General features: G+C 57.5%; 46 protein-coding genes (2 of these 46 cut by a window edge). 29 read left to right on the top strand and 17 right to left on the bottom strand.

Features of this window, described 5'->3' with window-relative positions; translation table 11 throughout:
- On the bottom strand, positions 1-336 hold the 5' end (the start) of the coding sequence (gene folP / locus J4E00_RS06830; RefSeq protein ID WP_208174365.1) for a dihydropteroate synthase. The gene continues 543 nt to the left of window position 1, outside the view; 336 of the gene's 879 nt are visible here — the first part of the coding sequence; it begins with the start codon at positions 334-336; its stop codon lies beyond the left edge, outside the window.
- A gap of 112 nt (positions 337-448) precedes the next feature.
- Between folP and J4E00_RS06825 the strand changes: the two genes are divergently transcribed.
- From J4E00_RS06825 to J4E00_RS06800, 6 genes are all read left to right on the top strand, one after another.
- A complete protein-coding gene (locus J4E00_RS06825) occupies positions 449-985 on the top strand; it encodes a DUF1599 domain-containing protein (RefSeq protein ID WP_236049537.1) in 537 nt (178 codons plus the stop codon).
- Positions 986-1099: 114 nt separating this feature from the next.
- Positions 1100-2368, top strand: coding sequence for a TPR end-of-group domain-containing protein (locus J4E00_RS06820; protein WP_208174363.1), 1269 nt, complete (start codon positions 1100-1102; stop codon positions 2366-2368).
- Positions 2369-2557: 189 nt separating this feature from the next.
- Positions 2558-3727 (top strand): BT_3928 family protein, encoded by a 1170-nt coding sequence (locus J4E00_RS06815; RefSeq protein ID WP_236049535.1) that lies wholly within the window; start codon positions 2558-2560, stop codon positions 3725-3727.
- Between the two features lie 30 nt (positions 3728-3757).
- The gene (locus J4E00_RS06810; RefSeq protein WP_208174362.1) at positions 3758-4816 is read left to right on the top strand and encodes an ABC transporter permease; all 1059 of its coding nucleotides are present in this window, start codon (positions 3758-3760) and stop codon (positions 4814-4816) included.
- 148 nt (positions 4817-4964) lie between these two features.
- Positions 4965-5567 (top strand): shikimate kinase, encoded by a 603-nt coding sequence (locus tag J4E00_RS06805; RefSeq protein WP_208174361.1) that lies wholly within the window; start codon positions 4965-4967, stop codon positions 5565-5567.
- Between the two features lie 36 nt (positions 5568-5603).
- Positions 5604-6281, top strand: coding sequence for a sterol desaturase family protein (locus J4E00_RS06800; protein ID WP_208174360.1), 678 nt, complete (start codon positions 5604-5606; stop codon positions 6279-6281).
- Positions 6282-6359: 78 nt separating this feature from the next.
- Here J4E00_RS06800 and J4E00_RS06795 read toward each other — a convergent pair whose 3' ends face one another.
- The 4 genes from J4E00_RS06795 to J4E00_RS06780 all read right to left on the bottom strand — a co-directional run bounded on the left by J4E00_RS06795 (position 6360) and on the right by J4E00_RS06780 (position 8786).
- Positions 6360-6539, bottom strand: coding sequence for a hypothetical protein (locus tag J4E00_RS06795; RefSeq protein WP_208174359.1), 180 nt, complete (start codon positions 6537-6539; stop codon positions 6360-6362).
- 265 nt (positions 6540-6804) lie between these two features.
- Positions 6805-7659, bottom strand: a complete 855-nt coding sequence (locus tag J4E00_RS06790) for a TPM domain-containing protein (protein WP_208174358.1) — start codon at positions 7657-7659, stop codon at positions 6805-6807.
- On the bottom strand, positions 7656-8114 hold the full coding sequence (locus J4E00_RS06785) for a TPM domain-containing protein (RefSeq protein ID WP_208174357.1): 459 nt from the start codon (positions 8112-8114) through the stop codon (positions 7656-7658). Before J4E00_RS06785 ends, J4E00_RS06790 begins: the two co-directional genes overlap by 4 nt.
- Before the next feature lie 93 nt (positions 8115-8207).
- Positions 8208-8786, bottom strand: a complete 579-nt coding sequence (locus tag J4E00_RS06780; RefSeq protein WP_208174356.1) for a LemA family protein — start codon at positions 8784-8786, stop codon at positions 8208-8210.
- Between the two features lie 187 nt (positions 8787-8973).
- Between J4E00_RS06780 and J4E00_RS06775 the strand changes: the two genes are divergently transcribed.
- A complete protein-coding gene (locus tag J4E00_RS06775; protein WP_208174355.1) occupies positions 8974-9975 on the top strand; it encodes a sugar phosphate nucleotidyltransferase in 1002 nt (333 codons plus the stop codon).
- Positions 9976-10116: 141 nt separating this feature from the next.
- On the opposite strand, the gene J4E00_RS06770 is transcribed toward J4E00_RS06775, so the two are convergent.
- The gene (locus tag J4E00_RS06770; protein ID WP_208174354.1) at positions 10117-13110 is read right to left on the bottom strand and encodes a fibronectin type III domain-containing protein; all 2994 of its coding nucleotides are present in this window, start codon (positions 13108-13110) and stop codon (positions 10117-10119) included.
- Positions 13111-13612: 502 nt separating this feature from the next.
- Complete coding sequence (locus tag J4E00_RS06765; protein WP_208174353.1) at positions 13613-16705, bottom strand: nidogen-like domain-containing protein; 3093 nt, start codon at positions 16703-16705, stop codon at positions 13613-13615.
- A 732-nt stretch (positions 16706-17437) separates the two neighbouring features.
- Here J4E00_RS06765 and J4E00_RS06760 point away from each other — a divergent pair.
- The 4 genes from J4E00_RS06760 to J4E00_RS06745 all read left to right on the top strand — a co-directional run bounded on the left by J4E00_RS06760 (position 17438) and on the right by J4E00_RS06745 (position 25861).
- Positions 17438-20656 carry a PQQ-dependent sugar dehydrogenase gene (locus J4E00_RS06760; RefSeq protein WP_208174352.1) on the top strand — a complete coding sequence of 1073 codons (3219 nt, stop codon included), beginning with the start codon at positions 17438-17440 and terminating at the stop codon, positions 20654-20656.
- Positions 20657-21310: 654 nt separating this feature from the next.
- On the top strand, positions 21311-22414 hold the full coding sequence (locus J4E00_RS06755) for a hypothetical protein (protein WP_208174351.1): 1104 nt from the start codon (positions 21311-21313) through the stop codon (positions 22412-22414).
- Between the two features lie 42 nt (positions 22415-22456).
- Positions 22457-24685, top strand: coding sequence for a prolyl oligopeptidase family serine peptidase (locus J4E00_RS06750; protein WP_208174350.1), 2229 nt, complete (start codon positions 22457-22459; stop codon positions 24683-24685).
- A 144-nt stretch (positions 24686-24829) separates the two neighbouring features.
- Positions 24830-25861, top strand: a complete 1032-nt coding sequence (locus J4E00_RS06745) for an LLM class flavin-dependent oxidoreductase (RefSeq protein ID WP_208174349.1) — start codon at positions 24830-24832, stop codon at positions 25859-25861.
- A 197-nt stretch (positions 25862-26058) separates the two neighbouring features.
- Here J4E00_RS06745 and ahcY read toward each other — a convergent pair whose 3' ends face one another.
- Positions 26059-27378: an adenosylhomocysteinase gene (gene ahcY, locus J4E00_RS06740; RefSeq protein WP_208174348.1), complete on the bottom strand. Its 1320-nt coding sequence runs from the start codon at positions 27376-27378 to the stop codon at positions 26059-26061.
- A 144-nt stretch (positions 27379-27522) separates the two neighbouring features.
- Entirely contained in the window at positions 27523-28272 is a 750-nt protein-coding gene (locus tag J4E00_RS06735; RefSeq protein ID WP_208174347.1) for a DUF4397 domain-containing protein, read from the bottom strand.
- A gap of 170 nt (positions 28273-28442) precedes the next feature.
- On the opposite strand from J4E00_RS06735, the gene J4E00_RS06730 reads away from it, so the two are divergent.
- The 4 genes from J4E00_RS06730 to metK all read left to right on the top strand — a co-directional run bounded on the left by J4E00_RS06730 (position 28443) and on the right by metK (position 32533).
- Positions 28443-29054, top strand: a complete 612-nt coding sequence (locus J4E00_RS06730; protein ID WP_208174346.1) for a hypothetical protein — start codon at positions 28443-28445, stop codon at positions 29052-29054.
- Positions 29055-29083: 29 nt separating this feature from the next.
- A complete protein-coding gene (locus J4E00_RS06725; protein ID WP_208174345.1) occupies positions 29084-30292 on the top strand; it encodes a class I SAM-dependent methyltransferase in 1209 nt (402 codons plus the stop codon).
- A gap of 104 nt (positions 30293-30396) precedes the next feature.
- Positions 30397-31131: an SDR family NAD(P)-dependent oxidoreductase gene (locus tag J4E00_RS06720; protein ID WP_208174344.1), complete on the top strand. Its 735-nt coding sequence runs from the start codon at positions 30397-30399 to the stop codon at positions 31129-31131.
- 136 nt (positions 31132-31267) lie between these two features.
- Entirely contained in the window at positions 31268-32533 is a 1266-nt protein-coding gene (metK, locus tag J4E00_RS06715) for a methionine adenosyltransferase (protein WP_208174343.1), read from the top strand.
- A 97-nt stretch (positions 32534-32630) separates the two neighbouring features.
- Here the strand turns inward: metK and hpf are convergent, their stop codons facing one another.
- The 4 genes from hpf to J4E00_RS06695 form a co-directional block, all read right to left on the bottom strand.
- Positions 32631-32930 (bottom strand): ribosome hibernation-promoting factor, HPF/YfiA family, encoded by a 300-nt coding sequence (gene hpf, locus J4E00_RS06710; RefSeq protein ID WP_208174342.1) that lies wholly within the window; start codon positions 32928-32930, stop codon positions 32631-32633.
- Between the two features lie 37 nt (positions 32931-32967).
- Positions 32968-33846, bottom strand: coding sequence for a tyrosine-type recombinase/integrase (locus J4E00_RS06705; protein ID WP_208174341.1), 879 nt, complete (start codon positions 33844-33846; stop codon positions 32968-32970).
- Positions 33847-34014: 168 nt separating this feature from the next.
- Positions 34015-34209: a 30S ribosomal protein S21 gene (gene rpsU / locus J4E00_RS06700; RefSeq protein WP_168672574.1), complete on the bottom strand. Its 195-nt coding sequence runs from the start codon at positions 34207-34209 to the stop codon at positions 34015-34017.
- Between the two features lie 207 nt (positions 34210-34416).
- Positions 34417-35562 (bottom strand): acyl-CoA dehydrogenase family protein, encoded by a 1146-nt coding sequence (locus tag J4E00_RS06695; RefSeq protein ID WP_208174340.1) that lies wholly within the window; start codon positions 35560-35562, stop codon positions 34417-34419.
- A gap of 240 nt (positions 35563-35802) precedes the next feature.
- Here J4E00_RS06695 and J4E00_RS06690 point away from each other — a divergent pair, with 240 nt between their 5' ends.
- From J4E00_RS06690 to J4E00_RS06665, 6 genes are all read left to right on the top strand, one after another.
- Positions 35803-36756 (top strand): polysaccharide biosynthesis/export family protein, encoded by a 954-nt coding sequence (locus J4E00_RS06690; protein ID WP_208174339.1) that lies wholly within the window; start codon positions 35803-35805, stop codon positions 36754-36756.
- Positions 36757-36812: 56 nt separating this feature from the next.
- The gene (locus J4E00_RS06685; RefSeq protein WP_208174338.1) at positions 36813-39323 is read left to right on the top strand and encodes a polysaccharide biosynthesis tyrosine autokinase; all 2511 of its coding nucleotides are present in this window, start codon (positions 36813-36815) and stop codon (positions 39321-39323) included.
- Between the two features lie 11 nt (positions 39324-39334).
- Positions 39335-40120, top strand: coding sequence for a tyrosine-protein phosphatase (locus J4E00_RS06680; protein WP_236049533.1), 786 nt, complete (start codon positions 39335-39337; stop codon positions 40118-40120).
- Between the two features lie 98 nt (positions 40121-40218).
- Positions 40219-41241, top strand: coding sequence for an NAD-dependent epimerase/dehydratase family protein (locus tag J4E00_RS06675; protein WP_208174337.1), 1023 nt, complete (start codon positions 40219-40221; stop codon positions 41239-41241).
- Between the two features lie 162 nt (positions 41242-41403).
- Entirely contained in the window at positions 41404-42801 is a 1398-nt protein-coding gene (locus tag J4E00_RS06670; RefSeq protein ID WP_208174336.1) for a tetratricopeptide repeat protein, read from the top strand.
- Between the two features lie 124 nt (positions 42802-42925).
- Positions 42926-43756 carry a phosphosulfolactate synthase gene (locus J4E00_RS06665; protein WP_208174335.1) on the top strand — a complete coding sequence of 277 codons (831 nt, stop codon included), beginning with the start codon at positions 42926-42928 and terminating at the stop codon, positions 43754-43756.
- A 76-nt stretch (positions 43757-43832) separates the two neighbouring features.
- Here J4E00_RS06665 and J4E00_RS06660 read toward each other — a convergent pair whose 3' ends face one another.
- Together J4E00_RS06660 and J4E00_RS06655 are read right to left on the bottom strand one after the other, a co-directional pair.
- Positions 43833-46535: a T9SS type A sorting domain-containing protein gene (locus J4E00_RS06660; protein ID WP_208174334.1), complete on the bottom strand. Its 2703-nt coding sequence runs from the start codon at positions 46533-46535 to the stop codon at positions 43833-43835.
- A 296-nt stretch (positions 46536-46831) separates the two neighbouring features.
- Entirely contained in the window at positions 46832-47755 is a 924-nt protein-coding gene (locus tag J4E00_RS06655) for a bestrophin family protein (protein ID WP_208174333.1), read from the bottom strand.
- A gap of 416 nt (positions 47756-48171) precedes the next feature.
- On the opposite strand from J4E00_RS06655, the gene J4E00_RS06650 reads away from it, so the two are divergent.
- The 6 genes from J4E00_RS06650 (at position 48172) to J4E00_RS06625 (ending at position 55055) form a co-directional block, all read left to right on the top strand.
- Positions 48172-48834 (top strand): DedA family protein, encoded by a 663-nt coding sequence (locus tag J4E00_RS06650; protein WP_208174332.1) that lies wholly within the window; start codon positions 48172-48174, stop codon positions 48832-48834.
- A gap of 108 nt (positions 48835-48942) precedes the next feature.
- Positions 48943-49680 carry a shikimate dehydrogenase family protein gene (locus tag J4E00_RS06645; RefSeq protein ID WP_208174331.1) on the top strand — a complete coding sequence of 246 codons (738 nt, stop codon included), beginning with the start codon at positions 48943-48945 and terminating at the stop codon, positions 49678-49680.
- Positions 49681-50007: 327 nt separating this feature from the next.
- Entirely contained in the window at positions 50008-50661 is a 654-nt protein-coding gene (locus tag J4E00_RS06640) for an RNA polymerase sigma factor (RefSeq protein ID WP_208174330.1), read from the top strand.
- Positions 50651-52396 (top strand): hypothetical protein, encoded by a 1746-nt coding sequence (locus tag J4E00_RS06635; RefSeq protein WP_208174329.1) that lies wholly within the window; start codon positions 50651-50653, stop codon positions 52394-52396. The genes J4E00_RS06640 and J4E00_RS06635 overlap by 11 nt, the downstream gene beginning before the upstream one ends.
- 132 nt (positions 52397-52528) lie before the next feature.
- A complete protein-coding gene (uvrB, locus tag J4E00_RS06630; protein ID WP_208174328.1) occupies positions 52529-54571 on the top strand; it encodes an excinuclease ABC subunit UvrB in 2043 nt (680 codons plus the stop codon).
- Between the two features lie 97 nt (positions 54572-54668).
- Positions 54669-55055 carry a hypothetical protein gene (locus J4E00_RS06625; protein ID WP_208174327.1) on the top strand — a complete coding sequence of 129 codons (387 nt, stop codon included), beginning with the start codon at positions 54669-54671 and terminating at the stop codon, positions 55053-55055.
- Positions 55056-55146: 91 nt separating this feature from the next.
- On the opposite strand, the gene J4E00_RS06620 is transcribed toward J4E00_RS06625, so the two are convergent.
- A complete protein-coding gene (locus tag J4E00_RS06620; RefSeq protein ID WP_208174326.1) occupies positions 55147-56106 on the bottom strand; it encodes a ribonucleoside-diphosphate reductase small subunit in 960 nt (319 codons plus the stop codon).
- A gap of 507 nt (positions 56107-56613) precedes the next feature.
- On the opposite strand from J4E00_RS06620, the gene rplU reads away from it, so the two are divergent.
- Together rplU and rpmA are read left to right on the top strand one after the other, a co-directional pair.
- Entirely contained in the window at positions 56614-56919 is a 306-nt protein-coding gene (gene rplU / locus J4E00_RS06615) for a 50S ribosomal protein L21 (RefSeq protein WP_208174325.1), read from the top strand.
- A gap of 122 nt (positions 56920-57041) precedes the next feature.
- On the top strand, positions 57042-57317 hold the full coding sequence (rpmA, locus tag J4E00_RS06610) for a 50S ribosomal protein L27 (protein WP_201987688.1): 276 nt from the start codon (positions 57042-57044) through the stop codon (positions 57315-57317).
- Positions 57318-57379: 62 nt separating this feature from the next.
- Here the strand turns inward: rpmA and J4E00_RS06605 are convergent, their stop codons facing one another.
- Positions 57380-57671, bottom strand: partial view of a hypothetical protein gene (locus J4E00_RS06605; RefSeq protein WP_208174324.1) — the 3' portion only. 140 nt of this gene lie beyond the right edge of the window; the window shows 292 of its 432 coding nt (coding positions 141-432); its start codon lies beyond the right edge, outside the window; its stop codon occupies positions 57380-57382.

Raw genomic sequence — 57671 nt, 5'->3', positions numbered from 1 at the left:
AGTGTCAACGGAGAGAAAGGCGGCCGGAAATGCGCGGCGCAGGGCTTCGACGGCGGGCAGCAGGCGGCGCGTTTCTTCTTCGGCCGAAATATCCTCGGCGCCCGGCCGGGTGCTATAGGCTCCGAGGTCGAGCAGGGCTGCGCCGGCCTTAAGCATGCCTTCAGCCCGCGTGAGCAAGTCCTGTTCCGAAGCCACGCGGCTGCCGGCAAAAAACGAGTCGGGCGTGAGGTTGAGGATGCCCATCACCTGGGGACGGCGCAGGTCGAGCAGGCGGCCGTGGGGGCTTCGGAGGGACTGAGTAGCCGAGTGACTAAGGGACTGGGTGGGAGCAAGCATGGCATTAATTGAGAAAGCTAAACGGCCTCAATATCCATCGGGCAGGGCGAACTTGCAGCCGCATAGGCGTTACGACGACCCTCACTCAGTCACTCCCTCATTCAATCACTCCTTGACCACCCCCGAACACTACGACCTGCTGCTGGCCCGCTGCCGCACCCTGTTTTTGGCCAAAACCCACGACTACGGCACGGCGTGGCGCATTCTGCGGCTGCCCTCGGTCACGGACCAGATTTTTATCAAGGCCAACCGCATCCGGACCATTCAGGAAACCGGCGTGCAGCTGGTGGCCGATGACGTGAACGAGGAGTTCGTGGCCATCGTCAACTACTGCCTCATTGCCCTGATGCAGCTGCACCTGCCTGCCAACACCCCCCTCGACATGACGCCCGACGCCGTAGCCGAAGCCTACGACCACGAGGCCGCCGAAAACCGCCGCCTGCTGCTGGCCAAAAACCACGACTATGGCGAAGCCTGGCGCCAGATGCGCGTGTCCAGCATCACCGACCTGATACTGATGAAGCTGCACCGCGTGAAGCAGCTGGAAGACATCGGCGGGGCCGCCCTGGTGAGTGAAAGCGTGGAAGGCAGCTACCGCGACATGCTGAACTACGCCGTATTTGCCCTGATTTTGCGCGGGGAGGTGTAACGGCAAGCGGTAGGGTGCGGTATCCGGGTGATTCCAAGCAGCCGCTGGATACACAGGCAACTGCCGGGCCCTGTCACTCATCTGATTTCCACTCTCCACTCGCCCTTTTTGCTGATGAAATCCTTCCTATTACTGCTTCTGCTGAGCATTGCCCTGGCAGCCCCGGCCCAAACCACCCGCGCCGACTCGTTGATAAACCGCGCCCAGCAAATCAGCAAGCAGAAGAACTACCCTGCTGCCATTGCTGCCTACCAGCAGGTGGTGCAAGAGCCCACGGCAAAGCCTCGCTACAAGGCCGTGAGCCTGTACAACATTGCCTGCTACTACAGCCTGCAACGCGATGTCCCCAACGGCTTGGCCAACCTGCGCAAAGCCATCGACGCGGGCTACATCGACAGCAAGCAGATTAGTACCGATTCGGACCTCGACGTGCTGCACGCCGACCAGCAGTGGCCCAAGCTGCTGGCCCGCGCCCGCCAAATGGAGGAGAAAAAGCTCATCCGCCGGCCCGAGGACGTGAAGCTGGTGACCACCGACATCGACCATTTCTGGACGGCCTACGCCGCCGCGCAACGCGACACCGCCCAGGCCAAAGCCATTTTCCGCCGTGAGTACTTTAATAAAGCCTCGGCGGGCCTGCAGGATTATTACGACCTCAAAATCAAGAGCGACGTGCTGTTTACCAAGCGGATTTTGCGGCGGCCGCAGTACTACAATTCCATCCGGCCCACCACCCTCACCATTGCCACCGAGAAGCCAAAGATTGTGGCCGCCTTCCGGCACTTTCAGGAACTGTACCCGGCCGTGCGCTTCCAGAACATCTACTTCGTAATTGGCAGTTGGGTATCGGGCGGCACCGTTTCGGACGCGGGCTTGCTCATCGGGGCCGACCAAACAGCCAACGGTCCCGGCGTAAACACCTCCGAGCTGAGCCTGGTGCAGCGCAACCGCTGCGCTCCCGTTTCGGAAATGCCCTCGCTGATGGTGCACGAGCTGGTGCACCGCAACCAGGGCCCGCAGGACGGCACCTTGCTCAGCTATGCTCTCTCCGAGGGCATGGCCGACTTCGTGGCCGAACTGGTGACCGGCCACATCACCAACGCCCGCCTACACCCCTACGGCAACGCCCACGAAAAGGAACTGTGGGCTGATTTTCAAAAGGAAATGCTCGGCACCAACCCCGACAACTGGATGGCCAACGGCAACCAGGAAACCCCCGAAAAGCCCTGCGACCTGGGCTACTACGTGGGCTACCGCATCGTGCAGGCCTATTACGCCAAGGCTTCGGATAAGAAGAAAGCGCTGGCCGACATCCTTAACATCCGCGACGCGAAAGCTTTTGTAGCGCAGAGCGGCTATGCTGACGCGCTGGCCCGGCGCTAAAGCAGGCAATGGCTGGGGAAAAGGCCGTCATGTCTCGGCTGCCCTCGGCATGGCCAGCCGATAATGGCAATAACAATTAAAGTCGCGCCAGTTAGGCGCCGGCCTAGCGCGATTTTTGCCCTACCGGCCCGACCTTTATCCAAACATTGCGCGTTGCCTGCGCGTTTGCCACCGGCTTACTTTGTTCTTATGTCCACTATCAGTTCCGCCCCTACTGTTGCTCCGGCTCCTCACATGTTGCGCACCATTACGCGGGTGTGCTGGTTTTTGCTCGGGGCGCTGTTCATTTTTTCTGGCCTGGTTAAGCTGAACGACCCTGTGGGCACGGCTTACAAGCTGGAGGAATACTTTGAGGTCTTCGCTGTTTCGGCGCCGCCGCTGGAAGGTTTCTTCCTGTGGTTCAAGAACATTTCGCGCACGCTTTCCATCTTCCTCAGCTCGCTCGAAGTCATTCTCGGGGTAGCGCTTCTGCTACGCTGGCACCTAAAAATCACGCTGTGGGTGCTGCTGGGCCTGCTCACGTTCTTCGCGTTTCTGACGTTTTATTCCGCCGCCTTCAACAAGGTGACGGACTGCGGCTGCTTCGGCGACTTTATTAAGCTCACGCCCTGGACCTCGTTTGCCAAGGACATGTTTTTGCTTGCACTGTGGCTTATGGTGTTTACGCACCAACGCTTTCTGCGTCACGCGTTTGTGCAGGGCACGTTCGGAATTATGGTCATGACATTTGCCTCGGCTATTGCCATCGGCATTGGGGTGCGGGCGCTGGGCCACCTGCCCTACTTCGACTTCCTGCCCTACAAAGTGGGCAACGACATTGGCAAGCTGATGAAGCCCGCCGAGCCCGCCCGCTACCGCTACACCATGACGCGCAACGGCGAAACCAAGGAGTTCGACGCCTACCCCACCGACACCACCTGGAAATACAAAGCGATGGAATCGCTGAATCCAAAAACGTCGACCCCAGTCGTCACCGATTTTGAGATTTCGGACGTCAACGGTGATTCTTACACTCAGGAATTGCTGAAAGGCAGCAAGTTGGTGCTCATCATTCAGAATACCAACAAAGCCGACCGTGACCGTTTCAAGGTCATCAACGCCCTCATGGAAGGCGCAGCCAAGTCGCGGCGCGGCATCACGGCCCTCACCATCACCAGCACCAGCGCGGCCAAGTTCGACTCCTTCCGCCACGATGTGAACCTGCCCGGCCCCTACTATTTCGCCGATGCCACGGTGCTTAAATCCATCATCCGCTCCAACCCTGGCCTGCTGGTGCTTCACAACGGCGTGGTGAAAGCCAAGTATCACTACCACGACATCCCAGCGCTGTGGGAAGTGGAGAAGGCCCTGAAAGAGTAGTTTTCTTTAATGATTAATCATTAAAAGCCGTTGTTTGCATTCATCCTCCGTCGCCTGGGGCAGGGCCTGCTGATACTCGCCGGAGTGGCTTGCACGGTATTTCTACTGTTCAACGTACTGCCCGGCGACCCGGCCGCCCTGCTCGCCGGCCAGCGCTCCGACTTGGCCACCAAAGCCGCCATCACCGCCGACCTTGGCCTCGACCAACCGCTGCCCGCCCGCCTGGCCGGCTACCTCAACGACGTGTCGCCGCTGGGCCTGCACCCGCGCGACTCGGCCGGCGTAGCCCGCTACGGTGGCGTGGCGCTGCTCCCGTTGGGCAATCGGTCGCTGGTTCTGAAGACGCCCTATCTGCGCCGTTCCTTTCAGAGCAACAAAGATGTGCTGCGCATTCTGCTCGATTATTTTCCTGGCACTATGTGGCTGGCGCTGGCGGCGATGCTCATTGCCAGTGTGGGCGGAGTGGCCTTTGGGGTAATGGCGGCGTTGCGGCCGCAGTCTTGGCTGGACAGGGTGCTGGTCAGTACTTCGGTACTGGGTATTTCGGTGCCGTCGTTCGTGGCGGCCATTCTCATTGCCGTCACGTTCGGCTTTTACTGGAGCCATTGGACAGGCCTCAGCCTCACCGGGCAGCTCTACGAAACGGACCCGTTCACGGGTGAGCGGCATCTGGTGCTGCGCAATTTGCTGCTGCCAGCAGTAGCGTTGGGCATCCGGCCGCTGGCCATCATCACGCAGCTTACCCGCTCCAGCATGCTCGATGTGCTGAGCCAGGACTACATCCGCACGGCCCGCGCCAAGGGCCTGAGCCGCTCGGCAACCGTGCTGCACCACGCCCTCCGCAACGCCCTGAACCCAGTGGTCACGGCGGTATCCGGCTGGCTGGCCTCGCTCATGGCCGGCGCATTTTTCATCGAATACATCTTCAACTGGAAAGGCTTGGGAACGGTGACGCTCCGCGCCGTGGAAAACCTCGATTTTCCGGTGGTGATGGGCTCCACGCTATTCGTAGCGGCACTGTTTGTACTGATAAATATTGTGGTCGATGTACTCTACGCCCTACTCGACCCGCGGGTGAAACTAGGGTAGCAGTCGGTGCTTGGCTCATTTTGTCATCCTGAGCTTGCGAAGGACCTATTCACGCCCGCTTCAGCGGAGATACTGCGAATTGTTCATCGGTGAGCAAGCCTTTGCGGTGCTCAGGATGACAACTCGCTCAGAATGACACCTGTTCAGGATGACAGAAAACCCAAAAAAACAAGCATTTCCCATCGATGACCTGTTCACGCGCGGTGGCTCCGGCCATTTGAGCTTGGTGGGCCTGCCCGGTGCGGGCAAAACCACGCTGGGTAGGCAGCTGGCTGCCCACTTCAACCGCCCGTTTCTGGACCTGGATATTGCCATTGAAGCCCGGACGGGGCGTAGCGTACGGGAGCTTTTTGCCGCCGAAGGCGAAGCTGAATTTCGAAGTCTCGAAGCCTCCGTGCTGCGTGAGGCCCTGAGCTACCCTGGCCCACCACTGGTGCTGGCTACGGGCGGCGGCACCCCGTGCTTCCACGATAACATGGCCCTGCTCAACCATGTCGGGCCCACGCTCTGGCTTGATGTGCCGTTAGAGCTGCTAGCTACCCGCTTCTCACCCGACGAAGTAGCCAAGCGCCCCCTGATGGCCGCCGCGGGCGGGGCCGAAGCCTGGCTGCGCGAAACCCTTGCAGCCCGAATGAAGTTTTATGCCCGGGCGCGGCTGCGCTGCTCGTTGGCGTGCACGCTGCCGGCAGTGGTGGCCCAGCTGGCCGGCATCGGATTTGCGTTGCCGGGCACATTGCCCACTGTATTGTAATTTTGTTCCTTCATTAGTTCGTTGTCCGTTAGCCCTATGCAGTCCGTATCCACCGAAGAACCAGCCGTTTCTGCTACTCCTACTGTTGCTCCGGCGGCCGTGCGGCCCAAGCACAAAGGGTCGGCCCAGCTTTTCCAGAACCCGGTATTGGAGCGTTTGACGCACACGCACATTGCCCTGCCGGTCAGCATTTTCATCGCCACGGCCAGCATTAGCCTGTACTACGGCCTCACCCGCGGCTTCATGACGGGTGTGTCGGCGCTGGGGCTGTTTCTGGGTGGGCTGCTGCTGTTTACGCTGGTAGAGTACCTGGTGCACCGCTACGTGTACCACATTCCGGCCACCACGCCGGCCCGCGCCAAGTTTCAGTACACCATGCACGGCGTGCACCACGAGTACCCGAAGGATAAAACCCGGCTGGCGATGCCGCCCATCTTGACGGTGTTCGTGGCCTCCTTGCTGTTTTTCATTTTCCGGTTCAGCTTTGGCTCCTATGCATTTGGGCTGCTGTCGGGCTTCACGTTTGGCTACGCCATGTACCTGTTCGTACACTACGCCATTCATGCTTATTCGCCGCCCAAAAACTTCCTGAAAGTGTGGTGGACGCACCACGCCCAGCACCATTATCGGCAGGAAGCCGTAGCTTTTGGCGTGAGCAGCACCCTTTGGGACCACATCATCGGCACTATGCCGGACAGCAAGAAGCATGAGTAGGCTGCTTTGCTGACTTTCAACAAAAAAGGCGGCTCCGATTATCGGTGCCGCCTTTTTTGTTGGGTAGCTGACCTTGAATTAAGGGCGCGGGCCACGCATTTTGTTTACAATGAAAAACAGCAGGGCAACCACAACAAACACGGCAACGATGCCCGTGACGGCCCCGGCTTTGAAGATGCCGGCAATGGCATCACAGCCCGTAAGCGTGGTGGCTAAAGCGAAAAGAAAAACGAAAAGGCTGAGGCGGGAGGCGTTCATGGCAATGGAAGAGAAGGGGGTGAGGAGTTGCCGCGGCCTGAAATACCATCGGATAAGCACTGATACTTGGGCAATGCAAAAAAGGTTGAGCCACATGCTGCCATACCACCGACCCAAAACCAACTGGCTGTGACGATTCCGGCGGGTATGCAGAACGGACGCCGCGCTTAGTGATTAATGATAAATGCGTAGTGACTAATGCCCGGTATTTACCGCTCGGCATCAATCACTACGCATTTATCATTAACCACTAAACACTAAAAATCTACCAACTGCCACTAGCGCCGCCGCCGCCACTGCTACCACCACCAAAGCCGCCGAAGCCGCCCCCACCGCCTCCACCACCAAAGCCGCCGCCGCCCCCACCGAAGCCACCACCAAAGATGATGGGTGGGATGAAGCCGCCACCGAACCCCCGATTGCCACGGCCACCGCCACCCCGATTACGCAGCATGGCGAAGATGATAATCAATACGATAATGATTACCCAGAAGGGAATGCCGGAGCCGCTGCGGTCGCGCCCTTGCGGCCGACCTACATCGGAAGGGTCGCCCTTGTATTCACCCTTGGCAAGGGAGATGAGCTGGTCGGTGGCGCGGTCGAGGCCAGCGTAATATTGGTTTTGACGGAAGGCCGGCACCAGCGTATTGCTGATGATGCGCTTGGCAATAGCATCGGGCACGGCCCCTTCCAGGCCGTAGCCTGTCTGAATGCGGGCGGTATGCTCCTGCTGAGCCACCAGTACCAGAATGCCGTTGTTCTTGCCTTTCTGGCCAATGCCCCACTTCTCGTAGAGCTGCTGGGCATAGTCAGCAATGTCGTCGCCATCCAGCGTGGGTACGGTGACCACGGCAATTTGCGACGAGGTGCTGTCGTTGTACGCCACGAGTTTCCGCTCCAGCTGGTCGGCCTCGCCGGCCTGCATCATACCCGCCAGGTCGTTGACAAGGCGTGGAGGATTGGGGCGTGACGGGATGTTCTGGGCGGCGCTGCCCAGGGCCGAGAGCAACCCCAGCAATAGCAGCAGCAACGGCCACCACAACCGCCCCGGGCGGCTACCCGAAGCAGCCAATTCGCGGAGCGGCGCTAGTATCCTGGCATCGGCCACGGAATTTTTCATGCTTTGGAAGACGGCGCAGGGCCGCCGAAAGAAATGGAATCGTCCAGCTCGTTCTGGTCACTGGCCGCGTTGTAAGGGAAATAGCGCTTCAGCTGCTCGCCTACCATCTTAATGCCCCGCTCCAGGCCCAGTACATAGTTTTCGTGCCGAAACTGTTCGAGCACGACCTCCTTGGTGGTTTCCCAGAAGTCATCGGGCACAACGGAGTTAATGGCCGAATCGCCCACGACGGCAAACTGCCGGCTTTTCCAGGCCAGGTAAAACAGCACACCGTTGCGGGCGGCCGTCTTGTGCATGTTCAGCTCGGCAAACACCTGGGCGGCGCGGTCCAGCGGTTCGGGTGTGGAGCAGGTGTCCTCGAGGTGCACCCGGATTTCGCCGGAAGTCGTGATTTCGGCCTGCTTTATGGCAGCCACCAAGGCCGCATCCTGAGCGGGAGTGAGGGGGGAATTCATTTTTTAATAAAGCATGAGGAATGAAGCAGAAGGAATGTACAGGTGAGGCCTTCGCGTCAATTCTTCATTCCTCCTGCTTCATTCCTCATTTAATTAAAATTGAACGGTTGGCGCCTTGCTCGCGGCAGCATCAGCTTCGAAGTAAGGCTTTTCGGCGAAGCCATACATCTTGGCGAACAGGTTGTTCGGGAATGACTTCACCGTGCTGTTGTAGTCGTTGGTAATGGCATTGAACTTGTTCCGCTCCACGTTAATGCGGTTTTCGGTGCCTTCAATCTGCGCCTGCAGCTCCTGGAAGTTGGCGTTGGTTTTCAGCTCAGGATAATTTTCTGATACGGCCAGCAGGCGCCCCAGTCCCGACGAGAGCTGGCTTTGGGCAGCCTGGAACTTCTCGATGTTTTCGGGAGTGAGCTGGTCGGCATTGAGCTGAACACTGGTGGCCTTGGCGCGGGCTTCCATCACGCTGGTCAGGGTGGCTTGCTCCTGCTTAGCGGCACCTTTCACGGTGTTTACCAGGTTGGGAATCAGGTCGGCCCGTCGCTGATAAGCGCTTTGCACGTTGGCCCACTGGCCTTTCACGGCCTGCTCTTTCTGCGTCATGCTATTGAAGCCGCAGGAAGATTGAGTGAGCAACAGGGCCAGGCCCACGAAATAAAGGAGAAAGCGTTTCATAATGGGTTGTGAAGGGTGTTGGTGAAAGGTATTCGGGTATTATGGGTGCGGCGGCAAAACCTGTAGCCGCTGCCCCGGTTTGGTACCGGGCTTGGCGCAAAGTACGCAGCTTAGCCCTACTGGTTGTAGCTTGCTGCTTAGCTGCGCGTAGCGGCTGCCTTATCGTCCTCGCATCCCATCCATTACAATGAAAGCCGTTATTCCTGTTGCTGGCATTGGCTCGCGCCTGCGTCCTCACACCCATACCCAGCCCAAAAGCCTGGTGCCGGTGGCCGGTAATACCATTCTGGGCCACATTATTGACCGCCTCACGGCCGCTGGCCTCACCGAGTTTGTGTTCATTGTGGGCTACCTGGGCGATAAAATCGTGCGCTACGTGCGCCGTACCTACCCCGAGCTCAACGTCACCTTCGTGGTGCAGGAGCCGCGCGAGGGCCTGGGCCACGCGCTGTGGCTGGCCCGCGAGGAGTTCCGCCACGACCCCGACGGGGTGCTCATCCTCCTCGGCGATACCATCGTGGACGTGGACCTGCGCTCCCTCATGGCCACGCCCGGCTCGGTGCTGGCCGTGAAGGAGGTGAAGACGCCCAGCATGTTTGGGCTGGTAGAAACCGGGGCCGGGGGCCGCGTGAGCAAGGTGGTGGAGAAGCCCAAAATTCCGAAATCGAATTTCGCCATGGTCGGCCTTTACAAGCTGGCTTACCCCGAAAAGCTGGCGGAGGCCCTAGAATGGCTGCGCGATAACGAAGTGCGCACCCACGGCGAATACCAGCTCACCGATGCGCTGATGCACCTCATCGAGGAAGGCGAGGTGATGACGACCTGCCCGGTGGACAACTGGTTCGACTGCGGCCGCAAGGAAACTCTGCTCGAAGCCAATGCCCGCCTGCTCAACCAGCCCGAGTTTCTGGACGAGCACGACTACTCTGAATTTCCCGGCACGGTCATCATCCCCCCGGTCAGCATCGGGCGCGGCTGCCAGATTTCGCACTCCATCATTGGTCCTAACGTGGCCATTGGCGACAAAACCATTGTCAGCAAATGCATTCTGAGCGACTCCATCATCGGCTCATATTCCGAGTTGAGTTCGGCCGTAATGCACGACTGCATCGTGGGTTCAGATGCCTCCTTCCGGGGCATGAACCATTCGCTCAACATCGGCGATAATACCGAAATCGACTACAGCTAGCCAACCTATCAACCCGGAAAGCAACGCTGACCTGAGAACCCAAATCAAAAAGCCCCGACTGCTCACGCAGGCGGGGCTTTTTACTACTGTCAACCAAGCAGAGCGAACAGCCGGCTCCAATGCGGAGCCGGCTTAGGAAAGCTAGTTGATAACTACGCGCTTGGCGAGTGCAGCATCGCCGGCCCGGAGGCGCAGCGTGTATACGCCGGTCGCCAGGTCAGTGGTGGTCATCGTGAAGCGCGTGCCGGCGGCGGGCAAGGCTACCGATTGCTTACGCACCACCTGGCCCAGGGCATTGAGTAGCTCAGCCTGTACACTCGTGGCATTAGCCACGGTGGGTACCAGCACCGTAAAGCTCTCGTGAGCCGGGTTAGGATATACACTCACTCCAGCAGCCATGAGGGCTGTGGCGGTAGACAAGGGACCATAGGCAACGGCCACGTTGTCGAGGCCAATGTCAGAGCTGCCGTTGTCGCCGGTGGCGCGGAAGCGGATGATGCTCGTGGCCGTGGCCCCGGCCAAAGGCACGGTGTAGGTCGTCCAGTTGGCGGCCAGCACCTGCGTGAACAGGGGCGTGCTGAAGGTCGTCCCGCCGTCGGTGCTGAGCAGCACCTCGATTTTGTCCGAGCCGGAGGTGTTGATGTAGTCGAAGCTGAGCGTGGGCGTGCCCGTGCCGCCGCTCACGTTGGCGTAGAGGTCGAACAAGGCGAACTCGGTCACGGGCGACACGTTGCCCGAGTGGTAGCGGGCCGAAAACGAGGACGTGGCACCACCGGCGTTGCTGCCCGCCGGCGTGTAGCCGTAGTTGCTCGAGCCGCCGGTCCAGTTGCCAGCCACCCCGTCGTCGTAGCGGCGGAAGGAGGCGTCAGCGTCGGTGGCCCCAGGCGTCAGCTTCCAGTTCAGGCTCGGCACATCGCGCAATGCACAGTTCGTCACCCAGGTATTTTCAAACGTTTGGGTGTAGGGCACCGTGGCGTAGGTCGGCGTCACGCACGAGAAGGCGGTGGTGAAGGTCACAGGTAAAGTAGCCGTCGAGCTACCGCTACCGCCAGAGCAGTTGGTGGTCAGCGTCACGGTGTAGGTGGTGCCGGGCGTCAGACCGGTCAGGGTGACGGGTGAGGCCGTGGCGGCGGCCTGCGTAGTTGCCGGCACGGTGGTCACGGTATAGCTGGTCACGCCGCTGGCTGAGGGAGTAAATGTCAGTTGAACTGTGGTTGGGGTAATGGTAGCGGCGGGCACCGCCACGGCCGTGGGAGGCGAGCAGGCAACGTAGCCGATGGCTACGTTGTCGAGGCCAATGTCGGAGCTGCCGTTGTCGCCGGTGGCCCGGAAGCGGATGATGCTCGTGGCCGTGGCCCCGGCCAGCGGCACGGTGTAGGTCGTCCAGGTAGCCGATACAACCCGCGTAAAGAGCGGCGTGGCGCTGAACGTCGTGCCGCCGTCGGTGCTGAGCAGCACCTCGATTTTATCCGAGCCGTCCACGTTGATGTAATCGAAGCTGAGCGTGGGCGTGCCCGTGCCGCCGCTCACGTTGGCGTAGAGGTCGAACAGAGCGAATTCGGTCACGGGCGACACGTTGCCCGAGTGGTAACGGGCCGAAAACGAAGACGTCGCCCCCCCGGCATTGCTGCCCGCCGGCGTGTAGCCGTAGCTGCTCGAGCCACCGGTCCAGTTACCAGCCACCCCGTCGTCGTAGCGGCGGAAGGAAGCATCGGCGTCGGTAGCCCCGGGCGTCAGCTTCCAGTTCAGGCTCGGCACATCGCGCAATGCACAGTTCGTCACCCAGGTATTTTCAAATGTTTGAGTGTAAGGCACCGTGGCGTAGGTCGGTGTCACGCACAAGAATGCCGTGGTAAAGGTGGTAGTGGTAGCGGCCACTACGCCTCCGGCGGCGCAGTTGCTCACCACGCTCACGGTGTAGGGAGTGCCGGGCGTGAGGCCCGTGAGCACCAGCGGCGCGGCAGCGGTGGCATTGGAAACGGTATAGGTGCTGGTGGCGGGCGTCGTCGTTACGGTATAGTCTGTCACTCCTGGGCCGTAATTGGTAAAGGACAAGCTGGCCGAAGTAGCGGTGATGGCGCTAATGGCCAGTGCCGTGGGAGGCGCACAAGCTACTCCCGTCACAAACCGGGTTTCGGTGGGCACCGAGGTACCGGCCGCGTAGTTGGCCACAATGCTCACTGCGTAAGGAGAAGTAGCGGTAAGACCGGTGATGGTGAAGGGCGAAGCCGTGACCGTGAAGGGGCTGCCGGTTACGGCAGGCGTTACGGTAGCGGTATAGGAAGTAGGTGCAACAGCTGGTGCCACGAAGGCAATGGTCGCCGAAGTGCCCGTTATAGCCGTAGCCGTGGGCCGGATGGCCGGCAGCTGCGTCGTGGTGGAAGGTGTGTAGCTGAACGTGAGGCCCGAAGCCGGAACCAGCGTGCTGCTAACGGCTACCGTCGAGGTGCTGGTAAGTGTGGCTCCGGTATTGGTCCGGTCCCAGCCCACGGCGCTTGCGCGGTTGTTGAAATCAGTGGCGACTGCGCCGCGCAGGCCCACCTGCGGGTTGGTACCCGTACTCAGCCCGGTGAAGCTGCCGTACACAATGCGAATAACGTTGCTGGTTTCGGCCAAGCGAATCTGGTAGTTCTCCACGCCGACTACACCGCCGTAGGCGCCCCAGTTGGCATACTGCACCACAAACTCCCGGTTTGGAGCCGTGCCCTCAGTGGCCGTGCTGATGGCCGCCCCGGTATTGCTACGTCCGCCTCCATCGAGGCCAAACGCGGAAATGGCACCAGCGTAGCCGGTGGTTGATGAAATGGGGGTGTAGCCAGTGTTACTGGGCGCAGTAGCACCAAACGTCACGTAGCCATTGGAGGTGATGCGCAGGCTGGTGTAATCTGTGCCCGCATAGTTGAATGTGAAAGGCAGCGTGGTGGCTGGGTACACCACGTCGTCGTCGCTGGCAGTGCTGATGACCGTGCCGGTAACGGGCGTGTAGGTACCCGTGGTTTGCGTGAAGCCGTAGGCATCGGCGCGGCCTTGGGCGTGGCCCAGCACTGGCAGCAGCCAGCTCAGCAGCACCGCCAGCGCGCCAGCCCAACTCCTACTAAAAGAGAAGCTGGGCGTGAAACGTAAATTAGTTGTCATGCTTAAAAGAAAAAAGGGTGGAAAAATGATGAGGGGGAGAAGAGAATGGGAAAAGTGTAGGGGTGGAATATGTCGGCAAAGCTAGCAATATAGCGGGCGTGAAGAGCCTCGCGGGCGGGGTGGCTTCAGGCAAATTGACTACCGGCCCCCGAAGCTGGCTGAATGGCTGGTATACCTTATCGAAAGCGAGGAAATGAACGGTGCCTTTGCAGCAGCAGGCCAATGCGGCTTCAACGGCAAGAGAATGCAGGGAGCGGACGGACCGCCTCACGCCCGCCTCTGGAAGAACCCGAGCCCTATTGTTTGATAGGCAGCCACGACGGCGTGAATGTTAGCAGGCGCCCGGCTTCCCGCAAGGGGATGTGAGCTGGACCCGCTTCGGAGGTTTTACCTTATTTGATTAACAACATTCAAATCAGTAGGATTAAACCCTGCAAAAGAACGGCGCCGCTTCGAGAACGAAGCGGCGCCGCCGGGAAGGAGAGCAGGAAACCGGAGGGGCTTACTCCACCACCAAGCGCTTGGTTACAGAGCCTTCGGCCAGGGCCACGCGCACCGTGTACACGCCCGGGGCCAGGTCCGTGAGCGGCAGCAGGGCGGTGCGCTGGCTGGCCGGCACGCGCTGCTGGCTTACCACCTGGCCCAGGGCGTTGAACAGGCTCACCGTGGTGGGCCGGGCACTGGGAGGCAGCAGCAGGGCTGCCGTGCTGTGGGCCGGGTTGGGGTACACCGATACCGCCGCGCTGAGCTGGGCGGAGCCGGTGGCCGTCACGCGGCTGGGAGCAAATTCCACCAGGAAGCGGCCCGGGGCCTGATTGGCGGCGATGGTGCAGTTATAGCCGGTGGGCTGGTGCAGGTCGGTGGCGGTGCCGGTCAGGGCATCGTGCAGGGTGGCCGTCCAGCCCGTGGGCAGGTTGATGAGCTGCGCGGCCTGCAGGGTGTAGCTACCGGTTTGGGCCACGCGCACGAGCAGGGGCACCGTCACAGGCGTGCTTCCCAGGGCGGGCAGGCCACTGATGGACAGCTCCGTGGTGCCGGCCAGGGCGCCGAGCTGCACCGCGTTGCCGTTGCCGAGGCGGTAGGCATCGTACCCGGCGTCGAAGCCGGCAGTGGCGCCCTGCTCAAAGTACACCGCCATTTGCTCGGCGGCCGTGCCGGCGGCGTTGCGCAGGTCCAGGCTCAGCAGCGGGCGCGTTTCGGTGGCGGTGCTGCGCTGCAGCGCGGGGTTCTGGTAGGTGGTCAGGCGGGCGGCGTTGGTGAAGGCCACGCTGCCCGCCACGCCTGGCGTGGTAGTGCGCACGAAGAAAGCCTGGCCCATCGGCAGGATGTTGGAGCCGCCGTTGGCCGGCACGCCGTTCACGTAGCTGGCGTAGGAGCCCGTGTACTGCCCGCTCGACTTGAACACGTACACCGCGTTGTCGATACCCGAGCGGGTGAGCTGGGTGAAGTTGAGGGGGGCCGGGTAAGGGTTGCCCAGCAGCTGCCAGCCGGCCTGGGGGCCCGCGCCGCGCGTCAGGTTCACGCGGTTGAAGGTGCCGTTGCCCAGCGTACCCACAAAATCCATTACCTGCCCGCCCATCATGTTCACGGTGAAGCCGAAGGTGGAAAACATGGTGGTTGTAACCGGGGACACCCAGCCCCGGTCAAAATCGGCCACGGCCGCGCCACTGGTCACCCGGGTCTCGTCGTAGCTGAACACGTTTGGGAAGGGCGTCACCAAGCCAGGGTTGGGGGCCGAGTTATAGGCCGGGTTCAGCACCGGCGTAAAGCCGCTGGTGGTCATGTCGGTAAGGGTGGTGTTCGTGACCGGGGCCGCCAGGTGGCGGTAACCCATCTGCGGGTTAGTCGTCGGGCCGATGAAGCGTTGCACCGTCACGTTCCCGCTCACCGTGGCGGCACCGTTGTTCACCACCATGGCCGTTTCCGAGCCGTCGGGGCGCGAAAGCAGGGTCAGGTTGCCGTTGGAGGTCAGGTTGCCGTTCAGGGTCAGCAGGCGGTCCAGGGCCAGGGGCTGGCTCAGCACCGCGCCCGCCGCGCCGATGGTAGCGTTGTAGAGGCTGGCCGTGCCGGTGCCGCTCAGGGTCTGGGTGGCCGCCCCGGTGGTTTGCAGCGTGCCAGCGCCCCGCAGCTGGCCGTTGTTGGTCAGGTTGCCGCTCAGCGAATACACGCCGCCCGTGGCCACCGTCAGGCTAGCGCCGCTGGCAATGGTGACGTTCTTGGCGGCGGCTGTGGTGCTGAGTACCGGCATGTTGGCGACACCCGTCGGAATGAGCACATCTTCGGTAGCCGTGGGCACAATGCCCGTGTTCCAGTTGGCCGCATCGGTGTACACGGTGCTCACGGCGCCGGTCCACTGGTTGGTGGCTGTCACCACCACCGTCAGGGTAAACTGCTGCAAGGCTACCGGGCTGCCGTTGTCGACGGCCTGGAAGCTGATGGTATGGGTGCCCAGGTTGCAGGCCGCGCCGGTGATGCCCAGGCTCACCGTGGGGTTGGCCGTGCCGTTGTTGCTCACGGTAGTGTTGCACAGGCCGTTGGTGTTGGTGGTCACCGTCACCTGCTGGCCCACTTCCGGGCCCAGGAACTGCAGGGCCAAGTTGCGCGTCTGGCCCTGCGCTAGCGTGAGGGTATTGCCAGCGGGCATGCCCGTCACGCTGGGCGGCACGTTGTTGCTGTTGGCCCCCACCTGGAAAGAAATGCACTGGTTGTCGAGCCAGTCGACGCCGCTGGGGTCCTGGTTGTTGGGGTGGGAGGTGCCGGGCAGGTTGAAGCGGCCGACCTGGATATAGCTAACCCCGTTGCCCCTGTTCGCGCCCACGGTAGCGGGCACCCCGCCAAAACCTCCCGTACCGCCGTCGGCGGCGCCGGTGGTCCACTGCATGTCGCCGTAGGCAAACTGCACGTCGTCGCCCGTGAAGCCGGGGACGGTGTTGGCCTTGATAACGACCTGGAAGGTGTTCTTCTTGTCGGCCTGCCGTGAGAAGTAGGCCACTTTGTTCCAGGTTACCACGAACTTGTCGGGGAACTTCTTGAAGTAGATGCCACCGCTGGTGGCCGGGGCCAGCGTGTCGGCCATTTCGATGTCCACATCAGCCCAGAATGGGGCAATCATGGGCGTGGCCGTTGGGAAGCCGGTGGCGGTGAAGGTGGTGAAGCCCTGCCCGAAGCTGATGTTGCCGTTGGAGTTAACGTACACGTCGCTGTAGGTGCTGCCGTAGAGCGAGAAGCTGAAGCCCAGCGGAATCGGGCCGACGAAGCTGTCGTCGGCAAAGCCACTCTGCCGCGAGAAGTGCTGCCAGCCGCCGGCCGCCGTGGTATCCAGCGGCACGAAGCAGGCCGGCAGGGCCGCTGCCGCGCGGGCACTGCCGGTGGGCTGGGCACTGGCCACCGTGGCAGCGCGGGCGGCCGTCGCCGAGGCCTGGCGGACCCGTTGCAGCTTGCGGGCCGCGTAGGTAGGGTCATCGACGCTGGGCGACCAACTGTTGAGGGCTCCTAGACGGGGCGGGGTCGTCTGGGCCTGTGCCTGGGTCGGGGCCCCGGCCAGGGCCCCAACTACAATCAGCAGTGTCAATAAACGGGGAAGAGGTCTGGTCATAAGGTCTGGAAATAGGGTTGGAAAAGTTGATGCAAAATTCGTGGAAAGAGTTGATTAGTTGTTAAAAGTATAAGTTTTTGGCCATTGCTTGAAACATAATTTGGTTTGGCTAGGGCATAGCGCACCCAGCTTCAAGAGCCTAATAGGTATACAAGGCCCCAGGCAGCCGCTACACAGCTGCGGCTACACGGTGACGGTGCTGCCCAGGGTAGATTTCATGGTACCCCGGCCGCGGCGGGTAAGAGTCCTTGCTGCCGCGCTGGCGTCTCCTTTCCCGGCCACTACTCCGGCCGCTGGGCAGCCGCAGCACTGGCCCCTCGAAGCAGCAGATGTCTTGGGCGGCGCTCCAGGCAAACGGGGGGCCGGCCAAGCCTTTTGGGAATTGCCCGGCGGCTGCGCTTCGGGCTAAGGGTTGTTATTAAAGCGTGCTGGAAGCGGCGTGTTTTTGCGCTAGCGCCACCCAATAAGGGATTCTTGTGTGCACTATCCAACTAACGCAATTTGTTAATGCCAGCCGGCTAAAGAATTACAATTCAGACTACATACATTTAGGAAGCAAGTCCTATGCAAAGGCTCTGAAACCTATCTAGACTGATTCACAGCCACCTTCTAATCTCAATATTGCCTATGGTTTAAATCCAGCCTGTCTACTACTCGCCCCTACTGGAAAACTGAAAGCTGGCGTCCTGCTGCTTTCAATTCCTTGTTCGCTTTTCCCTTTCAATCCTTTCCATGAAAACATCTACATCCCCCTCTCGCTTTATCGGGCGCGGCCCGAATATCCTGCGGCTCATACTGGTGCTGCTATTCGTTGGCTGCCTGACCAGCTTGCCGGCCTTGGCCCAGCAGGCTGCGCCTACTTTTCCTGCCGGCTTTAGTGCGGTCCTGGTGGCCTCGGGCATCACCAACCCCACGGCCTTGGCCTTTGCCCCGGACGGGCGCATTTTTGTGTGCCAGCAAACCGGGCAGCTCCGGGTTATTAACAACGGCAGCCTGGTGTCCACGCCCTTCGTGAGCCTGGCCGTGAACTCAAGCGGCGAGCGTGGGCTGGTGGGCATTGCCATCGACCCGGGCTACCTGAGCAACCACTACATCTACCTATACTACACGCTGGCCAGTGGGGCCAACAACCGCATCAGCCGCTTTACGGCCAATGGTGACGTGGCCGTCGCAGGCAGCGAAACACTGGTGCTGAACCTCGACCCGCTGAGTACCGCTACCAACCACAACGGCGGGGCCATGCACTTCGGGCTCGACGGCAAGCTGTACGTGGCCGTGGGCGAGAATGCCAACCGCACCAACGCCCCAAACCTGGACTCGTACATGGGCAAGCTGCTGCGCATCAACGCCGACGGCTCGGTGCCGGCCGGTAATCCGTACGTGGGCAGCAGCTTGTCGGCCCAGCGCCAGCGGGTGTGGAGCTACGGCCTGCGCAACCCCTTCACGTTCGCGGTGCAGCCCGTTACGGGCACCCTCTTCATCAATGATGTGGGCGAAGGCAGCTGGGAGGAAATCAACAACGCCAGCGTGGGCGGGCGCAATTTCGGCTGGCCGTCGTCGGAGGGCTACAGTGTCCGGACGGGCGAAACGGCCCCGGTATTTGCGTACCCGCACGCCAGCGGCTTCCCCGACGGCACGGGCTGCTCCATTACGGGCGGCACATTCTTCAACCCCTCGGCCACCAATTACCCCAGCCAGTACGTGGGCAAGTACTTCTACCAGGACTACTGCGGCAAGTGGATTAACTACATCGACCCCAACAGCAGCACCACACCGCCCGCCCGTGCAGCCTTTGCCCTGAACATGCCCGGCGACGCCCTGGCCCTGGAAACCGGCCCCGACGGCAACCTGTATTACCTGGCCCGCAACGGCGCTTCCCTCTTCAAAGTAGTGTACACGGCCACCACCAGCGCGCCGGTTATCACCACCCAACCCGCCAGCGTGGCGGTGGTGCCGGGGGCAGCGGCCACCTTCTCCGTAGCCGCCGCCGGCAGCACGCCGCTGAGCTACCAGTGGCAGAAAAACGGCGTGAACATTGCCGGGGCCACAGGCACCAGCTACACCATTGCCAGCGTGGTAGCGGCCGATGCCGGCCAATACCGCGCGGTGGTGACCAACAGCGTGGGCACCGCCACGAGCACCGCGGCCACCCTTACCGTTACGGCCCCCAACACGGCCCCTACGGCCCAGATTCTGACGCCGGCCAGCGGCACTACCTACGTGGCGGGTACGACCATCTCGTTTTCGGGCAGCGCCACTGATGCCGAGGATGGCCCCCTGCCGGCCAGCGCCTTTGTGTGGCAGGTTGACTTGCACCACGACACGCATGTGCACGATGGTACGCCTTTCAGTCAGGGCTCCCAAACGGGCACGTTCACCATTCCCAATAGCGGCGAGACAGCGGCCAACGTATTCTACCGCCTGATTCTGACCGTGACCGATGCCGGGGGGGTGAAAACCAGTACGTACCGCGATATTCTGCCGCAGACTTCTACCATCAGCCTGGCCACCAACCCCGCTGGATTGAGTCTCACCCTCGATGGCACGCCGCAAGCCGCGCCCGCATCAATACTGGGGGTGGAGGGCATCCTGCGCACGCTCGGCGCTCCTTCGCCGCAGACCATGGGCGGCGTGACGTACGAATTTGTGTCGTGGTCGAACGGTGGTGCGCAAACCCAGACCATTGCCATTCCAACCAATGACGCGACCTATACGGCTAACTTTCAGCCCGTGAGCACCAGCACCCTGCGCAACCCCGACAACCCCGCCAATCCGGTGGCTGGGCTCGACTATACCTACTACCAGGGCACCTGGAATGCGCTACCGGCTTTCAGCGGCCTCACGGCCACAGCCAGCGGCACAGTACCCACCTTCAGCCTGGCCCCGCGCCTGCGCGATGACAATTTCGCGTTTCGCTACACGGGCTACGTGAGCGTGCCCACCGATGGCATCTATACCTTCTACACCTCATCGGACGACGGCTCCCAGCTCTTCATCGGTTCGACTTTGGTGGTGGATAATGACGGACTACACGGCACTCAGGAGCGCACCGGGCAGATTGGCCTTAAGGCCGGCTTGCACGCCATTACGGTTAGCTTCTTCGAGCAGGCCGGGGCGGAAGTACTGGAAGTGAATTATGCCGGACCTGGTCTGACGAAAACTGCCGTGCCCACCACGGCGCTGTTCCGGACCACCACGGGCAGCACTCTGCGCATTCCCGACAACCCCGCTAATCCGGTGGCGGGCCTTAACTATGCCTACTACCAGGGCTCCTGGGGTACACTACCAGCTTTCAGCGGCCTTACGGCCACGACCAGCGGCACGGTGTCCACCTTCAGCCTAAGCCCACGCCTGCGCGATGACAATTTTGCGTTCCGCTACACGGGCTACGTGAGTGTGCCCACCGACGGCATTTATACCTTTTACACCTCATCGGACGACGGCTCCCAGCTCTTTATCGGTTCGACTTTGGTGGTGGATAATGACGGACAGCACGGTACCCAGGAACGCACCGGGCAGATTGGCCTTAAGGCCGGCTTGCACGCCGTTACGGTCGGTTTTTTTGAGCGCGGCGGCGACCAGGTGCTCAACGTGAGCTATGCCGGACCGGGACTAACCAAAGCCCTCGTTCCAGCAACAGCCTTGTTCCGGACGGCAACCGGAGCCGCGGCCCGCACTCAGCCCGGACCGGACCGGAACGACGCGGTAATGCTTTACCCTAATCCGGCCCAGGACCAGGTAAGCATTGGTTTTCAAGCCGAAGCTGGCGATAAAGTACTGATAGAAGTGCGCGACCCGATGGGCTACCGCGTGGCTACTACCACCCACCACGCCACACCCGGCCCGAACGAGGCGCGGCTCTCGCTCCGCGGCCTGCGCAGCGGCGTGTATACCGTGATAGTGCAGCAGGGCAATAAGCGCACCGTGCGCCCGCTGATACTGGTGCCCTAGCAGCTTACCTTAGGCAGAGCCGTACGTAAGGCGGCTCTGCCTAAGGTAAAAAAGATGCCTGACCAACGCGACCACCGACTATCAGCCTAGCGCAAGAGCTGCCTCATGCCAAGCAACATAGCCTATGGACGTGTCACCTGGAAAAGCCGCCCATGGTTCGTTATCGAAATGCCCAGCTGCCACTACGGTTGCTTAGGAAGCCGTAGTTGCTGGCTGTGGAAGCGGTATCTGTCCTGCTCCTGAATTGCCTGCCAGCCTTATACTCAATGAAGGAGTTGAGTGATTTCCTGCTGAACAGTCTTACCCAAGAAAATCTCGTGGCCGAGCCCCGACAGCTCGTGCAGGGTAGCCGGGATGCCTTATTTGCAATTCGGCCAGCGTCGTTCGCATTCGCCTCCGGCCGGTTTTCGTCGACTAACCAGCTCCAGTTGCGGCTATGCTTTGTGAGCCGCAGCACGGGTTAACCAGACCCGGCATTGGCGCGCTGGCGCAACGTCGCCGCAGCGGCGCTACGGCGGACGGAAACTACCAATAACCGCAGAGCCGGGCCCAAGTTTAAGTCGGCGGCCAGCCGCGCCGCCGAATCGGACTTAGCATCAAAACAATAATAAGTTGCGCTCAAAACCGTACTTTTCCGGTAAAATCGCGCTGCTTATGACCTTTCGTTTTGTTTTGGCCGTGCTACTGGCCGCCATGCTGTTGAGGCCTGCAAGCCCCTTGCGGGCCCAAACGCCTCTCGGCCAGCCCTCACTCGACGAGTCCAAGGTGCAAATCTGGTGCGCCACCGTGCGCTTCGTGTACGACGACGCCGGGCGGCCCAACCTCAAGAGCACCGTGCGTTGCGAGGGCGGCAACCTTGATGCCCTGGCCACCAGCATCCGGCCCGACAGCCTCCGGGTATACAGCCTGCTCTACCAGCCCATTGAGGGCAAAGGCGCTATTTATCAGGGCAAAAAAGACAATCCGGCCCGCCTTGCCGCCCTGGCCAAAGCCATTGTGAGCAAGCTGAAAGGCTCACCGGCCCGCCGCAAAGACCCTGCTCGCATGGCCCGGGTGGCCGCCCTCGAAACGGCCCTGACCAACTACGTGGTATCGGGTACACCGCTGGGCGAAGTCCCGACCGCCATGACGCCCGAAGCGCCCGACACGGCCGTGACAGCCGGCACCACCCTCGGCCCGGCTGAAGCCGCGGAGCTAGCGGCGGCCGCCGACCGCAACGCGGCTGGCACGGGAGCAGCAAGCGCTACTAGTACCGAAAGCCTGCTCTTTCGTTTCGCCGCCCCGCTGGCCCTTATTTTGTCCATTCTGAGCTTGGTGCTCTACATTATGTTGCGCATCACGCTGGGCCACTGGCGCCGGCAGCAGCGCCGCGAAACCCTCACGGCCAAGCAGGCCGCCACCGCAGCCCAGGCCGCCGCCTCCGAAACCAGCGCCGCCGTGGCCGACTCCGTTGCCCGCGTGAAGCGCGCCGAAGCCCTTGTACTGGCCGCTTCCGAGTCCCAGGCCGCGCCCGCTGCCACCCCGGTACTCGAGCAGCTCAGTCCCGCCCAGCGCCTGGAAGTGGAGCGCTTGGTGAGCCAGCGCGTAGACGAGGAACTGCGCTGGCTGCGCGCCAACCTACCGGAACTGGTAGCAGCCGTGGTAGCCCAGCCCCCTGTCCCGATGGAAACCAATGACCCCAAAGACGTACCGCTGACGGATACTGCAACCGCTAACCCAGCAGGCCCAATTGCCGATGATGTGCAAACGGACCAATAAACGCCACGTCGCATCTCGCTCATTTCCTGTTTCGATACTACGATGAAAGCTGCCCTCTCCTTCTCTGCCCTGCTACTGGCCGCCACGGCCTGCCGGGCCACCACGCCGCCGCAGCGCAATACACTGCCGCGTCATCAGTCCCTTACCGAAGTAACCACCCCCGAAAATGGTGAGCCCAGCCGCCTTACTGGCTTAGCCCTGCTCGCCCCCCCGCCCGTGAAATACCCCGCAACCCGCAAAACCGACTACACCGACACTTATTTCGGCACCGTGGTGCCCGACCCCTACCGTTGGCTCGAAAGCCTCGACTCGCCCGAGACCAAAGCCTGGGTGACGGCTGAAAACGAGGTAACTTTTGGCTACTTAGGCCAGATTCCGTTTCGCGACAAAATTCGGGAGCGGCTCACTAAAATCTGGAACTACGAGCGGTTTGGCATTCCTGAGCAAGTGGGCGCAGAGCTGGTATTCAGCAAGAACGATGGCTTGCAAAATCAGGCCGTCATCTATCGCCAGCGCAGTACCGGCGAGCCGGAAGTGCTGCTCGACCCCAATAATTTTTCGGCCGATGGCACCACCGCTCTGGCCGGCATGGAGTTCAGCAACGACCATCGCTACCTGGCCTACGCCACCAGCGGCGGTGGCTCCGACTGGCACAAGGTGCAAATCATGGACCTCACCACCAACAAGCTGCTGCCCGAAACCCTGGAATGGGTGAAGGTTTCCGGCACGTCATGGACGAAGAATGGCTTCTATTACGGCCGCTACGATGCCCCGAAAGCCGGCGAAAATGGCCTATCCGGCAAGAACGAATACCACAAAGTGTACTTCCACAAGCTGAACACGCCGCAGAGCGCCGACAAGCTGGTGTATGAAAACCCCAAAATGCCGCTGGGCTTCCGCTTCGCCACGGCCACCGAGGATGAGCGGTTCTTGGTGCTGAGCCTCACCGACGGCAAGGCCGACGGCAACCAGTTGCTGGTGCGCGACCTCACCGACCCCAAGCAAGCCACCACCTGGACCACGCTCATTTCGAGCTACGAATTCAACAACAATGTCATCGGCAACGTGGGCGGCGAGGTGCTGGTGTACACCAACTACAAAGCCCCGAACTACCGCGTCATCCGCATCGACCCGAAGAAGCCGCAGGAAGCCAACTGGCACGACGTGCTGCCCGAAAGCAAGAACAAGCTGGAAAGCGTGACGCAGGTCGGCGGCAAGCTAATTGCTGACTATCTGAACGATGCCAGCTCGCAGGTAAAGGTGTATTCGGAGCTGGGCAAGTTTGAGCACGACGTAAAGCTGCCGGCTATTGGCACGGCCAGCGGCTTTGGTGGCCGGCGCGATGCCAAATCGGTGTACTACGCTTTCACGTCGTTCACCTACCCCACCACCATCTATAAGTACGACCTCGCTACCAATACCAGCACCGTATTCCGCGCCCCGAAAGTAGACGTGAACCCGGCCGACTATGAAACCACACAGGTGTTCTACCCGAGCAAAGACGGCACGAAGATTCCCATGTTCATCATCCGCAAAAAAGGCGTGGCGCTGAACGGCAAGAACCCCACCTACCTCTACGCCTACGGCGGCTTCAACGTGTCGCTCACGCCTGGCTTCTCGGTGGCCCGCATGCTGTGGCTCGAAAACGGTGGCATCCTCGCCATTCCCAACCTGCGCGGCGGCGGCGAGTATGGCGAAGCCTGGCACAAAGCCGGCATGACGCCCAACAAGCAGAATGTGTTCGATGACTTCATTTCCGCCGCTGAGTATCTGAAAACCAACAAGTATACCGACTACGACCACCTCGCCATCGCGGGCGGCTCGAATGGCGGCTTGCTCGTAGGCGCCACCATGACGCAGCGCCCCGACCTGTGCAAAGTGGCCCTCCCTGCCGTGGGTGTTATGGATATGCTTCGCTACCAAACCTTCACCATCGGCTGGAACTGGGCTCCCGAGTACGGCACCTCGGCCGACAAGGCGCAGTTTGAGAACCTCCTTAAGTTCTCGCCCCTGCACAACCTGAAGCCCGCTGCCTACCCCGCCACCATGGTCACCACCGCCGACCACGACGACCGGGTAGTACCCGCGCACTCCTTCAAATTCGCCGCCGCCCTGCAAGCCGCTAACACTGGCCCCAACCCCACATTGATTCGAGTTGACGTGAACGCCGGCCACGGCGCGGGCAAGAGCACCAAGCTTCAGATTCAGGAGTGGGCCGACGTGTGGAGCTTCTGCTACGCCAACATGGGCGTGACGCCGGACGTAAAATAGTTTTTAGGCGAACGCTAGAGACGCGGCCCTTCGCATTTCATCGTTGCCCGAAAACGCCCATGCCTGTTTTCGGTTGTTCAACGACGAGACGTGAAGGGCCGCGTCTCTATATCGTTTATTCCCCCAACCCGACTCCCCTACCCTATGCAACTTGGAATTAGCTCGTTCGGTGAAGTAGCCCCCGCCCACGTAGGCGGCCAGGACCACGCCGCCGCGCAACGCATGCAGGAAATCCTGGCGATGGGCCGGCTGGCCGACGAAACTGGCCTGGACGTATTTGCCCTTGGCGAGCACCATCGCCCCGATTTCATCATTTCGGCTCCGGAAGTCATTCTGGCCGCTGTGGCCGCCATCACAAAGCGCATCCGACTGAGCAGCGCCGTCACCGTCCTCAGCTCCGTCGACCCGGTGCGCACCTTCCAGAACTTTGCCACGGTGGACCTCATTTCCAATGGCCGGGCCGAGATTATTGCCGGACGCGGGTCCTTCATTGAGTCGTTTCCGCTCTTCGGGCAGGACTTGAAGGATTACGATGCGCTGTTCATTGAAAAGCTGCAATTGCTGCTCAATATCAACGCCAACGAGGTAGTAACCTGGCAGGGCAAGCACCGCGCTTCCATCGACGCAAAGGGCATATACCCACGCCCGGCGCAGGCCAAAATTCCGGTTTGGATTGGCGTAGGGGGCACGCCGGCTTCCGTCATTCGGGCCGGACAGTTGGGCTTGCCACTTACCATTGCCATCCTCGGCGGCGCACCCGCGCAGTACGTGCCGTTTGCCGAGCTTTACCGCGAATCGGCCCAGAAAGCTGGTCACGACCTCGCGCAGGTGCAGCTAGCCATCAACTGCCACCTGCACCTGGCCGATACCGCCGAACAGGCCCGCGACGAATTCTTCCCACCCTACTCTGCGCTCATGAACCGCATTGGCCGCGAGCGAGGCTGGTCGCCCATGGACCGCCGCCACTTCGACTACCTGTGCGGCCCACAAGGCCCGCTGCTGGTCGGCAGCCCGCAGGATATTATCGATAAGCTGCTCTACCAGTACAATCTATTTAACAACACCCGCTTTCTGGCCCAGTTGGTTATTGAGGGCATCTCGCACCAGAGCGTATTGCGGTCCATTGAACTGCTGGGCACGCAGGTAGCCCCTACCGTGCGGGCGGCATTAGTCTGAACCACGGATTATGGCGGATTTTCCGGATTGCGCAGATTTTGTAGATGGGCTTTCGAATAGGACTTGGTTTTCAAACAATCAATAAGACAACAAAAAAGGCGGCCCAATTGGGCCGCCTTTCTCTTTTTCACTGGCTCACTAGCCGTCCACAAAATCCGTGCAATTTGAAGAATCCGCCGGAATCTGTAGTTCAGGCATTAGTAGCGGTACAGGTCCGACTTGAACGGGCCTTCTACCGGCACTTTAATGTAGTCAGCTTGCTTCGGCGTCAGCTCGTCTAGCTCCACACCAATTTTGGCCAGGTGCAGACGGGCTACTTTCTCGTCGAGGTGCTTGGGCAGCGTGTATACTTGGTTTTCGTACTGGTCGGCACGCTCCCACAGTTCCAACTGGGCCAGCGTCTGGTTCGTGAACGAGTTCGACATTACGAACGAAGGATGGCCGGTAGCGCAGCCCAGGTTCACGAGACGGCCTTCGGCGAGGATGATAACCTCTTTGCCATCAATAGTATAAATATCAACCTGCGGCTTCACCGTGTCTTTGGTGTGGCCGTAGTTGCCGTTCAGCCAAGCCATATCAATCTCATCGTCGAAGTGACCGATGTTGCAGACAATGGCTTTGTCACGCAGGGCGCGGAAATGCTCCTCACGGATGATATCGCAGTTGCCAGTAGTGGTGATAACGATGTCGGCACGCGGAATAGCATTCTCCATCTTCTTCACTTCGAAGCCGTCCATAGCCGCCTGTAAGGCACAAATGGGGTCGATTTCCGTTACGATGACGCGGGCACCAGCACCGGCCAACGAAGCAGCAGTACCTTTTCCTACGTCGCCGTAGCCAGCCACCACGGCCACTTTACCTGCCATCATCGTATCGGTAGCCCGACGGATAGCATCTACGGCCGACTCTTTGCAGCCGTATTTGTTGTCAAATTTCGACTTCGTTACCGAGTCGTTTACGTTGATGGCAGGGAAAGGCAGCGAGCCATTTTTCACACGCTCGTACAGGCGCAGCACGCCAGTCGTAGTTTCCTCCGAAACGCCTTTAATGCCAGCAGCCAGTTCGGGAAACTGGTCCAGCACCATGTTAGTGAGGTCACCACCATCGTCCAGAATCATGTTCAGCGGCTGACGGTCTTCACCGAAATACAGTGTCTGCTCGATGCACCAGTTGAACTCTTCTTCGTTCATGCCCTTCCAGGCATATACCGGGATGCCAGCCGCAGCAATGGCCGCAGCAGCATGGTCCTGCGTTGAGAAAATGTTGCACGACGACCACGTTACTTCAGCGCCCAGAGCGGTGAGGGTTTCGATGAGCACGGCCGTTTGGATGGTCATGTGCAGGCAACCAGCAATGCGAGCACCTTTGAAAGGCTGGGCAGCACCGAACTCCTTGCGCAGGCTCATCAGGCCGGGCATTTCAGCTTCGGCGAGACGGATTTCCTTGCGGCCCCACTCGGCCAGGCTCATGTCCTTTACTTTGTACGGTACGTACGTTTTCGTCGTGGTTTCCACCATGATATAATTAAGTTGTGATTCGCGTTTCAACCACAAAGATACTGGATTTGTTCAGGCCCTGTCACATAACAAAAAAGCCCGCATTGGAGGATGCGGGCTTTTTTGTTATGTGACAAGGGACCTTGTTGGTGCCGAGACCTAGGTCTAGTTGTTCTGAATGATAACAGCCTGGGGCTGTTGTGCAGTGGGAACACCGCTACCCGTAATCCCACGTACTACGATGGTATATATTTTTCCTTCCTGGTACTTATATACCCCAGTTCCTGTGCCTGTGCCATCACCCACAGAAACTACGACGGGGCGCGGAGTACCAGCGCTTGTAATAGTTAGGTTTAGAACCCCGGCGTTGAACTTAACAAAGCCAGAAGCAGCACCAAAAGCAACGTCCGTTGTTAGAGGAGTTCCTACTGTACCTGCAACGGGCGGCACAGTAAGCTGAACGGGAGTAGTACCGCCAGTATTTAAGTATACTAGACGAACCTGTGCCTCACCAGTCCCCAAAGCAACTGGGCTATCGGTAACTGTCAGTAGAGCCAAGCTGCCAATGGAGCTTGTAGGCGAGTATTCAAATACAGAATAGCTTTGGTCTTTGGCAACGGTTAGTGGCTGCGCTGGAACTGCCACTTGCGTACCATTATTGATTCGAAGTGCAGGAGTACCTGCATTTACTGCCACATAACCACTACTCTGCCCATAATTAAGCTGGCTCACCTGCTGGTCATTTAGAAATGCCGTAAGGGCGGTATTGGATGCAGCAGCAGCATGTGAAAACAGGACCTTACCTTGGTCAACGGGCGTTATGACCGGGTCATCGTCTTTGCCGCAGGAGGCTAGCAGAAGCACGGCGGGAAGCATGGCCTGAAAGGCGTAGCGGAGAATGAAGGGTGTTTTCATAAAGATTGTCAGCTGGTGGATTGTCAGTTGTAGAAGTACAAAGTAATAACCGGAATTGCCCGGCTGGCTCGGCCTGAACGTGTGAGAACGGTTGTTTGTTGGGCTTAAGGGCCGAAAATAGTGGAAAACCCTGCTATTCCTCCCCTCAAGGCCCTAGTATATTTGTTGCTATGCACAATCCTAACCGGCTGCCACTGGCTAAGTGGCGGCTTCGTGGCGCTTTCGCCGCTGCTTTGTTTTTCGGCTTTTCAGCGCCGGTATTCTCTCAAAAAGCCCCCGCAACCATTCGCCTATTGCCCGAAGATGCGGAGCGCGGCCTGCACGGCCCCCAGCACAATTTCGACTTCCTACCACCCGGCGTTGAGGGTAATAATTATCAGACGGCTGGCTTTTTCGGCCAGAAAATGCGGCCTTACCTGGTGGGCAACCCCCAGGCGCTGGCCCACCTGAACCAGTATCGCCGCCAGAAAACCCTCTTTCTGATTGACCGCGTGGTGGCCGTGGGGGCTTTTGGCGTTTATGGCCAGCAAATTCTGGCCCGTGACGACTGGCAGTATTTTAACCCTACCCAGCGCGTAGCCATTGGGGTATTTGCCGCCAGTATATTGGCTACGGTGTTTATTAACGCTAACACTAATACCCATATGAAGCGAGCGGTGGAATCATACAATGCCAGCCTTGCCCACGGAAATGCTTGGCCGCGCCTGCGCCCTGCGGCAATAGGCTTGGCCGCCGCACCCGGCGGCCAGCCGCTGTTGGCTCTACGCTGGGATTTGCGCTAAGCGCTGCGTTTTTTCGTATAGCCTTATTCATGGACTACCCCTTGCCCGAAGCGGCCCGGCGGTACGTGGCCGCGCATCTGCACGACGACCCCGCCCACCTGGCCCTCCAAGCCCGCCGCCATCCCGGCCTGCCTGTACCTGAGTTGGTGCGCCAAATCCAGGCCCGTCAGAAAGCCCGCGCCAAGCTCCCCGCCTGGGCCGACAACCCCGACCTTGTTTTTCCGCCTGCTCTCTCCGTTGAGCAGGCTTCTTCAGCCCGTACTGCCGCCTTCAAAGCCAACCTGGTGGGCGGCCAGCGCCTTGCCGACCTCACCGGTGGCTTCGGAGCCGATTCGGCCGCCTTTGCCACCCGCGTGGCGCAGGTCGACTACGTGGAGCGCACGCCGCCGCTGGCCGAGGTGGTGCGCTATAATTTCAGTCAGCTTGGCATCGACAATGTGACGGTGCACGCTGCTGATGCCTTGGCTTTCCTAAAAGAAACCCCGCTTCACTACGACTGGCTTTACCTCGACCCAGCCCGCCGTGACACCGCCGCTCGCAAGATTTTCCTGCTACGCGACTGCGAGCCCGATGTGGTGAAGCTCTTGCCGCTGCTGCTACACAAGGCTGATAAAATCCTGCTCAAAACCTCGCCCATGCTTGATATTGAGCACGCGGTGCAGGGCTTGGCGCATGTGCGTCGGCTCTGGGTGGTGGCCGTCGACAATGAGGTGAAGGAAGTGCTCTATGAGTTGGGCCAGGAGCCGGCCATCGACCCGGAGCGTTACGCCATCAACCTGCGCCGCGATGGTACGCAACAGGAGTTCCGCCTCAACCGCGCCCGCGAAGCCCGTGCTACCCCCCGCTACGCCGAGGCCCAGCAGTATCTCTACGAACCCAACGCAGCCGTGCTCAAGGCGGGGGCTTTTCGCAGCATCGGTACGGCTTTCGAGTTGCTGAAGCTGCACCAGCACAGCCACCTCTACACATCCGATGTCTTGCGGCCGGAGTTTCCTGGGCGGGTTTTTAAGGTGCTAGCTGTGGAAAAAGCTGACGGCTCCGCCCTCAAACCCTATCTGGGCCCAGAGGCCCGGGCGCACGTTACGACGCGCAATTTCCCCGATTCGGTGGCTGATTTTCGGCGGCGCACCGGCATTCGCGAAGGAGGCGAAATCTACCTTTTTGCCACTACCGACCTGCGTGGCCGTCCAGTCGTATTGGTGTGCGAAAAGCTGACGGCTCCGGTGCACACCGCTTAAGCAGTCAGCTTATTGAGCGTAAAATCAGCACAAAGGCGGCGTTGAATGGTTGGGTTACGTAGAGCAGCTTCGAAATTATTCGCTGATTCTTTTCTGTTTCCTACATGCGTTTCTCCAACAAAGTATGCCTCGTCACAGGCGGCACCTCCGGCATAGGCCGGGCTACCTGCCTACGCCTGGCAGCCGAAGGCGGTACGGTTATCGCCCTGGGCCGCGACCGGGCCGACGGTGCTGAAACTGTCCAGCTTATCACCAAGGCCGGTGGCAAGGCAGTATTTATGGCCTGCGACCTGACCAAGTCCCGCGCCATCACAGGCATTATGAAAAAGGTGCTGGCCAAATACCACCGCGTTGACGTACTGGTTTGCGACGCGGCCATGATGACCTTCGACCGTCTCGCCGACCTGCCGCTTTCGCAGTGGGATACCCTGATGCTGGTGAACCTGCGCTCCTTGGTGCAGCTCACCCAGCTTTGCCTGCCCCATATGCCCGCGGGCAGCGCCATTGTGGCCATCAGTTCCGTGCACGCTCACCAGACAACTGCCAACGTGGTGCCTTATGCTACCAGCAAGGGCGGCCTCGAAGCCTTCGTGCGTGGCCTCAGCTTGGAGCTTGACCGCAAGCAAACCCGCATCAATGCCGTAGCGCCCGGTGCCGTAGATACACCCATGCTTTGGGATAACCCCAATGTAAAAAGTGGCACAGAAACGGTTGATAAGGCCAGCGTAGGCACCCCCGAAGAGTTGGCCGCCGCTATTGCCTTCATGGCTTCGGCCGACGCCAGCTTTGTGCACGGCACCACCCTGGTGGTAGACGGCGGCCGGCTGGCGCAATTGTAGAGCTACACGGGCGTCTTGCCCCTGTTCGGTAACGACTAATACCCCGATTTTCCGTACTTTTGCCCCCGCGCCCGCCCGCCGGCTTCGGTCTGGCGGGCGCCTTTGTCTTTTATACTTCCCTCTTTTCGCGCACTCAATGCCCTATCTGTTCACTTCCGAATCGGTTTCGGAAGGCCATCCTGATAAAGTTGCCGACCAGATTTCTGACGCCATCCTCGACGAGTACTTGCGCCAGGACCCCACTGCCAAAGTAGCCTGCGAAACATTGGTGACCACGGATTTTGCCCTCGTTGCCGGCGAGATTAAATCTACCGCTCACGTCGATGCCGAGCCCATTGTACGCGAAACCATCCGCCGCATCGGTTATAATAAGCCCGAATACCTTTTCAACGCCGATACCTGTGAGGTGATGAACCGCCTGCACGAGCAGTCGCCGGACATCAACCAGGGCGTGGAGCGGGCCAAGGACGAAGACCAGGGTGCCGGCGACCAGGGCATGATGTTCGGCTACGCCAGCCATGAAACGGCCAACTACATGCCATTGGCCCTTGACCTCTCGCACCGCCTGCTGCAGGAACTGGCCGCCATTCGCCGCGAAGCCCGCGACATGTCCTACCTGCGCCCCGATGCCAAAAGCCAGGTGACCATTCGCTACTCCGACGACCACAAGCCGGAGGCCATTGACACCATCGTTATTAGCACCCAGCACGACGAGTTCGACCCGTCGGAAGCCACTATGCTGGAAAAAATCAAGGCCGATGTGCTTAGCATCCTCATTCCCCGCGTAAAAGCCGGTTTGAGCGAAGATGTACAAGCCCTCTTCACCGACCAGATTACCTACCACATCAACCCCACGGGCAAGTTCGTTATTGGCGGCCCGCACGGCGACTCTGGCCTCACCGGCCGCAAAATCATCGTAGACACCTACGGCGGCAAGGGTGCCCACGGCGGCGGTGCCTTCTCCGGTAAAGACTCCTCGAAAGTAGACCGTTCGGCTGCCTACGCCGCCCGACACATCGCCAAGAATCTGGTAGCTGCCGGCGTGGCTGAGCAGGTACTGGTGCAGGTAGCCTACGCCATCGGCGTAGCTCAGCCAGTGGGCGTTTTTGTGACTACTTACGGCACCATCAAGGCCAAAAACGCCAGCGGCCAGTTGCTGACGGATGGCGAAGTAGCCGAGAAAGTGAATAAGCTTTTTGACCTGCGCCCCTACGCCATCGTGAAGCGTTTCGGGCTGCAGAACCCTATCTTCGCCCAGAGCGCAGCCTACGGCCACATGGGCCGTCAGCCCGGCACCGTGGATGTGGTAATGCCGAACGGTGAGAAGAAAACTTTCGAAACCTTCACTTGGGAAAAGCTCGATTACGTACCTCAGATTAAGGCCGAGTTCGGTTTGAACTAGCCGTTTGCCTTTAAAAAAGAGAGCCCCGACTAGAAATCTAGTCGGGGCTCTCTTTTTTAAAGGCAAACGGCTAAAGAATATTAGCTAACAGCACAAATCAATGCGCCATGGCTTTTTCCTTGTGCTTGGTGATTTGGCGGCGCAGGCTTTCGGTAGCGGCATCGGCGGCGGCTTCGAACGAAGCGGCGTCTTCTTGGCTGAAGAGGATATTGCCGGGCACCAGCAGCTTTATTTCGACGGTTTTGTTTTCGATGCCATCTTTATTGTTGAGGCGCATAATGACTTCGCCTTCGGTGACCTTATCGTAAAAAGTTTCCAGTTTATTCAGGCGTTGCTGAACAAAGTCAAGCAGTTTTTTGTCGGCGTCGAAATGCACCGAATGCATCTGTACTTTCATAAGGTGGGTGATTAAGAGGTAAAAGGGTAAACAAAACTCAGGCCCGCGGATGGGCCTGTTCAAATACGGATTTCAGCCGGTCAACGGACAAGTGCGTGTATACTTGCGTAGCCGCCAGGCTGGCGTGGCCCAGCAGCTCCTTAATGGAATTCAGGTCGGCTCCTTTGCCCAGCAAGTGCGTGGCAAAAGCGTGCCGTAATGCGTGCGGATGCTGCTGGGCACTGGAAGTTGTTATCTGACTGAGGTAGCGCTTCACGGTGCGGTATACGTGCTTTTCATATAGTGCATCCCCCTTATCGGTAAGCAGCAGCGGGCCACTCGCAGCCCCAAACTCATGCGCCCGCTTGGCCTGATACTTCTCAATCACCAGCTTCAGTGTAGGATTCAGCGGCACGAGACGCTGCTTATTCCCCTTACCAGTCACGCGCACGGTGCTGGCCCCCAAGCTCACGTCATCAGCATGAATACCGATGAGTTCCGACAAGCGAATCCCGGTGCCGTAGAGCATTTCCAGCACCAGCTGGTCGCGCTGGCCGGCAAAGTCATCCCCAAACTCAAAAGAGTTAAGCAAGCCATTTAACGCCTCTTCGGGCACAAACTCGGGCAGCTTCTTGGCCATCTTAGGAGCCTTGATGCGCAGCATCGGATTGGATGCAATGGTGCCGGTGCGTAGCAGGAATTTATAGTAAGAGCGCAGGCAGGCCACCTTGCGGTTCACGGTGCGTGGGTCTAGGTTTTCCTGCATCAGTTCCACCACCCAGCCCCGAATAAGGGGGTGCGTAGCTTGCGCCGGGTCGGCCAGTTCATAGGCCGATTTCAGATATGCTGCGAACTGCCCCAAATCGGTCTGATACGAGACCAATGTATGTGGACTGTAGCGCTTCTCAAAGCGCAAAAAATCGAGAAAAGCTTCCATGCCAACACCAAAAATGCCCGGCGGTTGGGCCGGGCATCCAATGTAGTGGTTTTTTATTTTCCACCAAATCAAACCTTCACGTATGAGCGTGAAAAAACCGGCTGGCTTGCGCTAACAGGCAAACCAGCCGGCTTTTAGCAAAGCTAAACGCGCCGTAAAACTTTACGGCTATTCGCCAGGCTGGCCGTAGGTGGCGAGCTTGTAAACAGCCTTCTGTTTCATCTTACGCTCCGTGATGCTGGGCTTCTGGAAGAAAGTCCGACGACGTAGCTCTTTAAGGACGCCGGTGCGCTCAAACTTCTTTTTGAAGCGCTTCAGAGCGCGGTCAACCGATTCGTTGTCTTTGATTTGAATGATAATCATATCAGGGAATGAGGGAGATTTTCAGAGGAGGGCGGCCTAAACCGGGCCGCAAAGATAAAGCACAGATTTAACAGATTCTAACGGTTTTAACAGATTTTTTGCGGTTCCGTATCTGACGCATTAATAAGAGCTATTTTGGCTATTATTCCTTACAGCCGGAAATTCAAAACCTGCTTTATCCGTCGAAATGGAAATCATTTGTGGCTTTTACTTCAACAGGGCGCGGGCAATCACCAATTTCTGGATTTCGCTGGTGCCTTCGCCAATGGTGCAGAGTTTGGCGTCGCGGTAATATTTCTCAGCTGGGTAGTCTTTGGTATAGCCGTAGCCGCCGAAAATCTGTACGCCTTCGTTGGCGGTACGCACGGCAACTTCTGAAGCATACAGCTTGGCCATGGCCGATTCCAGGTTTACGTTCAGGCCGTGGTCTTTCATGTCGGCGGCGCGGTAGGTAAGCAGGCTGGCGGCTTCTACCTCAGTGGCCATATCAGCCAGCTTGAAGGAAATACCTTGGAAATTGCTAATCGGCTGGTTGAACTGGTAACGCTCCTTACTGTATTTGGTAGCTGCCTCCAGCGCACCCTGCGCAATGCCCAAGCTCAACGCCGCGATGCTAATGCGGCCGCCATCGAGCACCTTCAGGCTCTGAACAAAGCCATCGCCCACTTTGCCAATGACATTTTCCCTGGGCACTTTGCAGTCGGTGAAAATCATTTCCGTGGTTTCGGAGGCGCGCATGCCCAGCTTGTCTTCCTTTCGGCCACCAGCAAAGCCCGGCGTGCCGCGCTCCACAATGAAAGCCGTCATACCATGGGAGTCGCCTACTTCACCGGTACGAGCAATAACCACGGCTACATTGCCGGACTTGCCATGGGTAATGAAGTTTTTGGCCCCGTTTATAATGTAGTAATCACCGCTTTCGTCGAGCACAGCCGTAGTGCGCATATTGCCCGCATCGGAACCCGTGTTGGGCTCGGTGAGGCCCCAGGCACCAATCCACTCGCCGCTGGCCAGTTTGGGTAAGTACTTGTGTTTCTGCTCTTCGGAGGCGTGCTGCAGAATGTGACCCGTGCAGAGCGAGTTGTGAGCAGCCATGCTCAAGCCAATGCTGCCGTCAATTTTAGAGAGCTCGACAATTGCCGTCACATACTCGACGTAGCCAAAGCCTGCCCCACCGTATTCCTGGGGCACGAGCACCCCCATCAAGCCCAGTTCGCCGAGTTTATGGAAAACGTCGGCGGGGAATTCCTGGCTCTCATCCCATTTCATCATGTTGGGTTTGATGTGCTGGGCGCCAAAATCGCGCACCATCTGCGCTATCATGGTTTGGTTTTCGGTGGCTACGGCTTCCATAAAAAGGGAACTGGGGTGGGATTTGGGAGAATGTCCGGTGAATGATTACCTGAACCATTAATAGCTGGTTTTGGCTCCACGAAAGTACGGCTCTGGCAGTTGGGAACGAGCCGGCCAAGTACCTGGCCTTGAATGGGCGCGGCAAAAGCGTTACTTTTGAGGCTTTTTGGGGCATATCTGCCCTGCGGGTTCGAAAAAATTTCCCGTTTTACCCGTTTGATTTCGCTCTAATTGGCCTTCATGCCGACTTCTTTCATTTATCGCCTTGGGCGATTGGGGCTGCTTGCACTGCCAGTGCTGCTGCTTTTCTCATCGTGCGCCTCGAACCGGTACTTCAACCAGCGCGTCATGTTCCGGCTTACCGATAAGCAAGGACAGCAGCTGGATAGCTCCAAGCTGCGCATTGCCCGCAACCGTACCGAGCGCAACTACCTTATTCAGCCCAACGATTTTCTCGAAGTGCGGGTGAACACTAACCGGGGTGAACGAATTCTGGACCCCAATGGCGAGCTGCACTTTGGCGAACCCAGCGGCGGAGCCACCACCTCTCCCGCACCCTCTACCAGCAGCGGAAGTAGCCGCGCGGGAGGTGGGCAGCGGAACGTTGGGCAGGGTGCCGGCGCCACATCCATTGGCACAGCATTTCTGGTGCAGGCGGATGGAACCGTATTCCTCCCGCTTGTGAACCGCGTGAAGGTCAGCGGCCTGTCGCTTTTACAAGCCGATAGTGTTTTGAAGGTTCGCTACGATGTGTATTACAAGGAATCCTTTGTAACGACTCGGGTTACGAACAACCGGGTGTTTGTACTAGGAGCACCAGGGGGTCAAGTAATTCCCTTGGCCAACGATAACATGAACCTGCTTGAAGTACTGGCCCTGGCCGGTGGCATTGACGGGGGTGGCGGTAGCAGCAACGGAGGTGGTGGTGGTAGCTTGTACCGCTTTGGAGGCAAGGCAACCAATATCCGCATTATCCGAGGCGACCTGAAAAACCCGCGAGTGCAGCAGATTGACCTTTCAACGCTTGATGGCATGCGCCGAGCCAACCTACAGATGGAGCCAAACGACATTGTTTACGTCGAACCGGTGCGTCGCCCGGTGCTCGAAGCCCTGACCGATGCCGCACCTGTTATCAGCTTTGTTTCGTTGATTACTACTACTACTTTCTTCCTTATCAGCTACGTGACCCGCTAAATTCGATTTAGCGGTTGTTTATCATACTTGGCTTAGGCTAACAATCCTTATTCTAGATGGCTGTTAACGAAAACTCGGAGTTAGAAGAGCTTATCCGCAATGCTACAGGCGGGGGGGGCGAGCCGACTGCGGGCCCCACTGTAGTAGCTAGCGAACCAGAGGAAGAGGGTGCCACGTTGGATTTGGCTACGTTGGTGCTAGTGGCCCGGCGCAGCTTGCTATGGCTGATATTGCTGGTTATTCTGGGAGTAACAGCCTCTTGGTTGTATTTGCGCTATACTAAACCAGTTTATAAATCGGCCTCCCTGCTCAAAATTGATGAGCGCAATGTAGGTGATGCATTGGGATTTGCCCAGGTCAATACAGCCCTCGACAAACCCAGAGGGACAAAACTCGCCGGTGAGGTTGAGTTGATTAAATCTGGCATCATCTACCAGCAGTTGAAGGACTCCTTGGCGCTGGACGTGAATTATTACGTTCAAGGCACAGTACTCGAGTCGGAAATGTACGGCACTTCTCCGTTTCGTGTAGTCTATAAAATCACTGACCCGTCGCTATATAATCGCAAGTTCAATTTGAAATTCATAAGCTTACAGCGTTTCAAACTTGACTTCGTCGGTCAGGGCAAACCGCAGGGCGGTGAATATGCTCTAGGGCAGCAAATTGAGTTACCAGGTATCAGCTTGCAAATCCTATCAACTCCCAACCTTAAGGAGAACTCACTGGATGGTAATTATCATTTCACGGTGCAGGATGAGAACACCGTGAATGCCTTTCTCAACAAAAACCTTACGGTTGAGATTGTGAACCCTGATGCCAACACTATTGGTATTTCTTTCAACGATTATAATCCAGCAAAAGCGAGGGTAATCGTGAATAAAATTGATTCGGTGTACCTAGCTGAAAAGGTAGCTCGTAAGACAGAAGGCTCGCGTAAAACGCTGCTATTCCTAGCTCAAATTCTAAAGGATAATAGTGCGAGCTTACAAGAAGCCGAAGGGCGCTTACAGGATTTTGTGCAGCGTTCGGGTACTTATGATGTCAAAGCGGAGTTGGGTGTGCTGAACGATAAGCTAGAAAAGCTTAAAGCTGACCGAACTCTGATTGAAGAAAAGCTGAATTTACTGAGCCAAGTGGCTCAGATGGCTAATCAAGAGTACCTTACCCGCGACGAAAATCAGACTATTGAGCAAAGTATTCCAGCACTTGCTTCAATTGGAGACCCCTTACTAAGCAGCCAGCTGACCGAATTAAACGGGCTTCAATATGACCTGCGACGTCTTTCGCGCTCTTATACTGATAAGACGGAAGTAGTACAGGCAGCACAAGCTAAGATTGCATATGCGCGTAACAGTATTAAACGGTTGCTGCGCCAAAATCAGGAATTGTTACGGTCAGGCATCAATCAATTGGATCAGCAGCGTAGTGAAATTCAACGCATACTGGAAGGACTACCCAACAAAGGCACCGAACTAGACCGCTTAAAGCGAGCATTGAACCTAGCGGAGGAATCCTACTTGCAACTTAAGCAAAGAGAGATTGAATACAATATGAGCAATGCCGGCATCACCGCCGATTTCCAAATTCTATCGCCAGCTTCCACACCACAGGAGCCCCTCTTTCCAAATCGTTTGCTAGTGTATGCAGTGGGGCTAGCAGGAGGCCTGCTATTAGGCCTGGGCCTGATTGCGGTGCGCTACTTCATGCACAACACCGTGACAAATGTGCGGGAGTTGGAGCGCAACACCAAAGCATCGGTATTGGGCATTATCCCGACCTACGATAAGGACAAAATGGAGGTATCGCGCTTGGTGGTGGACAAAAACCCTAAGTCGGCCATTTCTGAGTCTATTCGCTCCATTCGAACCAACTTGGATTTCATCAGCTCTTCCAAAAAGAAGCGCTTGATTTCGGTAACGTCTACGATTTCTGGCGAGGGTAAAACCTTCGTTACGGTGAACCTGGGAGGCATCATTGCGCTCTCGGGCCAAAAGGTAATTATTCTGGACCTGGACATGCGTAAGCCAAAGGTGAACCTGGCCTTCGGAGCCGAAAATACGCGTGGGGTAAGCACCATCCTCATCGAGCGTCACACTGTACAGGAGTGTATTCAGCCCACGTCTATCGACACGTTGCAGTTCATCTCAGCCGGCCCAACGCCGCCCAACCCATCTGAGCTCATTTTGAGCGACCGGTTCGATGGCATGGTTCAAGAGTTATTCAAGACTTACGACGTAATTCTGATTGATACGCCGCCCGTAGGCTTGGTTACAGATGGCATCCTGATTATGCGCAAGGCAGACATCCCACTCTATATTGTGCGAGCCGGATACTCGCGTAAAGCCTTCATCAAGAACATGAATCGGCTTATGCGCAGCAACAACTTCACCCGCATGTGTACTATTCTAAATGATGCGCAGTCTGGCGGCGGCTATGGATACGGCTATGGGTACGGGTACGGGTACGGGTACGGGTACGGATACGGGGCTTATGGGCAAGGCTACTACGAGGAACCGACTACCAAGACGCTCACCTTCGGTGAGAAAGTGAAGAAGATGTTCTCTTAACGACTATTACAATGGCTACGCTCTGGCAACGGCTTTTTGGCGGTGCCACCTCTTCCGCGGCGCCTGCTACCCTTGTGCCTAGCCAGCTATTGGCCAAGCTAGGGGCCGACATGCACTCCCATCTGCTGCCCGGCCTCGACGATGGTGCCGAAACGGTGGAGCATTCGCTAGACCTGTTGCGGGCATTGCGCGCGCTTGGCTACCGCAAGCTGATAATGACGCCCCACATCATGGGGGACTTTTATAAGAACACGCCGGAAGGCATTCGGGCGGCACTGCAGCTTCTGCGGGAGGCAGCTTCCTCTGCAGGTCTAGATGATGTGGTGCTTGAGTGCGCTGCCGAATATTACCTTGATGAGTTTTTGGGGCGCAAGCTCACCGATGGCACTGAAATGCTCACTTTTGGTGGCGACAAGCGGTACCTGCTGTTCGAGACGTCGTATATGAACGAGCCGCTCAACCTGTTCGAAATCATCTTTGAAATGAAATCACAGGGTTATCGGCCCGTACTGGCTCATCCGGAGCGCTATACCTACCTCTACGGGCGTTTTAGCGATATTGAGAAAATGCGCCGCGACTATGGGGTATTACTGCAAGTGAACCTGAACTCGCTGGCGGGCTACTACTCCCCTGCCGCCAAAAAAGTAGCCGAACAGCTCATTGACGCTGGCATGGTTGATTTTGTGGGGACCGACGCGCACCACTTGCGCCACGCCGATACCCTGCTGAAACGTACCATTCCCCAGCCGCACTTGGAAAAGGTACTGAATCTGCCATTGCTCAATAACACGCTTTGACATGTCGCGGTTAACGTTTCGCGGTTAATTGGCAAAGCTTCAAATCCCGGCTACGCATACCATTAATCACTATTCGTTAACCAATAATCATTAATCATATGGTTTTCGTTACCGGTGGCACCGGCCTTATTGGCTCGTTTTTGTTGCGGGCGCTACGGGCGCGCGGGCTGGCGGTGCGGGCATTGCACCGGGGTGCTGTGCCCACAGATGGCGCACCGGGCGTGGAATGGCTGGCCGGCGACCTGCTCGACACCGAACAACTGCGGGCGGCACTTACACCAGACGTAACGCACGTTTTTCACTGCGCCGGGCTGGTATCCTACGCGCCGCAGGATGAAGACTTGTTGCTCTCCGTGAACGTGCAGGGCACTGCCGCCGTGGTCGATGCCTGCCTGGAACGACCGGGCGTTCGGCTGGCGCACGTATCGTCGGTGGCAGCACTGGGCGGGCCGGCGGCGGGTAGTACTGTGGGCCCTGACGGCCGGCTGCCGGTTACCGAGAAGGCTACCTGGGACTTGGGTGCGGCCCATCCGGCCTATGCTACATCTAAATACCTGGGCGAGTTGGAGGTGTGGCGTGGCGTGGCCGAAGGGTTGTCGGCTGTGGTGGTAAATCCTTCGGTGGTGCTAGGGCCCGGCAACTGGAATCGCAGCAGTACCCGTTTGCTGCGCTACGCTCATCAGCAGCACCGTTTCTATACGCGAGGCCTCATCAATTTTGTGGATGTGCGCGACGTGGTAGCGCAATTGCTGGCCCTGGCACTCGACCAGACTGCATTGAGTGGGGAACGTTATATTCTGAGTGCTGAAGCAGTGCCGCTGGCTGACTTTTTCCGGCAAGCGGCGGCGGCTTTGGAGCGCCGGCCTCCCACGATGGCCGTACCTGACTGGGCTGCAGAAGTTATCTGGCGGCTGGAGCATGCACGGGCAGTGCTCACAGGGGCCCGGCCGCTCATTACTAAGGACACAGCCCGTGCGGGGCGACAGCCAGTGGTGTATCGCCACGACAAAGTGCAAAGTCATACCAGCCTAACATTCCGTCCGTTAGCTGAGACTTTAGCGTGGTGCGCTGGTGAACTGGTCACCAAGGCGACCCATTCTGTTGCGGCCTTCGTATCTTAGCTAGAACCCGATTGCACGGTTTTGCCCAATATTTGTTACTATTGATATCGAACTAGAAAGTGGAGTACGCGGCGCCTGCCAGCGGCTTGGTGTAAAGCATCTGCTGCTGATGTTGGCCGGTTACGAAACCCGATTAATCCACTTAACTGCGACTTTATGCGCATGAACGAAAATTTTGAAAACCCCCGGGCCGTTCTGGATACCGTGCGTCGTTTCGAGCGTATGCTAGCCCAGCAAGAGCCCGTTTTCTTCGACTTGGAAGACTTCGAGAACATCATCGACCACTACGTCACCAACGCTGAATTCGACAAAGCCCTGCAAGCCTGTGAGGCTGCACTTGGACAATATCCCTTTTCTACTGAGCTACTCATCGACCGGGCTCAAGTGATGGCCATGCGCGGTGACTACACCGAAGCTGAGCGCCAGATTGACGCCGTAGCGGCCCTCGACCCGACCAATGCCGATGTGGCCGTGACGCGCGGCATCATCAGCACGCAGCGCGGCGAATTTGCGCTGGCTGTAGAGTTTTTCCGGGCTGGCCTGGAGCAGGAACCCGAGCGAGAGGATATCCATTTCAACCTCGGCCTGGCTTTTCAGAGCTGGCAAAAGTTTAAGAGTGCGGCCAAGCACTACAAGCAAAGCCTGCGCCTTAACCCCGATAACGAAACCGGGGTACAGGAGCTGTTGCACTGCCTCGACATTACAGGCCGCTTGGAAGAGCACGAGGAGTTCTTCAGACGTTTTACTGACGAAGACCCATACTCCCCCACGGCATGGTATAACCTGGGCCAATACTGGTACCGCCGCGAAGACTTTACCAAAGCTGCCGAGGCGTTTGATTTTGCCGTTACCATCCGGGCCGATTTCTACGATGCTCATCACTGGCTGGCCGATACGTTTGTCTGTCAGCAGGACTACCGCAAGGCCATTGGTGAGTTCGAGCAGGCCTACCCTACTGGTCAGCCAACCGATGAGGCCCTCTGCAATATTGGTGAGTGCTACGAGAAGCTGCGCGAGTGGGAGCCCGCCCGCAAATACTACCGCATGGCCCTGGAACTGAATCCGGAGATGGACGAGGCGTGGTTTGGTCAGGGTGTGTTGCTTCAGGAGCAGGGCCGTTGGTTCGAAGCCATTCATTATTTCCGCAAGGCGACGGAACTGTATGGCGATAGCGGGGAGTATTGGTCGGCATTGGGTGCAGCCGAAAACCATGTAGGCAACGTGGTGAGCGCGCTGGAATCATACGAGAAAGCTACTGAAGTAGCACCCGACGACGTGCAGGGTTGGGTGAGTTGGAGCGCCATTCTCTACGAGCAAGGGCACTTTGCGGAAGCAGTGGACTTGGTGCGCCACGCCGTGGAGTTGCATCCGCACGAAGCGCATTTTCATTATATGCTGTGCGCTTACCTGTTGGCTGATGGCCGCATGAAGGAAGCATACGGCGTACTCGAGACGGCGCTCACACTCAATTATGAACAGCACGTGCTGTTATTCGACTACTTCCCGCAACTGCGTGAGCAGCCTGGCTTGAAACGGCTCATTGAGCAGTTTCGGAAATAACATTTCAGCTTGAAGCTACTTTTGTAACCGCCCGTCAGTCGACGGGCGGTTTTTCTTTGCCGCTCCACCCCCTTCCGGCGGTAAGCAGACCAGTTTTAATCCCCTATCTTTTCACTGAACATTAATGAATTACGACCTTTCTCAACTACCCGAGCGCACCACCAAGCCCCGCGAACAGGGCTATACCATGGTGATGGACAAGGGCATGAGCCTGCGCGAAGTAGAAGACTTTCTGGAAGTAGGCGGCGCTTATACCGACGTGGTGAAGCTGGGCTGGGCCACTTCCTATGTGGTGCCTAACCTCAAGCGTAAGCTCGAAATTTATCGTGAAGCCAACATTCCGGTTTATTTCGGCGGTACGCTGTTCGAAGCCTTTATTATCCGCAACCAGTTCGATGATTACCGCCGCTTGCTGGATACCTACGGCATGGAATACGCCGAGGTGTCGGATGGCAGCATCGACCTGGACCATGAACGCAAGTGCGAGTACATCCGTGAGTTGAGCAAGTCGGTGCGCGTACTGAGCGAAGTAGGCTCGAAGGACGCGGAAAAAATCATTCCGCCCTACAAGTGGATTTCGCAGATGGAGTCCGAACTGGCTGCTGGTGCTATCAAGGTTATCGGTGAAGCCCGCGAGGGTGGCAACGTGGGCCTGTTCCGCAGCACCGGCGAGGTGCGCTCAGGCCTGGTAGAGGAAATCCTGACCAAAATTCCGTCAGATAAAATCCTGTGGGAAGCTCCCCAGAAAGCCCAACAAGTGTGGTTTATCAAGCTATTGGGCGCCAACGTGAACCTCGGCAATATTGCTCCCAACGAAGTGGTCAGCCTCGAAACCATTCGCCTGGGCCTGCGCGGCGATACATTTTCCCACTTCCTCGATATGGATGCCGTGGACCCCATGTTCCACCCGGCAGCTAAAACGGGCAAGCCCGGCACTTCCATGCCCCGCGGCTAACCAAACCCATCGACAACAACAAAACGCCGGCCTCCTTGCGGAAGCCGGCGTTTTTGTTGCCGGAAAGGGACGAAGCTTATTGCTTCACCACTTTCAGGGTCTTGGTGTCGCCCGAGGGCATCGATACACGCACCATGTAGATGCCCATCTTCAGGCCGCTGAACTTATTCAACGACATATCAGTAACGCCCGAGGCCATGTCGACGGTTTCCGTGCTGAGCGTGCGGCCGGTCATATCCGTGATGGTTATCTGACCTTTGCCAGCCACGCTGGTTTGCATAGCTAGGCGCAAATTGTCGCCGCTCTTCAGGGGGTTCGGGTAGGCTACTAGCTCCGTAGTAGTGCCTTTGCCGTCGAAGCTCACACCAACTGGTTTGAAGTAAGTATCCTTGCCATCGAGGTCAACCTGGCGCAGGCGATAGTAACGCATGCCGGCTTTGTTGGCTTCCGTGTCAACGTAGCGGTAGTTGCTGGGAGTAGTGGTGTTAGCCGAGATGCTGTTAACCGTGGCAATGGTGCGGTACTCGGTGCCGTTGGTCGAAACCTGTACATCGTAGCCTTTGCTATTCACTTCGCTGGCGGTCTGCCAGGTAATGAGGGCATCAGAACCTACGCGCTTGGCATCGAATGCGGTGAGGCGCACGGGCAGCGGGTTGGTAATATCGCCCAATGTGAACGTAGCAAATGCCCGCACGTTGTACTTGGTCAAGTTGTTGGCCAGGGTGTCTAGGATGTCGCGGCCCAATTGCTGGAAGGTGTTGCCGCCATTCTGCGACAGGAACAATGACAGATTATCCTCCTGAATTCGGAACGCGTTGCCAGCACCTAAGCCACGGGTATCGATGTTCTGGTAATGGAAAATCATGGTTGCGTTCAAACCACCCGCGTTGGTCTGCTGGTCGGAAGGACGCACCCCGAAGATGCGACGGGCGCTGTATTTGGTACCCAGTGGGGTGTAGCTTTCAGCCGTGTTACGGGTTACTTCCACGTTGCCGGGGTTATTGCCGTTGTTGAAAGTCAGGGTCATGCCCATGTTGCCGTAGGTACGAGTTTCGCCCGATAGCACCGACTGACGCGTGGTGCGCACGAAACCACGCAGGTAATTATGGTCAGTTTCGTTGATTAGCTGTGCACCATTGTTATTATTATTAGGAGCACGGTCAGCTAGCACGATTACCGACAACAAAGGCTGGGTAACGTCAGTGGTAAGCAGGCCATCGATGAAGGTAATCTTTTCGGAAACGTTCATCACACCAGAGTCATACTTCGTGCCACCGCCCGAGATATCAATGGCCACAAACGAGCCACCCGTGATGTTTTGGTTAACACCAGCAAATTCAACCACTGTGTTTTCGCGCTGAATGAAGCTGTCGTAATTGTTGTTGAAATTACCGAACACTTTCAGACGTCCCACAACCAGACGCGTGATGGAGCGCGAAGCCTGCGAAGTACCACCCATGGTGAGGTCGCGGCACTGAGCCGGGCCCGAACCAGTGTTGTCGTAGAGCACTACACCACCAGCCGTTGCATTCACTACATCAGAATAGATGTTTGGGTAAGGCACAGTGTTGCCAGCGCCAAGGTCACGCACCAGGGCATTAGTAGAAGCATTCGGTACGCCATTGCTCCAGTTGCTGGCGTCAAACCAGTTGTCGTTGGTACCACCCACCCAGATGGTTTGGGCCACCGGCACACCCGTCACGCTAAAGGAAGCCGTGTAAGGCGAGTTGGGGTTCACCGGGTCGGTAATGCTGAAGATGGAACCGGTCGAAGTATTGGTGCCGCTGGCTTGGAAGTAAGCATCGAGGTTATAGACCGAATTCTGGCCATTGACGGTACCAGTAAGCACCGGCGAGCTGGCAATCAGGTTCAGTTGAGCAGTAGTCAGCTGGAAAGTACGTGTACCGTTTACGTTCGAAATCTGCGTGAGCTGAATGGCCTGGTAGGGCGTGATTGCGGGTGGAGTACCCGTTAGCGCACGCACCCGGTAGTAGAGCACTACCCCGTTGATAACGTTCGGGCCGTTTTCGGTAGTCGTGGCCGTACCACCGTTGAGGAGCAGCTGGCCGTTGTTTACATCATATGCGTTGCCGCCGTTGTTCGACGAGCTTAGGTCAGCACCCTGGAACGGACGTGGCGTGGGAGGATTAACGTTGTAGGTCACATTGGCGCCAGCGTTAGGAGCAACGTAGATGGCATTGCCAACAATGGTTGGAGGAACGACAGGCGTACCAGTAGCAGCAAATACCGAGGCCCGACGCTGTCCAAGGATGGGGTTAATGGGGTCGCCATCATCGTCCTGGCCAGGGCCAGTGCTCACAGAAATATCGAAGCGGTAGTTGGTACCTGCGCCACCGCCACCAGTAGTAGCCAAAGCCAGGATATTGATAGCAGCATTGCTCAGCGAAAATGTCCGGGTCCGGGTAGCAGCGTTGTAGTTGGTTTGTGTCAACTGCACTTGGCTTGTGAGAGGCGGAATGTTAGAAGACCCGCTGCTGGCAAGCGTAGCCCCCTGCTTAATGCCGTAGTTGACAAAAGCTGTTGGGTAATTTTCATTAGCTGCTTCAACGATTTCAATCGAGCCGCCTTGGAGGAGTAAAGCCCCCGTGCTGAGGTCCAAGGTGCCAAAGTTGGTTCCCTGAAAAACGCCAGGACCAGGTGTGGTCGAAACTGCGTCGTAAGTATTCGTCGTGGCATTGGCAGTAGTAGTGCCTGAAGTCACAATGACGTTACGGAAGTTAATGGTGGTCTGAGCCGCCGCGTCAGTAAAGCTGAGCAAGCCTAAGAACAACGCGAAAAGAGGCAGCAAAGAGCTTAGAAAACCCCGCTGTCGTAGCAGCTTCTGAGTAAAATTTAAAGTTTGCATGGAATGAAAAAATTGATGTTGAGAATGGAGGAAAAGCGGAGGGCGCTATTCGTAATCGAGGCGCATATACGCAGGGGTGGGAAAAAGGTCTAGTTGGGAAAGATTTTTTTGAAAAGATGCCGTTTTAGTATCAAAAACAGCTTGTTATTAGCCTATTCAAAGCATTTGGAGCCTCTTACGGCGCCGAGCTTAAAGCAGTTATTCTGCTATTAATGCACCACACTGTAGGGGATAGAAGCGAGGGCTTTTTTCTCGGCTGGCAGCTCTACCCCGAGAAGGTCGTGCACACTCACCCGGATTTTATTAGAGAGTTGAGTAATGGGTAGGTCGTTGCTGTCGTATCCAAACGGATTTTCAATCTCATTACCAATCATTTCCAGGCCTAGCATAGCGTAGGCTCCAATCATGGTAATGGGCACCATCCACCAACCACACGAATCCACCAAAACCAGTGGCATTATCATGATGAAGATGGTGATGTAGCATTTGATGAAAAAGCTATACGAATACGGGATGGGTGTGGCCTTAATCCGCTCGCAAGTTCCGTTCACCGACATCATGCCCAAGTAGTGTTGCTTGATATTGATAAGGTGGATGGGGTCAAAAATCTGAACTTGGCGCAACTGCTCCACACTTTCCATGAGCACAGCAATGATAGTAGCAGCCACGTTTTCAGCCTTTTGTAGCCGCTCGATAATATCGGGTGTGGCCTCCATCTTATCGAAGCGCACCTTATTGCGAAGGCTTCCTTCCAAGGCAATGGGGAAGTTGGAAATCAGCGCGGCGAAGTAGCGTCGGCTCGATTTAGCCTCACGGGGCAGCAGGGCATTCATTTCCATAGCCAGCCCGCGGCACTGCGATACCAGAATACCCCATACCTTGCGGCCTTCGTAGTAACGGTCATACGCCGTGTTGGTGCGGAACACGAGCAGCAAGCTGAGCAGGATGCCCAGAATGGACAGATACTCACGCCCAATGCGCACATTGAGGCTATGAAAATCGATGCTGACAATGGCCAACGCCGAGCCATAAAGCCCCACCAAGGCCACACGCTTTAGCAGCAGACGGATAACAGCAGAGGAGTGAAAGTGCCCCAAGGCACGCCACCAGTCTCCGCCCTGATAAACTATCATGAGAGTAGGTAATTATGCTTCTTGAGCCTGCAACGGCGAAGCTGCGTTCGAGGTTGAGTTAAGTAACCACGACGGTAGTTGGCAAAAGTGCCGAAGCCAATATCAGGCTTGCTAGTAGCCCGGCCTATCACAGGTCGTGCCAGTTTTACCCTTACTCAGGAGAAACGCACGGGGACATCAATCCCCGTGGAAGCCGCAAAACAACCTCACGTCGTTTGCAGACGGCTTTTTTGGCTTGCCTTACAGCAGTGAAAAAGTAGAATTAAACCAGATTATATTTGTTTTTTAGGGCCGCAAAGGTACGAAGAACTAGCCGCCGAGCCAAGTTGAGCCCGAACATTCAGCCAGTTGCACCCGCTAAAGCGATGTCGGTTCGGCGTTCGTCGGTTTTCTTTGTGGCTCACTTCATGCCTCGGATGGAACTTATAAAACACTTTCTCGACCTTTTACTGCACCTTGATAAAACCCTGGTGGACGTAGTGCATAACTACGGTACCTGGACCTATCTGGTGCTTTTCCTCATTGTTTTCACCGAAACGGGCATCATCATTTTCCCTTTTCTACCCGGCGACTCGCTGCTGTTTGCTGCCGGTGCCCTGGCCGCCCGCCCCGAAACCGGCCTGAGCGTGTGGATAATTATCCCACTACTGATTGCGGCCGCCTTTCTGGGTGACAATGTGAACTATGCCGTAGGCGACTACCTAGGACCCCGTGTGTTCCGCGAAGATTTTAAGTTCCTCAAGCGCAAGTACCTCGACCAGACCCAAGCCTTTTATGCCAAGCACGGCGGCAAAACCATCATTATGGCGCGCTTCGTCCCCATTGTGCGCACATTTGCACCATTTGTGGCCGGTGTAGGCACCATGACTTACCGCTATTTCGCGTCCTATAGCATTGTGGGCGCGGTGTTGTGGGTAGTCTTGCTTACAATAGCTGGTTACTTGTTCGGCGGCATTGAGGTCGTTAAAAAGAATTTTGAGCTGGTTGTTTTGGGTATCATCGCCCTGTCGTTGCTGCCACCGCTTTGGTCGTTTGTAAAAAGCAAGCTGACGGCTCGCCCCGAGCCCAACCATTCCTAATCCGTCTTTTTGCTGCGTAAGTAACTCAGCCGCCCCGAATCATAATGATTTGGGGCGGCTTTTTTGCGCTATTTTTCGATTCTTTTCCTCATTCACTACCACCACTGTATGCGTCAGTTCGGTCTAATTGGTCGTACCCTCCGGTATTCTTTCTCACAGACTTACTTCACTCAGAAATTCTACTCCCAGGACCTGACGGAGCACTGCTATGACCTGTTTGAGTTGGAAAGCCTGAATGAGCTGCCTGCCTTGCTGGCAGCCAATCCCGACCTCGTAGGCCTGAACGTGACCATTCCTTACAAGGAAACTGTGATGACTTACCTCGACGAGCTGGCACCATCGGCTAGCCGCGTGGGAGCAGTGAATGTGATTGAGCGCCTACCCGATGGTCGCCTGCGCGGCCACAACACCGATGTAGTGGGCTTCCGAGAGTCGCTGCGTCGGTTCTTTCCAATCACAGCCGATTCCCGGGCCTTAGTACTCGGGGCCGGCGGAGCGGCCAAGGCAGTAGTGGTGGCCCTCAACGACTTGGGTATTGCGCACTGGTCGGTCACCCGCAACCCACTCGGGCCGGGCCTGACCTACGACGACCTCACCCCAGAAATTTTAGCCGCGCATCATCTCATCATCAATGCCACGCCACTAGGCACATCTCCACACGTCGATGAGTGCCCACATCTACCCTACTTCGCTCTTAATGAGCAGCATTACTTATACGACTTGGTTTACAACCCTACCGAAACACTATTCATGGCCAAAGGCAAAGAAGCTGGAGCACAAGTCAAAAACGGATTCGAGATGCTCTGCCTCCAAGCCGAAGCCGCTTGGAATATCTGGAACAGTTAGCGACAAGCAGTCATCTAAGCAGCCTAAACAGCTATACCGCTTGGCTAGTCTCCCCAATCGGAGCCCCCGGATGGGTGGTGTGAGTTCCTACATCAGAACAAAGCGGCAGACACACTTTCGACTCCGCCGACGCCAGATGGCAGCACGGGCTGCTCACTGCTAATCGAAAACTGACACTTGCTTGCAACCTTTCTCCAAGTGCTGGCATCTCCCTTATGCCAGCCCGCTATGCGCCGGCTCATCCTCGGTAGAGTTGCTTTCTATGATGCAGACAATGACTTGCTTTCCCCTTCTTTCCCTGGCCGGCACGGGTTACCGGGCGCGGGCATGAGCGCCCTGACTTGGTTCGCGTTTGGGAGCGATGATGTGCTGCCCGACCAGCCCACGACTGCACCGCGCCTTACGGCCAGCCGCAGTTCGGCCGTGACCAGCCCACCTACCGAGGCCGAGTTGATTGACGGCTGCCTGCGTGGTCGGCAGCTGGCCCAAAAGCTGCTCTATGACAAGTATGCCGGCAAAATGATGGCTGTGTGCCTACGTTATGCCCAAACCACCTTCGAAGCCGAAGATGTGCTTCAGGAAGGATTTCTGACCGTATTCCGCACACTGGGCAGCTTTCGGCGCGAATGCCCGCTGGAATTCTGGATTCGCCGTATCATGATTAATGCGGCCCTGCGCCAGCATCGCCGCAATGCCTCACTGGTAGCAGTAAGCGACGGCGACTACCCCGAAACCTTAGCTAGCGAGGAATTTACGCTAAGTAATTATAACTTTCAGGAACTCCTGAACATGGTGCAGGAGCTGGCTCCACGCTACCGCATGGTCTTCAACTTATACGCCATTGAAGGCTATACCCATAAAGAAATTGGCGAGCTATTGAATATCACCGAGGGCACCAGCAAATCCCAATATTCCCGGGCCCGCGTCATCCTACAAACTAAACTGGAACGTCTCGGCGCTCCAACCCGCCATGTCAGTTAATCCTATCGACGAAAACTCTACGCCTAAAACCACCGGCAGCCTGGAGGAATTATTCCGCCACCACTTGGGCGAGGAGGCCGTTGCGCCCACGCGTCCCATGCTGTGGGACCAGATTGATAATTCACTCCTGATTCGGCAGAATGAAATCTACCGCCGACGCCTCGTGGCCACACGTTGGGTAGCGGCGGCTAGCCTGCTATTGGCTACCATGGCGGGCACTGGCTGGTGGGTTGGCCGGCATGAGCTATTGAGAGGTACCGGGATGGCCAGCAACAGCCAGTCGGCTGCTTCCGGCACCCGCTCGGATAATGGCAGTTTGCCTGCCACTAGCGGTAATACGCGCACCACTCTTGGTCTGGAAGGAAGCACGGGCCAACGCCATGCCTCGGTTGCGACCAGTAGTATGGCTACCGATATGGCTAGCTCAAATACTTTGGGCACAGCCACTGCCCGCAATGGCATAATCAATGCCGGTGGCTCACCAAGCAGTGGATACACGGCCAATCGCGCAAACCAGGCAACAGCCAAACAAGGCCGATACACCAGTTTCGGCACCGCTTCTTCCTCGGCCCGCTACTCAACTAATGGCCTGGCGACAGCCGCCAGTTCAGCAGCCCAAGGCAGTAATATGCCAGCAAGCTACGCAGCAGCTAGTGGCGCAAACACTGCCTCCACCCGCGAAACGCAGAGTAATTCCCCGACCTCCACTGCCAACCCAACCCTTGATGTGAATACGTCAAATATGGCTAACAGCCGTGCGTTGGCAGCAACGGAGGCAGCAGGCGTAACTGCAGCGGGCACGAAGGCAGCCATTGGCAGCGGCACCGCATCGGACGTGGATGCCAGCACCGTAGCCCTGGCCCCAACGGTAGCCGCTGCTATCGCTCCCGAAGAGATGAGCCTATTGGCAGCCCGCCAATCTTCGCTGACGCTGGCTGTTGCTACTTCCCTGCCCAACGGCCTTGCCACGGTGCCGGTTGATGATATTCCCGCCGTCGATGTGCACCGCTGGCGCTACAGCGCGAGCTACGCAGCTGGTGTGTTCAACCCCAACGTTAACTTCTCACGGGCCGGCATTGAGCCCGAGTTTGACTACAACCGTGGCCCAGCCTTTGGCGCCGACTCCCCAACACTGACCGAAGCGGCCGCTACCGAGTACCGCAACAACCTGCGTCCGGGCCTAAGTCAGCGCATTGCCCTGATGGCCACGCGCCACCTGCGCGGTCACTGGTCACTCAGCACGGGTGCGGAGTTTACCCGAGCCACGGCCCAGTCGGCTTCCTCGTCAGCCTTTGTGGGTGAGCAGCTCTTCGACTTAAGCCAAGGCAACACCGCGCAGCCATTGCGCACCACCGATTTCCGCTACCAGCTGGCCAGCATTCCGCTGGAAGTGCGCTACTCTAACCCTGTAAAACGCGGCTGGAGCATTTACGGCCGTTTGGGCGGCGTGGTGACGGCTCTACTGGGTGTTCGGAGTGATGTGCAGGGCGACCCCGAAGCTACCCGCACCTATTCCATCACCTCAACCGGCGGTCCCTACCGCCGTCTGATGGGCAGCGTACGCGGTGGCGCGGGCGCCCAGTTCCGCCCCAGCACCAGCAAGTGGGCCTTCTCCATGGGCCCTACTGCCGACCTCGGCCTCGTGGCCCTCAATGCCCACCCGGTGCAGAACTACTTTGCCCAGAGCCACCCCTATAGCGTTGGCTTGGAAGCCGCAGTAGAGTTTGGCCGGTAGGCAAATGTCATTCTGAGCTGCTGGTGCCTGGAACAACAGATGGATTCCATTACTTTCCCGGTTTCAACGAAACCCAAAATACTCCTCGCGGGTTAAGGTAGGCTGAGCATTTCGGCCTACCTTTCGCGTTGCATGGAGTACCAACTTACCTCTGAATTTAAGCCCACCGGCGACCAGCCCACCGCCATTGCCAAGCTCGTGGAGGGCGTGAACAACGGCGAACCGGCCCAGGTGCTGCTCGGTGCCACCGGCACCGGCAAAACCTTCACCATGGCCAACGTAATTGCCGAAACCGGCAAGCCTGCACTGGTGCTGTGTCACAATAAAACCCTGGCTGCCCAGCTCTACGGCGAGTTCAAGGCGTTTTTCCCGAACAATGCAGTCGAGTACTACATCAGCTACTACGACTACTACCAGCCCGAGTCCTACATTGCCAGCACCGATGTCTTCATTGAGAAAGACATGGCCATCAATCAGGAAATCGAGAAACTGCGGCTGCACACCACTTCCACCCTGCTCAGTGGGCGGCGCGACATTGTGGTAATTGCCTCGGTGTCGTGCATATACGGCATCGGCAACCCCGAAGAGTTCGCCAAGAATGTCATCTTCCTGAAGCCGGGCATGCACTACACCCGCAATAACCTGCTCTATCAATTCGTGCAGATTCTGTATTCGCGCACCGAAGTGGAATTTACGCGGGGCTCGTTTCGGGTAAAAGGTGATACGGTAGACGTGTTCCCGGCTTATGCTGACTATGCCATTCGCATCTATTTCTTTGGCGATGAAATTGAGTCGGTGCACAAGATTGACCCGGTGAGCGGCAAGAAGCTTTCCGACGAAGCCCACGGCATTGCCTTGTATCCAGCCAACCTGTTTGTGACCGGCAAGGAAACACTGAATACGGCTATCAAGCAGATTCAGGACGATATGGTGCACCAGCACGCCTACTTCGAGAAGGAAGGCCGTGATGCTGAAGCTAAGCGCATCATGGAGCGCACGGAGTTCGACCTGGAGATGATTCGGGAGTTGGGATACTGCTCGGGTATCGAGAACTACTCCCGCTACTTCGATGGCCGCTCGCCGGGCTCGCGGCCCTTCTGCCTGCTTGACTACTTCCCCAACGACTACCTGCTGGTAGTGGACGAAAGCCACGCCACCATGCCCCAAATCCGGGCCATGTGGGGCGGTGACCGCAGCCGCAAGACGGCCCTCATTGAGTACGGCTTCCGCCTGCCCTCTGCCTTGGATAACCGGCCGCTGACCTTTAACGAGTTCGAGAGTATGTACCGGCAGGCCGTGTTCGTTTCGGCCACGCCTTCGGACTATGAGCTGACCCAGGCGGGCGGGGTGGTGGTGGAGCAGATTATCCGCCCCACCGGCTTGCTCGACCCCGAAATCGACATCCGTCCTAGCATCAACCAGATTGACGACTTGCTAGACGAGGTGGACAACCGCGTGAAAATGGGTGACCGCGTGCTGGTGACGACCCTCACCAAGCGCATGGCCGAGGAACTGAGCAAGTACATGGACCGCCTCGGCATCAAAGTGGAATATGTACACTCTGAAGTAAAAACCCTGGACCGCGTAGAGATTCTGCGCAAGTTGCGCCTCGGCGAAATCGATGTATTGATTGGTGTAAACCTGCTACGCGAAGGCCTCGACTTGCCAGAAGTAAGCTTGGTGGCCATCTTGGATGCCGATAAGGAAGGCTTTCTGCGCGACCAGCGTAGCCTGATTCAGACCATGGGCCGGGCTGCTCGGAACGACCGCGGCAAGGTGATTATGTACGCCGACCGCATGACAGGCTCGATGCAACGTGCCATTGACGAGACAAACCGTCGCCGCGCCACCCAACTGGCTTACAACGAAGCGAATGGTATCACGCCACGCACCGTGCGCAAGAGCCATTCTGAAATCATGGGCCAAACGGCACTTTCAGATTACCGCATTGTAGAAACCCCAGGCTACGCCAACGCCGAAGCCGACGGCGTAGCGCTGGCTCTAGCCGCCGAGCCTGTGGTGGCCATGATGACCAAACCGGAGCTAGAAAAGCTCATCAAAACCACTGAGAAGCAGATGGAAGCCGCTGCAAAGGACCTCGACTTCCTCACGGCCGCCAAGCTGCGCGATGAGTTGGCCGCTCTACGGAACATGCTTAAAAGCAAGCGCGATTAAGCCAATTCAAGGCGCGGAAGAGCAAGCGGGTTACGGTTGGGTATTGGGGGGAACTACTATATTCGCCCCAGCATTTTTCCACTCTTTTTTCTGCTTTATGCTCAACAACTTTATCCGCTCGCTGTGTGTGGTGGCACTCCTCATTGGCGGGTTGGTGGCGAAGCCGGCGCAAGCCCAATCGGCTGGCAACTACACTTACCAGATGATAACGACCATCGAATCGGTGGTCCCTGGGGGCTTCGGCCGCTCTAAAGTTTCGTACACCCCTGCATACAAAGGCATCCGAGAAGCGCCGATGGAAAATCTATTCAGCCTCACCGGACTGAATATGGGCAACCTGCAGAAGAACGAAGAAACCATTGTGGCCATTACTCAGCAAATGGCCGGCGATGGCTTCGAATTAGTTCAGGCCATGCCCCTTACCTCATCCATTCAAGGCAGCGGTATTTTCATGACGCGCTACTTGTTTAGAAAAGCGAAATAACTCTAGATACATCACAAAAAGGCCGCGCTGGTAAAAATCCAGCGCGGCCTTTTTTATGGTTTTTACAACTCGCTGATAACGGAATACAACCTTAGAAATCTTCGTCGAGCGAGAAGACGTTGTCGTTGCGTTCGCTCATTACGCCGGCTTTCTGGTACTCAGCCACGCGCTTCTCGAAGAAGTTGGTTTTGCCCTGCACCGAAATCATCTCCATGAAATCGAAGGGGTTGGTAGCGTTGTAAATCTTGGCGCAGCCCAGCGACACCAGCAGGCGGTCAGCCACAAACTCGATGTATTGCGACATCGTTTTGGCATTCATACCGATGAGGCTTACCGGCAGCGCATCGGTCACGAACTCCTGCTCAATCGTCACCGCGTCGCGGATGATACTCTGCACCCGTTGCGGGTCCAGCTTGTTTTGCAGGTAGCTGTAGAGCAGGCAAGCGAAATCGCAGTGCAGGCCTTCGTCGCGCGAAATCAGCTCGTTAGAAAAGGTCAGGCCAGGCATCAGGCCACGCTTCTTGAGCCAGAAGATAGAGCAGAATGAGCCGGAGAAGAAGATGCCTTCCACAGCCGCGAAGGCGATGAGGCGCTCGGCAAAATTTTCGGAGTTAATCCACTTCAGCGCCCATTCGCCTTTCTTCTGCACGGCGGGCACGGTTTCGAGGGCGTTGAAAAGGTAGTCCTTCTCCTTAGGGTCTTTGATGTAGGTGTCAATCAGCAGCGAATAGGTTTCGCTGTGGATATTTTCCATCATAATCTGGAAGCCGTAGAAGCAGCGTGCTTCGGGCATTTGCACCTCCTGCATGAAGTTTACGGCCAGGTTTTCGTTTACGATGCCATCACTGGCGGCAAAGAAGGCCAGCACGTGCTTAATGAAGTGTCGCTCGTTGTCGTTCAGGCCGTTCCAGTCCTTCTGGTCCTGTGAGAGGTCGATTTCCTCGGCGGTCCAGAACGAGGCCTGCGACTTCTTGTAGTACTGCCACACCTCATCGTTTTGGATGGGAAAAAGCACGAAGCGGTTGGGGTTTTCAGCGAGCAACGGTTCCATAATATCTCGGGGCTTAAGGGCGGTTTCAACGGGAAAGGTGTTCAGCAAACTCAGGCCTTCGGCCAGATGTTTGAGTCAACCGGCAGAAAATCCGGGCGCTTTCCAACACCAAATATAGACCCGACCGGCAAGTGAATTGCCGCCGGATTTAGCTTTTTTATTCGTTATTTTTTAGTTAAGCTCACTTTTTATTGGGGGTAAACTCGCCTTCTGACACCCAGTTTTGCTAAAGGCACGTTCATCTAAATCTCACTCAAAACCAGAGCTTTTGCACCCACTTATCCACATTTCGACTGTGGATAAACCGACTTGTCCCCAATTCCAGCCCGACCAGCTCCATATTCCACTGTTTTTTAATCTGTCCTTAATCTGCGCTTCATCTGCCTACAGGCATTTTTTAGTGCAAATGCAGAGGCCAGCCAATGACGATTAAGAACTTAGGGTTTGGAATTGCCAAATCAAAGTCGTACTTTTGCCTTCCCATTTCAGAAAAACCCGCGAAAGCTGATGTACGCAATTGTTAACATAGCTGGCCAGCAGACCAAGGTTGAGGCCAACAAATTCGTTTACGCTCACAAACTGGCCGGCAACGTTGGCGACACCGTAACGCTGGGCAACGCCCTGCTGACCGATGACAACGGCACCATCACCGTCGGCGCTCCTGAGCTGAGCGTGGCCGTTACCGGCACCATTCTCGCTCACGTAAAAGGCGACAAAGTTCTGGTCTTCAAAAAGAAGCGCCGCAAGGGCTACCAGAAAATGAACGGCCACCGTCAGTCGTTCACCAAAGTAATGATTAACAGCATCGGCTAGTTGTTGAGCATTTAGTTGTCAGCTACGAGCTGCAAGCTTTCTGTTTAAACAAATTATCCAGCTATCCTATTAACCCACAAGAGCTTGCAGCTTGTTGCTGAAAGCTTGAAGCTAACAATACCATGGCTCACAAGAAAGGTGTCGGCTCGTCCAACAACGGCCGCGAATCGCATTCGAAACGTCTCGGCGTTAAAATCTTTGGCGGCCAGGCTCTGGTAGCCGGCAACATCATCGTGCGGCAGCGCGGCACCAAGCACCACGCCGGCGCTAACGTAGGCATGGGCAAGGACCACACGCTGTTCGCACTCGTCGACGGCGAAGTGCAATTCCGCAAGGGCCGCAAAGACCGTTCGTTCGTAACGGTTATCCCCCGCGAAGTAGTTTCGGTTCCGGCTTAATTGCCAACCGGATTTAAGCAAAAAGGGCTGCTCTCACCGAGCAGCCCTTTTTGCATTGTGGTTCATCGTACAACATAAAGTCGCAGGTTGATAGCAAAGGCTCCATCTAAGTAGTACAGGATGCGGTCACGACGGTAAAAGAGATAATACTGGTCAGAAGTTGGCTTGGCAATAATGCCTACGCCAGTGTTGAAATCAAACAGAAAGTGCTTACCTAATCGGCGTTGTAAACCCCAGTACACGTTGAGCAGCGGCGAAGCCTGTGTGCGGTATTCGATGGACTCCGCCCCAGGATATGGATAGGTGCTAGTGTCATAGAGAAAGTAGCGAATACGGTCCAGTTCGGTCAATGCT

It is taken from the genome of Hymenobacter negativus, assembly GCF_017571495.1.
Taxonomy (GTDB): Bacteria; Bacteroidota; Bacteroidia; order Cytophagales; family Hymenobacteraceae; genus Hymenobacter; species Hymenobacter negativus.
This window is presented reverse-complemented; position numbering and strand designations above follow the sequence as displayed.

Bases quoted from the DNA above. Each gene is read 5' to 3' on its own strand.
- J4E00_RS06690 (WP_208174339.1), top strand. From the start codon at position 35,803: ATGCCGACTTCTTTCATTTATCGCCTTGGGCGATTGGGGCTGCTTGCA.
- rpmA (WP_201987688.1), top strand. From the start codon at position 57,042: ATGGCTCACAAGAAAGGTGTCGGCTCGTCCAACAACGGCCGCGAATCG.
- J4E00_RS06640 (WP_208174330.1), top strand. From the start codon at position 50,008: ATGAGCGCCCTGACTTGGTTCGCGTTTGGGAGCGATGATGTGCTGCCC.
- J4E00_RS06620 (WP_208174326.1), bottom strand. From the start codon at position 56,106: ATGGAACCGTTGCTCGCTGAAAACCCCAACCGCTTCGTGCTTTTTCCC.
- J4E00_RS06790 (WP_208174358.1), bottom strand. From the start codon at position 7,659: ATGAAAAATTCCGTGGCCGATGCCAGGATACTAGCGCCGCTCCGCGAA.
- uvrB (WP_208174328.1), top strand. From the start codon at position 52,529: ATGGAGTACCAACTTACCTCTGAATTTAAGCCCACCGGCGACCAGCCC.
- J4E00_RS06645 (WP_208174331.1), top strand. From the start codon at position 48,943: ATGCGTCAGTTCGGTCTAATTGGTCGTACCCTCCGGTATTCTTTCTCA.
- metK (WP_208174343.1), top strand. From the start codon at position 31,268: ATGCCCTATCTGTTCACTTCCGAATCGGTTTCGGAAGGCCATCCTGAT.
- J4E00_RS06720 (WP_208174344.1), top strand. From the start codon at position 30,397: ATGCGTTTCTCCAACAAAGTATGCCTCGTCACAGGCGGCACCTCCGGC.
- J4E00_RS06745 (WP_208174349.1), top strand. From the start codon at position 24,830: ATGCAACTTGGAATTAGCTCGTTCGGTGAAGTAGCCCCCGCCCACGTA.
- J4E00_RS06775 (WP_208174355.1), top strand. From the start codon at position 8,974: ATGAAAGCCGTTATTCCTGTTGCTGGCATTGGCTCGCGCCTGCGTCCT.
- J4E00_RS06795 (WP_208174359.1), bottom strand. From the start codon at position 6,539: ATGAACGCCTCCCGCCTCAGCCTTTTCGTTTTTCTTTTCGCTTTAGCC.
- J4E00_RS06680 (WP_236049533.1), top strand. From the start codon at position 39,335: ATGGCTACGCTCTGGCAACGGCTTTTTGGCGGTGCCACCTCTTCCGCG.
- J4E00_RS06665 (WP_208174335.1), top strand. From the start codon at position 42,926: ATGAATTACGACCTTTCTCAACTACCCGAGCGCACCACCAAGCCCCGC.
- J4E00_RS06635 (WP_208174329.1), top strand. From the start codon at position 50,651: ATGTCAGTTAATCCTATCGACGAAAACTCTACGCCTAAAACCACCGGC.
- J4E00_RS06650 (WP_208174332.1), top strand. From the start codon at position 48,172: ATGGAACTTATAAAACACTTTCTCGACCTTTTACTGCACCTTGATAAA.
- J4E00_RS06685 (WP_208174338.1), top strand. From the start codon at position 36,813: ATGGCTGTTAACGAAAACTCGGAGTTAGAAGAGCTTATCCGCAATGCT.
- J4E00_RS06755 (WP_208174351.1), top strand. From the start codon at position 21,311: ATGACCTTTCGTTTTGTTTTGGCCGTGCTACTGGCCGCCATGCTGTTG.
- J4E00_RS06815 (WP_236049535.1), top strand. From the start codon at position 2,558: ATGTCCACTATCAGTTCCGCCCCTACTGTTGCTCCGGCTCCTCACATG.
- J4E00_RS06675 (WP_208174337.1), top strand. From the start codon at position 40,219: ATGGTTTTCGTTACCGGTGGCACCGGCCTTATTGGCTCGTTTTTGTTG.
- J4E00_RS06770 (WP_208174354.1), bottom strand. From the start codon at position 13,110: ATGACAACTAATTTACGTTTCACGCCCAGCTTCTCTTTTAGTAGGAGT.
- J4E00_RS06705 (WP_208174341.1), bottom strand. From the start codon at position 33,846: ATGGAAGCTTTTCTCGATTTTTTGCGCTTTGAGAAGCGCTACAGTCCA.
- J4E00_RS06800 (WP_208174360.1), top strand. From the start codon at position 5,604: ATGCAGTCCGTATCCACCGAAGAACCAGCCGTTTCTGCTACTCCTACT.
- J4E00_RS06805 (WP_208174361.1), top strand. From the start codon at position 4,965: ATGACAGAAAACCCAAAAAAACAAGCATTTCCCATCGATGACCTGTTC.
- J4E00_RS06820 (WP_208174363.1), top strand. From the start codon at position 1,100: ATGAAATCCTTCCTATTACTGCTTCTGCTGAGCATTGCCCTGGCAGCC.
- ahcY (WP_208174348.1), bottom strand. From the start codon at position 27,378: ATGGTGGAAACCACGACGAAAACGTACGTACCGTACAAAGTAAAGGAC.
- J4E00_RS06670 (WP_208174336.1), top strand. From the start codon at position 41,404: ATGAACGAAAATTTTGAAAACCCCCGGGCCGTTCTGGATACCGTGCGT.
- J4E00_RS06780 (WP_208174356.1), bottom strand. From the start codon at position 8,786: ATGAAACGCTTTCTCCTTTATTTCGTGGGCCTGGCCCTGTTGCTCACT.
- J4E00_RS06655 (WP_208174333.1), bottom strand. From the start codon at position 47,755: ATGATAGTTTATCAGGGCGGAGACTGGTGGCGTGCCTTGGGGCACTTT.
- J4E00_RS06750 (WP_208174350.1), top strand. From the start codon at position 22,457: ATGAAAGCTGCCCTCTCCTTCTCTGCCCTGCTACTGGCCGCCACGGCC.
- J4E00_RS06725 (WP_208174345.1), top strand. From the start codon at position 29,084: ATGGACTACCCCTTGCCCGAAGCGGCCCGGCGGTACGTGGCCGCGCAT.
- J4E00_RS06625 (WP_208174327.1), top strand. From the start codon at position 54,669: ATGCTCAACAACTTTATCCGCTCGCTGTGTGTGGTGGCACTCCTCATT.
- J4E00_RS06765 (WP_208174353.1), bottom strand. From the start codon at position 16,705: ATGACCAGACCTCTTCCCCGTTTATTGACACTGCTGATTGTAGTTGGG.
- hpf (WP_208174342.1), bottom strand. From the start codon at position 32,930: ATGAAAGTACAGATGCATTCGGTGCATTTCGACGCCGACAAAAAACTG.
- J4E00_RS06695 (WP_208174340.1), bottom strand. From the start codon at position 35,562: ATGGAAGCCGTAGCCACCGAAAACCAAACCATGATAGCGCAGATGGTG.
- rpsU (WP_168672574.1), bottom strand. From the start codon at position 34,209: ATGATTATCATTCAAATCAAAGACAACGAATCGGTTGACCGCGCTCTG.
- J4E00_RS06735 (WP_208174347.1), bottom strand. From the start codon at position 28,272: ATGAAAACACCCTTCATTCTCCGCTACGCCTTTCAGGCCATGCTTCCC.
- rplU (WP_208174325.1), top strand. From the start codon at position 56,614: ATGTACGCAATTGTTAACATAGCTGGCCAGCAGACCAAGGTTGAGGCC.
- J4E00_RS06730 (WP_208174346.1), top strand. From the start codon at position 28,443: ATGCACAATCCTAACCGGCTGCCACTGGCTAAGTGGCGGCTTCGTGGC.
- J4E00_RS06760 (WP_208174352.1), top strand. From the start codon at position 17,438: ATGAAAACATCTACATCCCCCTCTCGCTTTATCGGGCGCGGCCCGAAT.
- J4E00_RS06785 (WP_208174357.1), bottom strand. From the start codon at position 8,114: ATGAATTCCCCCCTCACTCCCGCTCAGGATGCGGCCTTGGTGGCTGCC.